The sequence below is a fragment of the Metapseudomonas resinovorans genome, from assembly GCF_002003485.1.
GTDB lineage: Bacteria > Pseudomonadota > Gammaproteobacteria > Pseudomonadales > Pseudomonadaceae > Metapseudomonas > Metapseudomonas resinovorans_D.
Window position 1 is genome coordinate 1 of sequence record NZ_BDMA01000057.1, and the last position, 56,493, is coordinate 56,493.

The window sequence follows — 56,493 nt, forward strand, 5'->3', positions numbered from 1 at the left end:
TGTAATCGCGCTGGCTACGTCGTACACCTTCTGCCATGGAGCGCTCCTGAAAATAAGGGCAAAGGTGTAAACCTTATTCAGGACGGGACACGTCCAACAAAAAAGCCGAGGCGGTGACCCGCGCTCGGCTTTTCTTCCACATGCCCGCGAAAATCAGAGGTTGCGCAAGGCATCCAGCAACGCCTGGTTCTGCTCGGGCGTGCCGATGGTGATACGCAGGAACTGGGCGATGCGCTCCTGCTTGAAGTGGCGAACGATCACGCCCTGTTCGCGCAATCCAGCTGCGATACCGGCGGCATCCTTTTGCGGATGGCGGGCGAAGACGAAGTTGGCCGCCGAGGGCAATACCTCGAAGCCCAGCTTGCCCAACTCAGCCACTAGCAACTCGCGGCTGTCGATCACCTTGCGGCAGGTTTCGTCGAAGTAGGCCTTGTCTTCGAAGGCGACCGCGGCGCCGGCGATGGCCATGCGATCCAGAGGGTAGGAGTTGAAGCTGTTCTTGATCCGCTCCAGTGCCTCGATCAGGTCCGGGTGGCCGACAGCCAGACCAACCCGCAGCCCCGCCAGGGAACGCGACTTGGACAGGGTCTGGGTCACCAGCAGGTTCGGATAACGGTCCACCAAGCTGATGGCGGTCTCGCCACCGAAGTCGATGTAGGCCTCATCAACCAAAACAACGGTATCCGGATTGGCCTTGAGCAGACGTTCGATAGCCTCCAGCGCCAGCAGGCAGCCGGTGGGGGCATTGGGGTTGGGGAAGACGATGCCGCCATTGGGGCGCGCGTAGTCCTCAACGCGGATCTGGAACTGCTCATCCAGCGGCAGCGCCTCAAACGGGATGCCATACAGGCCGCAGTAGACCGGGTAGAAGCTGTAGCTCACATCCGGGAAGAGCAGCGGCTTGCCGTGCTGGAACAGGCCGTGGAACGCGTGGGCCAGGACCTCGTCCGAGCCGTTTCCGACGAACACCTGGTTGGTCTGCACGCCGTAGTAGTCGGCCACCGCCTGCTTCAGGCGATCACTATTCGGGTCCGGGTACAGGCGTAGGTTGTCACCCACCTCAGCCTGCATGGCCGCCACCGCCTTGGGCGATGGGCCGTAAGGGTTCTCGTTGGTGTTCAGCTTGACCAGCTTCGCCAGCTTGGGTTGTTCGCCAGGAACGTAGGGCACCAGCCCCTTGACGAAGGGACTCCAGAATTTGCTCATGCTCACTCCCCCTTGATACGGAATTCGGCGCTGCGCGCGTGGGCGGTCAGGGACTCGCCGCGCGCCAGGATGGACGCTGTCTTGCCCAGTTCGGACGCACCGTCGGCCGAGCAGAAAATGATCGAGGAACGCTTCTGGAAGTCATACACGCCCAGCGGCGAGGAGAAGCGCGCGGTGCCGGAGGTCGGCAGCACGTGGTTCGGGCCGGCGCAGTAGTCGCCCAGGGCTTCCGCGGTGTAACGGCCCATGAAGATGGCGCCCGCGTGGCGAATATGCGGCAGCCAGGCCTGCGGATCGGCAACGGACAGCTCCAGGTGCTCGGGAGCGATACGGTTCGCCACCTGGCACGCCTGGGCCTGGTCGGCCACGAGGATCAATGCGCCACGATTCTGCAGCGAGGTGCGGATGATCTCGGCGCGTTCCATGGTCGGCAGCAGCTTGTCGATGCTGGCGGCCACCTTGTCGAGGAAGGCGGCATCGGGGCTGACCAGAATGGCCTGCGCGTCCTCATCGTGCTCGGCCTGGGAGAACAGGTCCATGGCGATCCAGTCCGGATCGGTTCCGCCGTCGCAGACCACGAGGATTTCCGACGGACCGGCGATCATGTCGATGCCGACCTGGCCGAAGACGTGACGCTTGGCCGTGGCGACATAGATGTTGCCCGGGCCGACGATCTTGTCCACCTGGGGGACGCTCTCGGTGCCGTAGGCCAGTGCGGCCACGGCCTGGGCGCCGCCGATGGTGAAGACGCGATCCACGCCGGCCACACAGGCGGCCGCGAGGACGATCTCGTTGATTTCACCACGCGGCGTCGGCACGACCATTACCACTTCGGCGACGCCGGCGACTTTGGCGGGAATTGCGTTCATCAGCACTGACGACGGATAGGACGCCTTGCCACCGGGTACGTAAAGACCGGCGCGATCCAGCGGAGTCACCTGCTGGCCCAGCACCGTGCCATCGGCTTCGGTGTAGGTCCAGGAATCCTGCTTCTGCTTCTCGTGGTAGTTACGTACGCGAGCGGCAGCGGTTTCCAGCGCCTCGCGCTGCTCGGCGGTGATGCGGGTCAGGGCCAGTTCCAGACGCTCGCGCGGCAGGATCAGTTCCGCCATGGTGGTCGCCTGCACACCGTCGAAACGCTGGGTGAATTCAACTACGGCAGCGTCGCCACGCTCACGTACAGCCTGGATGATGTCGAGGACACGTTGATTGACCGCTTCGTCGGACACGCTTTCCCAGCTCAGCAGATGATCCAGGTGTCGTGCGAAGTCCTGATCAGCGGCATTGAGTCGGCGGATGGCGATTGGAGCGGTCATAGCGGGCCTCTTGAATGGCAATTGCTCGGGCGCCGCTAGAGTAGCAAGCCCACCGTGCGGGCACCCGAGAATATTGGCTATGACACGGATAGGCGCGTGCGGCGCAGGGCCGCACTCAAGGTGTCAGCTTTGGTGTCGCGACTCGACCGCGCCGCGCAGCACTTCGATCAGTGCCTGGATGCGCGCGTGCTGCATCTTCATCGATGCCTTGTTGACGATCAGTCGCGAGCTGATGGTAGCGATCAGCTCCTGGGGCTCCAGGCCGTTGGCGCGCAGGGTATTGCCGGTGTCGACGACGTCGATGATTTTGTCAGCCAGACCCACCAGGGGCGCCAGCTCCATCGAGCCATAGAGCTTGATCACGTCGACCTGGCGGCCCTGCTCGGCGTAGTAGCGCTTGGCGACGTTTACGAATTTGGTGGCTACACGCAGGCGCCCCTTGGGCTCAGGCGCACCGACCGCACCTGCGGTCATCAGCTTGCAGCAGGCGATCCGGAGGTCGAGGGGCTCATACAGGCCCTGGCCGCCGTACTCCATCAGCACGTCCTTGCCGGCAACGCCGAGATCGGCCGCGCCATGCTCGACGTAGGTCGGCACGTCGGTGGCACGCACGATGAGCAGGCGCACATCCTCCTGGGTGGTGGGGATGATCAGCTTGCGGCTCTTGTCCGGATTCTCGGTGGGTACGATACCGGCCTCGGCAAGCAGCGGCAGGGTGTCGTCGAGAATTCGGCCCTTGGACAGCGCGATGGTGAGCATGAAACTGGATTTCCTTGGCTACGGCCCTCTGCGGGCCTATTGCGCGGTCGTAACGGACCGGCCCACTCAGGGCCGGCCCTCGTTTCGACCTAACCCGGCACGCGGCGAATCTTGGCGCCGAGCAACTGCAGTTTTTCTTCGATGCACTCGTAACCACGGTCGATGTGGTAGATGCGATCGATCAGGGTATCGCCCTCTGCCACCAGGCCGGCGATCACCAGGCTGGCGGAAGCCCGCAGGTCGGTCGCCATGACCGGGGCGCCCTTGAGCTTCGGCACGCCGGTAACGATGGCGGTGTTGCCTTCCACCAGGATCTGAGCGCCCATGCGATTCATTTCGTAGACGTGCATGAAGCGGTTTTCGAACACGGTCTCGATCACTGCACCGGTGCCTTCGGCCACGGCGTTCATGGAGATGAACTGGGCCTGCATGTCGGTGGGGAATGCCGGGTACGGCGCAGTGCGCAAGTTGACCGCTTTCGGGCGATTGCCCTTCATGTCCAGCTCGATCCAGTTGTTCCCGGTGTTGATGTGTGCACCGGCCTCTTCCAGCTTCTGCAGCACGGCTTCGAGAATGGTCGGATCGGTGTCCTTCAACTTGACGCGGCCACCCGTGGCGGCAGCGGCCACCAGGTAGGTGCCGGTTTCGATACGGTCGGGCATCACGTTGTAGCGAGCACCGCCGAGGCGCTTCACGCCATCGATGGTGATGGTGTCGGTGCCGGCGCCCTGGATCTGCGCACCCATGGCGATCAGGCAGTTGGCCAGGTCGACCACTTCCGGCTCGCGGGCGGCGTTCTGCAGAACGCTGCGGCCATTGGCCAGCGCTGCGGCCATCATGATGTTTTCGGTACCGGTCACACTGACGGTGTCGAAGAAGAAGTTGGCACCACGCAGACCGCCGGCCGGAGCCTTGGCCTTGATGTAGCCGCCTTCGACGTCGATCTTCGCACCCATGGCCTCGAGGCCGCGGATGTGCAGGTCTACCGGACGGGAGCCGATGGCACAGCCGCCGGGCAGCGCGACTTCAGCTTCACCAAAGCGAGCCACCATCGGACCAAGTACCAGGATGGAAGCGCGCATGGTCTTGACCAGTTCGTATGGCGCGACCAGGGTCTTGATGCTGCTGGCGTCAACTTCGACGGCCAGCTTCTCGTCGATCACCGGCTGCACGCCCATGCGACCGAACAGTTCGATCATGGTGGTGATGTCGTGCAGGTGCGGCAGGTTGGCCACGGTGACCGGGGTATCAGCCAGCAGGGTAGCGGCCAGGATCGGCAACGCGGAGTTCTTCGCGCCGGAAATGCGGATCTCGCCATCGAGGCGTTGACCGCCGGTAATAATCAGTTTGTCCATAGCTCTCTCGAAAGCTGGCTCAGGAACGCTGGGCCCAATCGGCCTGGCTGAAGAATTTCATGGTGACGGCATGGATGCTGCCATCGGCGATCCAGGCATTCAGGTGGGCATATACCTGCTGCTGACGCTTCACCGGGCTCAGGCCGGCCAGCTCGTCGCTGATCAGGTTCAACTGGAAGTTGCAGCCTTCCCCTTCAACTTCCACCTGGGTACCTGGCAGTTTCGCCTCCAGGAGGCTTTTCACTTCTACGGCCTGCATGCTCAACCTCAATCGGCGCCCAACGCGCGCGGGTCGGCCATGATACAAAAAAGCCCTCCACCTGCGAACCCCGCGCGCGCGGGGCCTGACGGAGGGCCGTTGGACCGGCTCAAGCTTCCAGTGGCAGCAGCTCGGTCAGCCCGGAGACGTCGGCGATCTGCCGCATGTCCTCCGGCATTCCACGTACCGTCATCGACTTGCCGGCAGCGCTGGCATCGCGCATGAACGCCAGCAGCAGGGCAAGGCCGACACTGCTGGTCCTCTCTATTGCCGAGCAATCCAGCATCACGGAGGCGGTACTGCTCGCCTTGATCAGTTGCCTACCGGCCTCACGCAGCTGCGGTCCGGTGCTGTAATCGAGCACACCGACCAGGCGCAGCTCGCCCGGAGCGGCCTGCTCGATACGGGCCTCGCTCATTGACCGCCCGCCTGCTTGGCTTCTTCGGTCGCTTTGGCCTTGGCGACCACTTCGGCCCAACCATTGATGGTCTTGTCGAGATCATTGCCATTGCGCTGCATGCTGTCGGCGAACTGGTCGCGGAACAGCTTGCCGATGTTGATGCCATTGATGATCACGTTGCGCAGCATCCACTGCCCATTAATGCTCACCATGGTGTAAGACACCGGATAGATGGAACCGCTGCGCCCTGTGACTTCCATATTGACGCTGGCGCGCCCATCACCGCCTTCTTTGGCGTTGAGTACGCGGATGTTCTGGTTGTCGTACTCCAGCAAGGCGTTGCCGTAGAACTGGATCAGGCTGCGTTTGAAGTTCTCCTGGAAGCGGGTCATCTGCTCAGGAGTGGCGTTACGCGAGTATTTCACGGTCATGATGCTGCGGGAGATGCCATCGGTATCCACCACTGGGCCGAGGATTCCGTTCAGAGCGTCGTAAAAGGCATCCGGGTTGGTGCGATATTGCTCTTTGTTGGCCTTGAGATCGGCCAGCAGTTGGTCGGTGGTCTGCTGCACCACATCGCGCGCGTTCGGCGCGGCGGTAGCCAGCAGGGGCAGGGCCGCCAGCAGGACCAGCAGGCCGTTTCGCAGGGCTTTGATCATGTTTCGAATCCTCATTTGCTTTCTTTGTTGACCGTGTTCAGCAGGAACTTGCCAATCAGGTCTTCCAGCACCAGGGCCGACTGGGTGTCACGGATGGTGCCGCCATCCTTGAGCAACTCCTCGTCGCCACCGACGCTGATACCGATGTATTTCTCGCCCAGCAACCCGGCCGTGAGGATGGAAGCGGTGGAGTCCGTCGGCAGGTTGTCCACACGCTTCTCGACTTCCATCGTGACGCGACCGGTATAGCTATCGCGATCCAGATCAATAGCGGTGACCTTACCGATGGTGACACCGGCCATGGTGACCTTTGCTCTGACAGTCAAACCGGCAATATTGTCGAAATGCGCGTAAAGCTTGTAGGTGTCTTCACTGGCGCCGTAGGACAGGCCGCTGACCCGCAGGGCCAGAAGCAGCAAGGCCAACAGACCGGCCAGGAGGAACAGGCCGACACCAATCTCCAAGGTGCGGATTTGCATCAGAAATCTCCAAACATCAAGGCGGTCAGGATGAAGTCCAGCCCCAGCACGGCGAGTGAGGCGTAGACCACGGTTTTAGTCGTTGCGCGGCTGATCCCTTCCGAGGTCGGCTCGCAGTCATAACCCTGGAACACGGCGATCCAGGTCACCACGAAGGCGAATACGACGCTCTTGACCACGCCGTTCAGCACATCCTCGGTGAATTGCACGCTGTTTTGCATGTTGGCCCAGAAGGAGCCCTCATAAACGCCCAGCCAGTCCACGGCCACCATGGCGCCGCCCCAGATGCCCACCACACTGAAGATCATCGCCAGCAGTGGCATCGAGATGAAACCGGCCCAGAGCCGTGGGGCAATAATGTACTTGAGCGGGTCGACACCGATCATTTCCAGGCTGGAGAGCTGCTCGGTGGATTTCATGTTGCCGATCTCGGCAGTCAGCGCCGAACCCGCACGACCGGCGAAGAGCAGGCCGGTCACCACCGGACCAAGTTCCCGCAGCAGGGTCAGCGCAACCATCTGCCCCACCGCCTGTTCTGAACCGTAGTCGACCAGGATGTTGTAGCCCTGCAGGGCCAGCACCATACCGATGAACACGCCGGAAACGACGATGATCGCCAGCGACAGCACCCCAACGGCATAGAGCTGTTTGAGCAGCAACTGGAAGCCATTGCCGACGCCGGTGCGACCGAACAGGGCATGCAACAGGAACAGCGTGGAGCGCCCCAGCGCTTGCAGCACGTCCAGACCGGAACGCCCGAGCAGGCGAATGCGCTCGAGCAAGGATTTCTTGCGCATCAGCGCCCCCCCAGCAAGTCTTTACGGTAATCAGGTGCCGGGTAATGGAAGGGCACCGGTCCATCCGGAATGCCTTTCATGAACTGGCGGATACGCGGGTTTTCGGAATTCATCAGCTCGTCAGGGGTCCCCTGCCCCAGTACCTGGGCATCTCCCACTACATAGATGTAGTCGGCGATGCTGGCGGTTTCCGCCAGGTCGTGGGAAACCACGATGCTGGTGATACCGAGCGCGTCGTTGAGCAGGCGGATCAAGCGCACCAGCACCCCCATGGCAATGGGGTCCTGGCCGACGAACGGCTCGTCGTACATCAAGATCTGCGGATCGAGGGCAATTGCACGCGCCAGCGCCACACGCCGCTTCATGCCCCCGGACAATTCGTCCGGCATCAGCTCAATAGCGCCGCGCAGTCCCACTGCCTGAAGCTTCAGCAGAACAATGTCACGAATCATTTCCTCGGGCAGTTTGGTGTGTACCCGCAGGGGAAATGCAACGTTCTCGAAGACATCCAGATCGGTGAACAATGCACCGCTCTGGAACAGCACGCCAAACTGCTTGCGCATGTCGAACAGGTCGGCGCGGGAGAGTTTGGGCAGATTCTGTCCGTTGACCCAGACCTCGCCACTGGCAGGCTTGAGCTGGGCTGCGATCAGGCGCAGCAGCGTAGTCTTGCCGCAGCCGGAAGGCCCCATGATGCCGGTGACCTTGCCGCGCGGGATACGGATATCGACATCTTGGAAAATGCTGCGCGTGCCACGTTTGAAGGTAACCCCCTTCAATTCCACGGCGTAGGTGTTTTCGGCACTCATCTAGACTCCTTGCGATACAGCCTCCCTTGAAGACGACGCGCCCCGACGCAAGGACACTCCGCTCAGGACGGGCCGAACAAGGCGCGAACTATATCACCGCGCTATTGCGCCTCCCAAGGCCACGCCTGCGTCTGTTCAGCTTTGCGACAGCTTCCACGGCATTGGCGCGTGAGCTAAATCACCTTTATCGCTATAATCGGCGCCTTTTCCTACGGCCACTGCACGCCCCATGAGCCAATCCAGCGATCTCATCAAGTCCGCACAACGCACTATCCAACTCGAACGCGAGGCGATCGACGCCCTCCTGCCGCGCATCGACGCCGATTTCGTTCGTGCCTGCGAGCTCATCCTGGCCTGCAAAGGACGCGTTGTGGTGGTAGGCATGGGCAAGTCCGGGCATGTCGGCAACAAGATCGCAGCAACTCTGGCCAGCACTGGCACGCCGTCCTTCTTCGTACACCCGGCCGAGGCCAGCCATGGCGACATGGGCATGATCACCCGTGAAGACGTGGTCCTGGCGCTCTCCAACTCCGGATCGACTGCCGAGATCGTCACCCTGCTGCCGCTGATCAAGCGCCTGGGGATCACCCTGATCAGCCTCACCGGCAATCCCGACTCGCCGCTGGCCAAGGCTGCGGGCGCCAATCTGGATGCCCGCGTGGCCCAGGAAGCCTGCCCACTGAACCTGGCCCCCACCTCGTCCACCACGGCCGCGCTGGTTCTGGGCGACGCTCTGGCCATCGCCCTGCTGGAAGCCCGCGGTTTCACTGCCGAGGATTTCGCCTTTTCCCATCCGGGTGGCGCACTTGGCCGTCGCCTGCTGCTGAAGGTGGAGAACATCATGCATGGCGGCGACAGCCTGCCCAGCGTTGCGCGCGGTACGCCGCTTCGCGAGGCTCTCCTGGAAATGACCCGCAAGGGCCTGGGTATGACCGCAGTGGTGGAAACTGATGGCCACCTCGCCGGCATCTTTACCGACGGCGACCTGCGCCGCACCCTGGACAAGGGTGTCGACGTGCGCCTGGCCAGCATCGACGATGTCATGACCATCCACGGCAAGACGGTACGCCCGGACATGCTTGCCGCCGAAGCGCTGAAGATCATGGACGACCACAAGATCAACGTGCTGGTCGTGGTCGACACAGATGACCGCCCCATCGGCGCGCTGCACATCCATGACATGACCCGCGCAGGAGTGATCTGATGAGCAATGAACTCCTCAGCCGCGCCAAGGCCGTTCGCCTGGCCGTGTTCGACGTGGACGGTGTGCTGACCGACGGCCGCCTCTACTTCCTGCCCGGAGGCGGAGAATTCAAGACTTTCAACACCCTCGACGGCCAGGGCATCAAGATGCTGATGAATGGCGGAGTTCGCACGGCCATCATCAGCGGTCGCCAGTCGGAAGTGGTCGAGCGCCGCGCGCAGAATCTCGGTATCCAGCACCTGTTCCAGGGGCGCGAAGACAAACTGGTGGTTCTTGATGGCCTGCTCGCGGAGCTGGGCCTGAACTATGACCAGGTCGCCTATCTCGGCGACGATCTGCCCGATCTTCCAGTGATTCGTCGCGTCGGCCTGGGCATGGCCGTGGCCAACGCCGATGCATTCGTTCGCCAGCATGCCCACGGCATCACCCAGGCGCGCGGCGGCGAGGGCGCGGCCCGCGAGTTCTGCGAACTCATCCTGCGCGCCCAGGGCAGCCTGGAAGCGGCGCAAGCCGCCTATCTCTGAGGTCCCGATGCCAAAGAACATCCGCCTTGCGCTGATCCTGATCCCGATCGCTGCACTACTCATCGCTCTGGGCTACTGGAATATCCGTCCTGAAAGCTTCATGGACCGGACAGTCGCTCCAGGCAACGACAACGCCATCGATTTCTACGTGGAAAACGGCAAGAGCACCCAGTTCCAGGAAGACGGCAAGCTCCACTACGAAATGACCGCCACCCGTCTCGAACATATAAAGGCCACCGATGTCACACTGCTGACCAGTCCGGACCTGCTTCTGCACCGCGGCACCGCCTATCCCTGGCATGTACAAAGCGAGCGCGGTGAAGTCGGCCCTGAAGGCAAGCAGGTCGAATTGATCGACAAGGTCCGAGTGGCGCGCACCGACGGCAAAGGCCGCCCGACCATCCTGACCACCAGCCGCCTGACCGTGTTCCCTGACGAGGAATATGCGCAGACCCAGCAAGCCGTTAGAATCGACGCGGCCAATGGGGTGACCACGGCACAAGGAATGAAAGCGTACTTGAATGACAGCAGGATGATCCTGCAGTCCAACGTAAGAGGCCAGCATGAGGTTCGTTAAAACCCTCCCCCTGTTGCTCAGCCTGGGCACCGCACTCGGAAGTGCTGCCGCCTGGGCCCTGCCCACGGACCGCGATCAACCGATCCGCGTCCAGGCCGACAGCGCCGAGCTCGATGACAAGCAGGGCGTCGCCGTCTACCGCGGCAACGTCGTGATCACCCAGGGCACCCTGAAGATCACCGGCGACACCGTCACCATCACCCAGGACGCGAATGGCGATGTCGAGGTCTTCACCTCTGTCGGCAAGCCCGCGTACTACGAACAGAAGCCCGCAGTGGACAAGGAAATCGTCAAGGCCTACGGCCTGACCATCCAGTACTTCGCTGCCAACGAGCGCATCATCCTGCTCGACCAGGCCAAGGTGATCCAGGAAGGCAATACCTTCGAAGGCGAGAAGATCGTCTATGACACCCAGCGCCAGATCGTCAACGCAGGACGCGCTACTGGCACCAATGTCAGCACGCCGCGTCCGCGGATCGACATGGTTATCCAGCCGAAGAAGAAAGAGCAGAAAGCACAGTAATGGCGACTCTCAAAGCCCAGCATCTGGCCAAGAGCTACAAGAGCCGCCAGGTGGTACGCGATGTCAGCCTGTCGATCGACAGCGGACAGATCGTTGGCCTTCTCGGCCCCAACGGCGCCGGCAAGACCACCTGCTTCTACATGATCGTCGGCCTCGTCCAGGCCGACCAGGGCCGCGTCCTGATCGACCAGCAGGATGTCACCCACCAGCCCATGCACGGCCGCGCCCGTGCGGGTATCGGCTATCTGCCGCAAGAAGCGTCGATCTTCCGCAAGCTCAGTGTGGCCGACAACATCATGGCGATCCTCGAGACCCGCAAGGACCTCGATCGCGCCGCACGCCGCAAGGAGCTGGAAAGCCTGCTGCAGGAGTTCCACATCAGCCACATTCGCGACAGCCTCGGCATGAGCCTGTCGGGCGGTGAGCGCCGCCGTGTGGAAATCGCCCGTGCGCTGGCCACCTCCCCCAAATTCATCCTGCTGGACGAACCCTTCGCCGGCGTGGACCCCATTTCCGTGGGCGACATCAAACAGATCATCCATCACCTCAAGGCGAAGGGAATCGGTGTACTCATCACCGACCACAACGTGCGTGAGACCCTGGACATCTGCGAGACCGCCTACATTGTCAGTGACGGACAACTGATCGCAGAAGGTAGCGCGGAAGCCATCCTGGCCAACCAGTTGGTGAAGGAAGTCTATCTCGGCCACGAGTTCCGCCTGTAGCGTTCCGCAGCATCGCCTACAAGATGGCTTGCGCGAGCTAGGAAAATCCTTCAAGGTCAGGCATATAATTTGCTTCCTGGTGGCGCTTCGGCGCCCTGTAGTGGATGGCGCGTGAGCGCCGGCGAATCAAGGTGCAAAGCCCTCTGCCATGAAACCATCGCTAGTCCTCAAGATGGGCCAGCAGCTGACGATGACCCCGCAGCTGCAACAGGCCATCCGCCTGCTCCAACTCTCTACCCTGGACCTCCAGCAGGAGATCCAGGAAGCGTTGGAATCCAACCCGATGCTCGAGCGGCAGGAGGATGGCGACGATTTCGACACCTCCGACCCAATGGCCGAAGGTGACCAACAGCCCAATACGGGCAACCAGGAAACCAGCTTCCAGGAGTCCAGCGTCGAGACCAATGCCGAAGCCATGGAAGATGGCGAATGGCATGAACGCATTCCGAGCGAGCTCCCGGTCGACACGGCCTGGGAAGACGTCTACCAGACCAGCGCCAGCAGCCTGCCGAGCAATGATGACGACGAGTGGGATTTCACCTCGCGCACCTCGGTCGGCGAAAGCCTGCAAAGCCACCTGCTCTGGCAGTTGAACCTGGCCCCCATGTCGGACACCGACCGCCTGATCGCGGTCACCCTGATCGACTGCATCAATAACGACGGCTACCTCGAAGAGTCGCTGGCAGAGATCGTCGAAGCCTTCGACCCCGAGCTCGGCATCGAGCTCGACGAAGTCGAAGTCGTCCTCCATCGCATCCAGCAGTTCGAGCCCGCCGGCATCGGCGCCCGCGACCTGCGCGAATGCCTGATCCTGCAACTCCGCCAACTGCCACCGGGCACCCCGTGGCTGATCGAGGCCCAGCGCCTGGCCGGCGATTTCCTCGATCTGCTCGGCAGCCGTGACTACAGCCAACTGATGCGGCGCATGAAGGTCAAGGAAGATGAGCTGCGTCAGATCATCGAACTGATCCAGGCCCTGAATCCGCGTCCCGGCTCGCAGATCGAAGCCAGCGAACCTGAATACGTGGTGCCCGACGTGATCGTCCGTAAGCACAACGAACGCTGGCTGGTTGAACTGAACCAGGAAGCCGTACCACGCCTGCGGGTCAACCCGCACTACGCCGGTTTCGTTCGTCGCGCCGATTCCAGCGCCGACAACACCTTCATGCGCAATCAGCTTCAGGAAGCGCGCTGGTTCATCAAGAGCCTGCAGAGCCGCAACGAGACCCTGATGAAGGTCGCCACCCAGATCGTCGAGCACCAGCGCGGCTTCCTGGAATATGGCGATGAGGCGATGAAACCCCTGGTCCTGCACGACATCGCCGAAGCCGTGGGCATGCACGAGTCCACCATTTCGCGCGTGACCACGCAGAAATACATGCACACTCCCCGCGGAATCTACGAGCTGAAGTACTTCTTCTCCAGCCACGTCAGTACCTCCGAAGGCGGCGAATGTTCGTCTACCGCGATCCGCGCCATCCTCAAAAAACTGGTCGCAGCGGAAAATCCGAAAAAGCCGTTGAGCGACAGCAAGATCGCTGGTTTACTGGAGGCACAGGGCATTCAAGTGGCCCGTCGCACAGTAGCCAAGTATCGCGAATCCCTTGGGATAGCGCCTTCCAGCGAGCGGAAGCGACTGATGTGACGCGGAAATTGACCCACGCCAAAGTGTTCCGGTGGCAGGCCCGTTAGCCTGTCTCTTATACACGGGCAATAAGGAGAAAGCGGTATGCAAGTCAACATCAGTGGACATCAACTGGATGTGACCGACGCCCTGCGCGATTATGTCGGCGAGAAACTTGGCCGGCTCGAGCGCCACTTCGACAAGATCACCAATGTGCAAGTCATCATGGAGGTCGAGAAACTGAAGCAGAAGATCGAAGCCACCTTGCACATCGCTGGTGGGGAGGTCGTGGCCAATGCGGAACATGAAGACATGTACGCCGCCATCGACCTGCTTACCGACAAACTTGACCGCCAACTGATCAAACACAAGGAAAAGCAGTTGAATCGCCAGCAGGGCGCTACGGCCCGCTGACACTCTTCCCCTTCCTATGATTCGACTCGAGCAAATCCTGACCCCCGGCCGTTCCCTGGTGAACGTGCCGGGCGGCAGCAAAAAGCGTGTACTGGAACAGATTGCCAAGCTGGTTTCCCGTGATCTTCCCGACCTCGACAACCAGGATATCTTCGAAAGCCTGGTAGCCCGGGAGAAGCTCGGTTCCACCGGTTTCGGCAACGGCATCGCCATTCCCCACTGTCGCCTCACCGGCTGCATGGCACCCATAAGCGCCGTGCTGCGCCTTGACGCTCCAGTCGATTTCGACGCCATCGATGGTGCTCCGGTTGACCTGCTGTTCGTCCTGCTGGTCCCGGAAGCTGCTACCGATGAGCACCTTGAACTGCTCCGACAGATAGCCAGCATGCTCGACCGCAGCGATGTACGCGAGCGACTGCGCCAGGCTCCCGACAGCGCCAGCCTCTACCAGGTAGTGGTGGACGTGCAGAGCGGACGCTAGGGCTTCACCATGCGCCTGATCATCGTCAGCGGCCGCTCCGGGTCGGGCAAGAGCACCGCCCTCGATGTTCTCGAGGACCACGGCTACTACTGCATCGACAACCTCCCCGCCGGCCTGCTTCCCGAGCTAGCCGAACGGGCGTTGTTGCACACCGAACTGCTGCAACCCCAGGTCGCCGTCTCTATCGACGCGCGCAACCTGCCCAGCCATTTGCAACGTTTCCCCGAGCTACTCGCCGAGGCCCGCAATCGTCACATCAAATGCGACGTGCTCTACCTCGACGCCGAGCACGACACCCTGCTCAAGCGCTTCTCCGAAACGCGCCGGCGCCATCCACTGACCAATGACAATCGCTCCCTGGCCGAGGCCATTCGGGACGAGGAAGTGCTGCTGGCACCCATTGCCGATCTCGCTGACCTGAAGATCGACACCACGCATCTCAACCTCTACCAGCTGCGCGACAGCATCAAGCTACGCCTGCTCAATCAACCCGAGCCTGGTACAGCCTTCCTGATCGAATCTTTCGGCTTCAAGCGCGGCATGCCTGTGGATGCTGACCTGGTGTTCGACGTACGTTGCCTGCCCAACCCCTACTGGAAGCCTGAATTGCGCGACCATTCGGGGCTTGATTCGGTGGTGGCCGAATACCTTGCTGGCCAGCCGGATGTGGAGGAGATGTATCAGGATATCCACAGCTACCTGAGCAAATGGCTGCCACGCTTCGCCGCCAGCAACCGGGCTTATGTCACCATCGCCATCGGCTGCACCGGCGGGCACCACCGCTCGGTGTACATTGCCGATCGCCTGGGAGCAGCACTGAAACCCAGTTTGACGAATGTCCAGGTTCGCCACCGCGACCTCAGTTAGAAGGATTGGAAACGCGATGCCTGCCTGCGAGATCACGATCATCAACAAGCTTGGCCTGCACGCCCGGGCGGCGGCGAAGTTCGTCGGCGTGGCCGGTCGCTATCCCTGCCAGATCCGCGTGGGTCGCAGCCCCGAAAGCCTGGTCGACGGCAAGAGCATCATGGCGGTGATGATGCTGGCTGCGGGCAAGGGCACGCCCATCCACCTGCATACCGAAGGTGATCAGGACGACGACGCCCTCAATGCCTTGATCGAGCTGATCAACAACAAGTTCGACGAAGGTGAATGACTGTCATCTGCCCCAATGAAAAACGCGCCCATCAGGGCGCGTTTTTCATTCTGGAGACAGGCAGCCTCAGCTACCGGCCACCGTCATTTTCTCGATGAGCACCGAGCCGGTGCGGATATTGCCACGCAGCTCCAGGTCGCTGCCCACGGCCAGGATCTGGCGGAACATATCCTTGAGATTGCCGGCGATGGTGACTTCCTGCACCGGGAACTGGATTTCTCCGTTCTCCACCCAGTAGCCAGCAGCGCCACGGGAGTAATCACCGGTCACCATATTCAGCCCCTGCCCCATCAGCTCGGTCACCAGCAGGCCGCGGCCCATGCGACGCAACAGGGCTGCGAGGTCTTCCTGGCCATGGCTGACGAAGAGGTTGTGCACACCGCCGGCGTTGGCCGTGCTCGGCAGGCCCAGCTTGCGGCCGGAATAGGTGCCGAGGATGTAGGACACCAATTCGCCTTTCTCGACGAAGGGCTTGGCATAGGTTGCCAAACCGTCGTTGTCGAAAGCCGCGCTGGCCATGGCTCGCGGAATGTGCGGACGCTCGTCGATGGACAGCCACTCGGGGAACAACCGCTGGCCCAGGGCACCCTCGAGGAACGAGGATTTACGGTACAGGTTGCCGCCGGAGATGGCGCCGAGGAAGCTGCTGAACAAACCGGTGGCCAACTCGGCGGCGAACAGTACCGGTACCTCGCAGGTGGGCACCGGGCGGGCGCCAAGACGGGCCGCGGTGCGTTCGGCAGCGCGACGGCCAATGCTGGCCGGATCGGCAAGCTGACTGCCAATGCGGCTGACGTCATACCAGTAGTCGCGCTGCATCTGCCCCTGCTGCTCGGCAATCATCACGCAACTCAGACTGTGCCGCGTGCTCGCATAACCACCGACGAAACCATGGCTGTTGCCGTAAACGCGGCAACCCTGGTGGGTATTGAGGGTGGTGCCGTCCGCCTTGCTGACACGCTTGTCGGTCTCGAAGGCCGCCGTCTCGCAAATCAGCGCCTGCTCCACCGCCTGCTCGGGGGTGATCGACCACGGATGGTAGAGATCCAGTTCCGGCAGGTCGCGGGCCATCAGCGCGGCATCGGCCAGGCCGGCGCATTCGTCTTCCGAGGCATGCTTGGCGATGGCGAGCGCAGCGGCGACGGTTTCGCGAATCGCGTCCTCGCCGCTGGCCGAGGTACTGGCCGAGCCCTTGCGCTGGCCGACATACAGGGTTATGCCGAACCCCTGGTCACGGTTGAACTCGACTGTTTCCACCTCGCCATGGCGAACCGTGGTGGAGAGTCCCTGCTCTACTGAAACAGCCACCTCACAGGCGCTGGCGCCCTGGCGCCGGGCCTCGGCGAGGATGCGTTCGACCCGCGCCTGCAATTCCGGCAATGCTTCCGGGCCGACCACTTCTACTTCACTCATAGCCACTCCAGTTCAAATAGTGTTCGACGCGGCAGACGCAACCCGGCGCCCCGCCGCATTTACCGCACTCCGGCGGCGCCAGCCGGGCCGGACAACGCGGCCCCGACTGGTTATCATGGCGGCGTTTCCCATTGGACCACCCCCATGTCTGAATTCCTCGACGACGACTTCTCTGGCGAGAAGAGCAAAACCCAGGTCAAACGCGAGCTGCATGCCCTGCAGGAACTCGGCGAGCGCCTGACGACCTTCAAGGCCGACGTGCTGGCCAAGCTGCCGCTGACCGACGCCCTGCAAAAAGCCCTGGCTGAAGCGCCGAAGCACAAGGCGAATGTCGCCCGCAAACGGCACATCCAGTACATCGGCAAGCTCATGCGCGAGCAGGACGTCGAGGCCATCGTCGCCCTCATCGACCAGCTCGACAGCTCCACCCGTGAGTACAACGAACGCTTCCACGCCCTGGAGCGCTGGCGCGACCGCCTGATCGAAGGTGGCGATACCGCCCTGGAAAGCTTCGTCGCCGACTACCCGGAAACCGACCGCCAGCATCTGCGCGGCCTGATCCGTCATGCCCAGCACGAAGCGGCCCACAACAAACCGCCGGCCGCTGCGCGCAAGGTGTTCAAGTACATCCGCGACCTGGACGAAGCCAAGCGCGGCTTGCGCTGATCCTTCCGGGGGCCGCCATCAGGCCCCCGTCCCACCGACCGTGATCGCATCGATCTTCAGGGTCGGCTGACCCACGCCAACGGGCACCGATTGCCCATCCTTGCCGCAGGTACCCACGCCGCTGTCCAGCGCCAGGTCATTGCCGACCATGGACACCCGGCTCATCGCCTCCGGACCGTTGCCGATCAGGGTGGCGCCCTTCACCGGCGCGGTGATCTTGCCGTTCTCGATCAGGTAGGCCTCGCTGGTGGAGAAAACGAACTTGCCACTGGTGATATCCACCTGGCCGCCTCCCAGGTTCGCGCAGTAGATACCGCGCTCCACCGATTCGATGATTTCCTGGGGATCGCTCTTGCCGGCCAGCATGTAGGTGTTGGTCATGCGCGGCATCGGCAGGTGCGCATAAGACTCACGGCGGCCGTTGCCGGTACGCGCCACCTTCATGAGGCGGGCGTTCAACTTGTCCTGCATGTAGCCCTTGAGCACGCCATTCTCGATCAGGGTGGTGCACTGCGTCGGTGTGCCTTCGTCGTCGACGCTGAGGGAGCCTCGGCGATAGGCCAGGGTGCCGTCATCAACGATGGTGCAGAGGCTGGAAGCGACCTTCTCGCCGATGCGACCGCTGTAGGCGGAGCTGCCCTTGCGGTTGAAATCGCCTTCAAGGCCGTGACCCACGGCTTCGTGCAGCAGCACGCCGGACCAGCCCGCCCCCATCACCACCGGCAGGGTGCCGGCCGGCGCGGGAATGGCTTCCAGGTTGACCAGCGCCTGGCGCAGGGCCTCACGGGCGTAGCCCATGGCACGGTCTTCCTGGAGGAAGTAACGATAGTCGGTACGCCCGCCGCCACCGTGGCCACCGCGCTCGCGACGACCATTCTGCTCGACGATGACGCTGACGTTGAAACGCACCAATGGGCGCACATCCGCGCCCAGGCTGCCATCGCTGGCGGCGATCAGAATGCGTTCCCACACACCGGCCATGCTCACGGTGACCTGCTTGATGCGTGGGTCCAGCGCGCGGGTGGCGGCGTCCACCTGCTTCAGCAATTCCACTTTCTCGGCACGGCTGATCACGTCCAGCGGGCTGCTGGAATCGTAGAGCCGGGTGATCTGCGGGCTGGCGAAGGCCTGGACTCTACCCTCCTGGCCAGCGCGGGAGATCGAACGTGCGGCGCGCGCCGCCTGGCGCAGCGCTTCGCCGGTGATGGCGTTGCTGTAGGCGAAGCCGGTCTTCTCGCCGGACTGGGCACGCACGCCCACGCCTTGATCGAGGTGGAAACTGCCTTCCTTGACGATGCCGTCCTCCAGCACCCAGGACTCGGAGATTTGTCCCTGAAAGTAGAGATCAGCGGCATCGATACCAGGACCGGCCAGCTCGCCGAGGATCTCCGGCAACTGCTCGATGCTGAGGTCGCCGGGCGCCAGCAGATGCTCGCTGACGGATAACAAGAGGTCGCTCATAACTTCTCCGTACGCGCCGGCCCGGGAGTGGCCGGCGTAATGAATCTTCTGTGGGTGCTTACCGGCATGCGCTGGCGGACCGCCGCCTGTTCCTCGGCATCGCGTTCCGCAATCAGTACACCTTCGCCACTGGGCTTCTCGGCCAGCACACGGCCCCACGGGTCGACGATGGCGGAATGGCCGAAGGTTTCCCGTGGGCCGGGATGTACACCGCCCTGCCCGGCTGCCAGCAGGTAGCACTGGGTTTCGATGGCGCGGGCGCGGACCAGCACCTGCCAGTGAGCAGCGCCCGTCACGGCGGTAAAGGCTGCGGGCGCGGTGATCAGCTCGGCACCGGCCTCGCGGAGGGCGCCATAGAGCTCGGGGAAACGCAGGTCATAGCAGACGGTCAGGCCAAGACGCCCTACCGGAGTATCGGCCACCACCACCTGGGCGCCGTGGGCATAATCATCGGACTCACGATAGCGGCCACGATTGTCGGCCACATCCACATCGAACAGATGGATCTTGTCGTAACGCGCGACGCGCTCGCCCTGCTCGTCGATCAGCAGGGAACAGGCATTGGCCTTGTCCGCTGGCCGTCCGTCGGGCGGCAAGGGCAAGGTACCCGCCACTATCCACAGTTTGAGATCGCGCGCCGCCTGGCGCAGCCAGGGCAGGATCGGACCCTGCCCTTGCGCTTCGGCGCGGCCCAGGTCGGCCAGGTCGCGACGACCGATGGCCGCGAAGTTCTCTGGCAGCACGGCCAGGCGGGCGCCACCTTCAGCGGCCTGTTCCAGCAGGCGCCGGGCGCTGGTGAGGTTGGCCAGGACATCGTCCTGACTGACCATCTGAATCACGGCAAGGGACATCGGAATCTCCGCACAAGGCATGGGATGCATGCTACCCCAAGCCACGAAAGCTCGCTTTAACGAGACTTCTCAAATGGCTTTTCAAAGGTGATCTTGGGGCTCTTCCAGGAACCTTCAACCTTGTATTGCACGCTGGCGAAGCGCGCCACCTTGTCGCCCAGCAGCTTGTCCACGACGAAGAGCGCGCCACCAATGGCCGGCGCACCGACGATCAGCGCCGCCAGCGGCAGGTTGTTGGTCACGGGGAGGGTCACCAGCAGCTTGGCGTCGATGCGATCGGCTGCCAGGTCCAGGGTGCCGTCCAGTTCCAGTCCGCTGGACGGGCCTTCGAGGGTGATCGGCTTGCGCGTCACGAAACGTCCCTCGCTTCCCACCAGCAATCCCTTGACCCGGTCGTAGGCCAGGCCCTTGCCCAGCAGGTCAGAGAAATCCAGGCGCAGACGGCGGCCGATGGAGTTGAAGTTGAGCAGGCCGAACACCCGCAATGCCTGGGCGCCACCTTCCACTTCGACGAACTGGCCATTACGCAGGCTGGCATCCAGAGACCCGGAGAATCGTTTCAGGCTGACCCAGGCCGGAGATCCGGGCCAGCGGCCATCTGCGTCGAGGCGGAAGCGCTCGCTGGTGGCTGAAGGGGCGAAGTTCCAGGCCTTGAGCACATCAGCCAGGTTCTTGCCTTCGAGCCGTCCCTTGTACCAGGACGCACTGTCTTCAGCCGCTCCCTCCCAGCCTGCCGTCCCGGAGACTTTCAGCCCCTTGAGGTCGAGGTCCAGCTCACTAAACGCCACGCCTTTGGCACTGGGACGAGCCTTGAACGACCAGGCACCCAGCGGAGAGTCGCCCAGCATCACCTGATCGATACGCACGTCCATTGCCGGGACCTTATGGGGGTCGATGCCCGCCATAGGGTCGGGTCTGGCGTCGGCTTCCGCATCGTTTTCAGGAGGCTTGGGCAGTCGAATCTGCTTCATGCGGATGGCAATGGGCACATCCTTGGCGTCCGCCATCACGACCGTTCCCTGCATGAGGGCGCTGTCCAGCCCGAGATTCCAGCCCGCACTGGAGCGGTCGAGCTTGACCTTGAGATTCTCGAAGGTCGTGCCGAAGCCCTTGAACTGGCCGATCTCCAGATCAGCGCTGCGCAACATGCGGGCCTTCTCGGCGCCGTCCTTCGGTGTGTATTGCTTGGCCAGCGCCAGCCAGGGCGCTGTGTCCAGCTCCGCGACTCGGCCCCGGACACTCAGGCCCTTGGTACCCGGCGCCATTGCGGCGCCACCGCCCAGCACCAGCTCGCCACGTCCGTCTTCCAGCTTGCCCACCGGTGCCGCCAGGGCGAGGCTGGCGAGCCCTGCGTAGTCCAGCCAATAGCTCCGCTCGTCGCCTTCCAGGGTCATGCGCCAGCTGGCATCGCGGCTGTCGTCAGCGGCCTTGCCGAACGGCGCCGGCAGGTCGATTGCCAGCCCCTTGAGGTTGGAATCGATGCGCAGCTGGCTGTTCGGTCCATCCAGGCTCAGGTTCAAGTTGTAGGGCAACGAGCCCGAAGCCGGCAACGGCTGGGTGACGCCGAGCCATTTGGTGAGGTCGTTCAAGGCGATGCTGCTGGTTGCGAGGATTCGCGAGCGGGCCTTGCCGTTGCTGCCCTCGGCCTTGGCACTGGCGCGGACCTCGTGACCGAACGCTTGGCCACGAATATCCTGGGCGCTGAGCCCCGTGTCGGTGTCGTAGCGGAAGGCGCCCTTGAGCTGGCTGAGGGACAACTCCGGACGGGCGATCTTCAACTGCGCGCCCTGGGTGGCGAGGTCCACCACCACATGGGGCGCATGCCCCTTCTCCAACGGGATGTCCAGCTTCAAATTGCCGTCGAGGGTGCCCTGCCCCTGCCAGCCGGCGAAGATGCTCGCCGTTCCCATCGGGGCTTGCTGAAGGATTTTCAGTCCATCGGTGAAGCTGCTGTCGAGCTTGGCATCCAGTTGCAGGCGCGCCACTTGCCCGGGCTCGACATGGGGCACCTCGGCCTCGGCATCGCTCACCCGGGAGTCGAGGATGCGCCCGGCCGGCACCTTGATGCGCACGCCGGTGTCCTCGATGAACACGTCGCCGCGAGCCTCGCGCAGTTCCGGCCACCCGGGCTGATAGGCGAGTTCGGCATCGTGGACCTTGAAAAACAGGCTGATGGAACGGGCCGCAGGACTCGCCTCACGGGCCAGGGAGCCCTGGTACTGGAAGAAGCCCTCGTCCACCGCCCCGCCCTTGATCGCCTGCTTGAGCCATTTGGCCAGGGCCGGGCTAAGCCCTGGAGAGCGGGTGGGCAGGTACTTCTCGGTGTAGCGGGCATCGCCATCGCGCAGTCCCACCCGCAAGTCCATGTAGTCCTCTGCCTCGGGATCACGCATTAGCCGGATCAGCATGTCGCCGGCAATGCTGCCCTCCTCGCCTTCCAGCCGCATGTAAGGGCTGGCCAGGGTCACGGCGGTTTCGTCCAGGCTCCAGGTCAGCCGGGCATTGGCCTCCCGATAACGCCAGGCCTTGGGGAACAGGTGATCGAGGTGCAGGGCGAAGTCACTCGAATCCAGGCGCAGTTCACCCTGGTGGAGATCCCCCGTCACGCTGCCGCTGACGTTCTCGACCGCCGGGGCGCCGTGGTAGGCGTCGATACCGACGGAGTCCAGGTTGCTGCTGAACTCCAGCCGTTTGGCACCTTCCTGTTGCGGACGGTAATGCAGGCTGAGGTTGCGCAGGGCACCACGAGGCTTGAGGCCGGCGACAGCAGCTGCCGCCTGCTCTGGAAGCGGTGCGAGGGCCTCCACTACAGGCAGCAGCGGCCCTACGTCGAGACGATCGGCAACCAGCGACCATTCCGGCTGCTCGCCGGACTTGTGGTCGAGACGCAGGTGGGCCTCGCCCCAACGCTCCTTGCCGATGTTCGCGGCAAGGGAATCGAGCAGGACCTGAAAACCTTCATCGGTCCGGGTAAAGAAGATATTCAACCCGAGGTTCGCGAGGGTGACCGCCTTGCGCTCGGCATAGGCGCCGCGAATCTCCGGCGCATGCAGACGCATTGCCGCACGCTGCAAACCACCCTTGGCCCACTCGCCCCAGATTTCGCCACCGGCCTGCAGGCGCTGCAGATGCCAGTCGCGGGTGAGGCTGGCAGGCAGCCAGCGTGCCCAGTCGGTTTGCGGCAGGCTGAGATAGAGTTCGGCCTCGCTCTGCAGCCAGGCGTCGGCATTGAGACGGGAACGCAGGCGCACGGCCATGGGTTGCCCATCCGGCAGTGTCAGGTGGCCATCGAGGCGCTGGCGACTACCGCTGGCCCTCAGGCTGAGGCTGACATCGGTAAGGCTTGCGGGTTTGTGCCCGTACGGCTCCAGAGTGAGCTGGCTGTTCAGCACGGATACATGACCGACCTGCTTCAGCAGGTCGCGCAACTGCCTTGGACCCGGCAGGGGCTTGTCGGAACTGGAAGCGAGCCCTTCGAGCTTCCATTTACCGGCTTCGTCCTGGTGCAAGCCAAGCTGCACCCCGTCCAGTTCCAGGCGGGCAATCCGTGGCTGCTGCGCCAGCAGGCTGCCCATGACGTCGGGCATCAGACGAATCTGATCCAGGCGCAGGGCATTGTCGCCCTCCCCCAGCAGCACATCGTGAGCGATCAGCAGCGGAGACAGCCCGTGCCAGCGGCCCTCCAGGGCGCCAAGCGTCACCCGCTGCCCCAGTGCCGCCGACGCCTTGGCTTCCGCCTCGGCGCGGTACTCGGCCACCAGGGGCACGAGTTCCCGTCCGAGGCTGACGTAGAGCGCGGCCAGCACCAGGAAAAGCGCGCAAAGCCCCAGCGACCAGCGCAGGAGGCGCATCAACCAGCGGGCGAAGGCGTCCACTCAGCGCCTCAGAGCAGGACCACGTCGTACTGTTCCTGGGAATACATGGTTTCCACCTGGAACTTGATCGGACGGCCGATGAAGGCCTCCAGATCGGCGACGTTGCCCGATTCTTCGTCCAGCAGGCGATCCACGACCTTCTGGTTCGCCAGCACCAGATAGCCTTCCGCCTGATAGGCCCGGGCCTCCCGCAGGATTTCGCGGAAGATTTCGTAGCAGATGGTTTCCGCGGTCTTCAGCAATCCGCGTCCCTGGCAGCACGAACAAGGCTCGCAAAGCACCTGGATCAGGCTCTCGCGGGTGCGCTTGCGGGTCATCTGCACCAGGCCAAGTTCGGTGATACCGATGATGTTGGTCTTGGCGTGGTCGCGCTCCAGTTGCTTTTCCAGGGTCCGCAGCACCTGGCGCTGGTGCTCTTCATCTTCCATGTCGATGAAGTCGATGATGATGATGCCGCCCAGGTTGCGCAGGCGCAGCTGGCGGGCGATGGCGGTGGCAGCCTCGAGGTTGGTCTTGAAGATGGTCTCCTCGAGGGTGCGGTGACCAACGAAGGCGCCGGTGTTCACATCGATGGTGGTCATCGCCTCTGTCGGGTCGATGATCAGGTAGCCGCCGGATTTCAGCAGGACCTTGCGCTCGAGGGCCTTCTGGATTTCGTCCTCGACGCCGTAGAGGTCGAAGATCGGCCGCTCGCCGGGGTAATGCTCCAGACGGTCGGCGACTTCCGGCATCAGTTCATCGACGAACTGCGTGACCTTCTGGAAGGTTTCCCGGGAATCGATGCGGATCTTCTCGATGCGCGGATTGACCAGGTCGCGCAGGGTTCGCAGCGCCAGGCTCAGGTCTTCGTAGATGACCGAGGGCGACGAAGCGGTCTGCATCTGCGAGGAAATCTGCTCCCACAGGCGGCGAAGATAGCGGATGTCCGCAAGGATCTCGTCGGCGCGGGCACCATCGGCGGCGGTACGCAGGATGAAACCACCCGCTTCCTCGATGCCCTCGGCGGCGATGCAATCGGCCACGACCTGCTTGAGGCGCTCACGCTCGGCCTCGTCCTCGATCTTCAGCGAAATGCCCACATGGCTGGTGCGCGGCATGTACACCAGGTAACGCGACGGAATCGACAGCTGGGTGGTCAGACGTGCGCCCTTGCTACCGATGGGGTCCTTGGTGACCTGCACCACCAGGCTCTGGCCTTCGTGGACCAGTGCACTGATGCTCTCCACCGCGCTGCCTTCGCGGTTGCTGATTTCCGAGGCATGGATGAACGCGGCGCGGTCCAGGCCGATATCGACAAACGCTGCCTGCATTCCCGGCAGCACCCGCACCACCTTGCCCTTGTAGATGTTGCCGACGATGCCACGACGCAGGGTGCGCTCGACATGCACCTCCTGCAGCACGCCGTTCTCCACCACCGCCACGCGCGACTCCATTGGGGTGATGTTGATCAGAATCTCTTCGCTCATGCCGTTGACCTATCCCAGGTGCTGCCAACAAGGAATGCCGAAACCGGCGAGCAACTCCGCCGTTTCCAGCAGCGGCAATCCCACTACCGCTGAATAACTGCCTTCAACGCGACTGACGAATACCGCACCCAGCCCCTGAATAGCGTAGCTGCCGGCCTTGTCGGCGGGTTCGCCGCTGGCCCAATAGGTTTCCAGCTCGGCTCGCGCGATGGCGCGAAAGCGCACCCGGCTCGCAACGACACGCGTTTCGCAGCGGTTCGCGGAGGCCAGGGCGATGGCGGTGAGCACTTCGTGCTCGCGGCCGGACAACAGTTCGAGGGTCGCCAGGGCGTCGTCGCGATCGGCCGGCTTGCCGAGGATGCGACCATCCAGCACAACGGCGGTATCCGCACCCAGCACGCAGGCGTCGCCGGGCTCGGCCAGGCTGGCGAGACCGGCCAGCGCTTTCTCGCGGGCCAGGCGCTCGACATAGGTCGAAGCGACTTCGTCAGGCTGGGCGGTTTCGTCGATGGAGGCGATCAGGGTGATATGGGGAACGCCGATCTGCGCCAGCAGTTCACGCCGGCGCGGCGACCCCGAAGCCAGGTACAGCGTGGCCATGCGGACTTCTCCCTGTCGAGGACAGAGGCTTGCGACATGGCCGCAAGCCGATCAGTTGACGTTGAGGCGGCGACTCGTACCGCGCAAGGCGGCGTATACCCAGGGCCATAGCAACGCGCTGACCAGTGCGGGCAGCAGGAAGACCAGGGTCGGGGGACGATTACCGGTGAGGGCATTGAGCCACAGCTGCACCAGCTGGGCCAGACCGAAGACAACGAGCAGGACGAGGCACTGCTGCCACATGGGGAACATGCGCAAGCGCTGGTGCAGGGTCAGCACCAGGAATGTGATCAGGGCAAGGATGAGGGCGTTCTGCCCGAGCAGGGTGCCATACAGCACGTCCTCCGCCAGACCCAGCAACCAGGCCGTGGTCATGCCCACGCGATGCGGCAGGGCGAGCGTCCAGTAGGTGAGGAAAAGCGCCAACCAGAGCGGACGGCCGATTTCCATGAAGCTGGGGATAGGGCCGACGCTGAGCACCAGGGCCAGGATCAGGCTGATCCATATGACCCAGCCGTTGTTGGAGCGCTGGCCGACCATCAGTGACTCTCCTGGGTGTTCTGCGCGGCGGGCGGTTTGTTCGGCGCGGCGGGCGCGGCAGCGGGAGCGGCCTGAGCGGCAGGCGCTGCGGGAGCGTTTCCAGCAGCAGGTGCCTGGGCTGCCGGTGCTGCCGGTACAGCCGGTGCAGCCGTGCCGTCGGCTGCCGGCTGACCAGCCGCTTCGCGATCGGCGGCCTCCTGGGCCTTGGCCGCAGCGTTGGCGCGCTCTTCGGGGCTACGGGTATCCGTGAACACCAGCAGCATGTAGCGGCTGCGATTCAGTGCAGCGGTCGGGACGGCGCGAACGATGGCGAAAGGCTGGCCGGAGTCATGGATGACTTCCTTGACCGTCGCTACCGGGTAGCCGGCCGGGAAGCGCTGGCCAAGACCGGAACTCACCAGCAGGTCGCCTTCCTTGATGTCGGCGGTGTCCGCGACGTGACGCAGTTCGAGGCGCTCCGGGTTTCCGGTGCCGCTGGCGATGGCGCGCAGGCCGTTGCGATTCACCTGCACCGGGATGCTGTGGGTGATATCGGTCAACAGGAGTACGCGCGCGGTGTACGGCATCACTTCGACCACCTGGCCCATCAGGCCACGGGCATCGAGCACCGGCTGACCGAGGAACACGCCGTCCTTCTCGCCCTTGTCGATGAGGATGCGGTGAGTGAAGGGATTGGGGTCTACGCCGATCAGCTCGCCGACCAGGACTTTTTCATCCACGAGGGCAGAGGAGTTGAGCAGCTCGCGCAGCCGCACGTTCTGCTCGGTGAGCGTCGCCAGCTTCTGCAGGCGGCGCTGCATCAACAGGGCTTCGGCCTTGAGCTTCTCGTTCTCGGCGATCAGCGTGCTGCGACTGGTGAACTGGTCGCTGACGCCATCCCAGGCACGGACCGGTAGATCAGCCAGCCAATAGAAAGGCGTGAGGAAAAGCCCCATCTGACCGCGCATGGGCTTGAGGGTGTCGAAACGGGCATCGACCACCATCAGTGCGGCCGAGAGCACGGCGAACACCAGAAGGCGTACGCCGAGCGAAGGTCCCTTGGTGAATAGCGGCTTGATGGCCCGCTCCTATGGCTATGCGCTCTCCAACCTTATTCGGTGGAGAGCAGGTCCATCGCGTGGCGGTCCATCATATCCAGGGCACGGCCGCCACCACGGGCGACGCAGGTCAGCGGGTCTTCGGCGACGATCACCGGCAGGCCGGTTTCCTGGGCAAGCAGCTTGTCCAGATCACGCAGCAGCGCGCCACCACCGGTCAGCACGAGGCCGCGTTCGGCGATGTCGGAGGCGAGTTCCGGCGGGGATTGCTCCAGGGCGCTCTTCACTGCCTGGACGATGGTCGCCAGGGACTCCTGCAGGGCTTCCAGCACTTCATTGGAGTTCAGGGTGAAGCTGCGCGGTACGCCTTCGGCCAGGTTGCGACCGCGGACGTCGATCTCGCGGGTCTCACCACCCGGGAAGGCGGTGCCGATTTCCTGCTTGATGCGCTCGGCGGTGGATTCGCCGATCAGGCTGCCGTAGTTGCGGCGCACATAGGTGACGATGGATTCGTCGAAGCGGTCGCCACCGACACGTACGGATTCGGCATAGACCACGCCGTTCAGGGAAATCAGGGCGATTTCGGTGGTACCACCACCGATATCCACGACCATGGAGCCGCGGGCTTCTTCCACCGGCAGACCGGCACCGATGGCGGCGGCCATGGGCTCTTCGATCAGGAAGACTTCGCGGGCGCCGGCGCCCAGGGCGGATTCACGGATGGCGCGGCGTTCCACCTGGGTGGATTTGCACGGCACGCAGATCAGGACGCGCGGGCTCGGCTGCAGGAAGCTGTTCTCGTGAACCTTGTTGATGAAGTACTGCAGCATCTTTTCGCAGACGCTGAAGTCGGCGATCACGCCATCCTTCATCGGGCGGATGGCGGAAATATTGCCAGGAGTACGGCCCAGCATGCGCTTGGCGTCGGTACCTACAGCTACCACGCTCTTCTGATTGCCATGGTTACGAATGGCGACCACGGAAGGCTCGTTGAGGACGATACCGCGCTCGCGCACGTAAATAAGGGTATTGGCAGTGCCCAGGTCGATCGACAGATCACTGGAAAACATGCCACGCAGTTTCTTGAACATGGGAGAGGGACCCTAGGCAACGCGTGGGTAAAAAAGTGCGGCAAACTCTAACAATGACAGGGATTTTGGGCAAGGCGCCGATATGTTAAATTGCCTGTTTTTCCGGGCCAGCAAGGCCCATCATCGCGGCCTTTGACCGCCCGTTCGCAGCACCGTTCCCCGCTCGATTCCCGCACGGTCGACTGCCACGCAGGCCGCTTCTAGTTGGAGACCCCCGATGGCGCTTGAACGCTCCGACGTGGAAAAAATCGCCCATCTCGCCCGACTGGGCCTGAACGAGGCCGATATCCCGCGTACCACCGAGACCCTGAACAACATCCTCGGCCTGATTGACGCCATGCAAGCGGTGGATACCGACGGTATCGATCCCATGGCCCACCCCCTCGACGCCACCCAGCGCCTGCGCGCCGACAGCGTCACCGAGGAAAATCGTCGCGACGCCTACCAGGCTATCGCACCGGCCGTCGAGAACGGCCTGTACCTCGTGCCCAAAGTCATCGAATAAGGAAAGGGTTCCCCATGCATCAACTGACCCTCGCCGAGATCGCCCGCGGCCTTGCCGCCAAGGAATTCTCCGCCGAAGAGCTGACCCGCGGCCTGCTCGCGCGCATCCACCAGCTCGATCCGCAATTGAACAGCTTCATTACCGTCACCGACGAACCGGCCATCGAACAGGCCAAGGCAGCCGACGCACGGCGTGCCGCCGGTGAGCAAGGCGCCCTGCTCGGTGCCCCGATCGCCCACAAGGACCTGTTCTGCACCGAAGGCGTGCTGACCAGCTGCGCCTCGAAGATCCTCAGCGGTTTCAAGGCTCCCTACGACGCCACCGTGGTCGCGCGCCTCAAGGCCGCCGGTGCGGTCAGCCTCGGCAAGCTGAACATGGACGAGTTCGCCATGGGTTCGTCCAACGAATCCAGCCACTACGGCGCGGTGAAGAACCCCTGGGCGCTGGACCGCGTCCCCGGCGGCTCCTCGGGCGGTTCCGCCGCCGCCGTCGCCGCGCGCCTGGTGCCCGCCGCCACCGGCACCGACACCGGCGGTTCGATCCGCCAGCCGGCCGCCTTCACCAACCTCACCGGCATCAAGCCTACCTACGGCCGGGTTTCCCGCTGGGGCATGATCGCCTATGCCTCCAGCCTCGATCAGGGCGGCCCGCTGGCCCGTACCGCCGAGGACTGCGCGCTGATGCTCGGCGCCATCGCTGGCTTCGATCCCAAGGATTCCACCAGCGTCGACCAGCCGGTCGATGACTACCTCGCCAGCCTGAACCAGCCGCTGGCCGGCCTGCGCATCGGCCTGCCGAAGGAGTACTTCGGTGCCGGCCTCGACAGCCGCATCGCCGATGCCGTGATGGCCGTGGTCGAGGAGCTGAAGAAGCTCGGCGCTACCGTGAAGGAAATCAGCCTGCCGAACATGCAGCACGCCATTCCGGCCTACTACGTGATCGCCCCGGCGGAAGCGTCCTCCAACCTGTCCCGCTTCGACGGCGTGCGCTTCGGCTATCGCTGCGAGAACCCGCAGAACCTGGAAGACCTGTACAAACGCTCCCGCGCCGAAGGCTTCGGCGCCGAAGTGAAGCGTCGCATCATGGTCGGCACCTACGCCCTGTCGGCCGGCTATTACGACGCCTACTACCTGAAGGCACAGAAAATCCGCCGCCTGATCAAGAACGACTTCGTCAGCGCCTTTGGTGAGGTCGACGTGATCCTCGGCCCGACTACGCCGAACCCGGCCTGGAAACTCGGCGAGAAGAGCAACGACCCGGTCGCCCAGTACCTGGAAGACATCTACACCATCACCGCCAACCTGGCGGGCCTGCCGGGACTCTCCATGCCCGCCGGCTTCATCGATGGCCTGCCGGTCGGCGTGCAGCTGCTGGCGCCCTACTTCCAGGAAAGCCGCCTGCTCAACGTCGCCCACCAGTATCAGCAGGCGACCGACTGGCACAAACGCGCTCCGGCCGGATTCTGAGGACGACTCACATGCAATGGGAAACAGTGATCGGGCTGGAAATTCACGCCCAGCTCAGCACCCAATCGAAGATTTTCTCCGGCAGCGCCACCACGTTCGGCGCCGAGCCCAACACCCAGGCCAGCCTGGTTGACCTCGGCATGCCCGGCACCCTGCCGGTGCTGAACGCCGAAGCGGTTCGCATGGCCTGCAAGTTCGGCCTGGCCATCGACGCCGAAATCGCCGGGAAGAACGTCTTCGCCCGCAAGAACTACTTCTATCCGGACCTGCCCAAGGGCTACCAGACCAGCCAGATGGACCTGCCGATCGTCGGCAAGGGCCACCTGGACATTACTCTGGAAGACGGCACCGTCCGGCGCATCGGCATTACCCGCGCACACCTGGAAGAAGACGCCGGCAAGAGCCTGCACGAAGACTTCCACGGCATGAGCGGCATCGACCTGAACCGCGCGGGCACCCCTCTGCTGGAGATCGTTTCCGAGCCGGACATCCGCAGCGCCAAGGAAGCGGTGGCCTATGTCAAGGCCATCCACGCCCTGGTCCGCTACCTCGGCATCTGCGACGGCAACATGGCCGAAGGCTCCCTGCGTTGCGACTGCAACGTCTCGGTGCGCCCGAAAGGCCAGGAAGCCTTCGGCACCCGCGCCGAGATCAAGAACGTCAACTCGTTCCGCTTCATCGAAAAGGCCATCAACCACGAGATCCAGCGTCAGATCGAGCTGATCGAGGATGGTGGCAAGGTGGTACAGGAAACTCGCCTGTACGACCCGAACAAGGACGAAACCCGCTCCATGCGCAGCAAGGAAGAAGCCAACGACTACCGTTACTTCCCCTGCCCCGACCTGCTGCCAGTGGTGATCGAGCAGAGCTTCCTCGACGAGGTGCGCGCCCAGTTGCCGGAGTTGCCGGTGCAGAAGCGCGAACGCTTCGAGAGCCAGTTCGGCCTATCCACCTACGACGCCACGGTGCTCGCTGCCAGCCGCGAATTGGCCGATTACTTCGAGGCCGTCCAATCGGTCTGCGGCGACGCGAAGCTGGCCGCCAACTGGGTGATGGGTGAGCTCTCCAGCCTGCTCAACAAGGACGGCCTGGAGATCGAGCAGTCGCCGGTTTCCGCCGAGCAACTGGGCGGCATGATCCTGCGTATCAAGGACAACACCATCTCCGGCAAGATCGCCAAGATGGTCTTCGAAGCCATGGCTGCCGGCGAAGGTTCTGCCGACGAGATCATCGAGAAGAAGGGCCTGAAGCAGGTCACCGACACCGGCGCCATCGATTCCATGCTCGACGAAGTGCTGGCTGCCAACGCCGCCCAGGTCGAACAGTACCGCGCCAGCGACGAAGCCAAGCGCGCGAAGATGTTCGGCTTCTTCGTCGGCCAGGCGATGAAGGCGTCCAAGGGCAAGGCCAACCCCGGCCAAGTGAACGATTTGCTCAAGAAGAAGCTCGAAGGCTGAAATACCCTTTGAGGACGCCGGGCATGCCCGGCGTTTTCTTGTCCGAGGCATGCACGATGTTTCGATCCCTGTTCTGGGTTCCCACGTTCGCCCTTCTGCTTGCAGGTTGCAGCACCTCCCCCTTTGGTGGCGGTGACAGCGAGTCCGGCCACGGCTATAGCGCCGAAGGCAAGGCCTCCTATTACGGTTCCCGCCACCATGGTAGGCGCACGGCAAGTGGAGAGCGCTTCGACCAGCATGCCCTCACGGCCGCCCACCGCACGCTGCCTTTCGGCACCCGGGTGAAAGTGACCAATCTGAACAACGACCGCACGGTGGTGGTTCGCATCAACGATCGCGGCCCGCATATCCGTGGCCGGATCATCGACCTGTCGCGCGAAGCGGCCGAACGGCTGGGCATGCTGCGGGCCGGCGTGGCCCCCGTGCGCGTGGAATCCCTCGACTGACTGGAGAATCACAATGAGCGCAGAACGCAAATCCGGCCTGCAGGTGCGCCGGGAAGTCATGGGCGACGCCTTCGTCGACCGCGCCCTGGGCAATGCCACCGAGTTCACCCAGCCGCTGCAGGACTTCGTCAACGAGCACGCCTGGGGCGGCGTCTGGAACCGCGAAGGCCTGCCACGCAAGACCCGCAGCCTGATCACCCTGGCCGCCCTCACGGCGCTGAAGTGCCCGCAGGAGCTGAAGGGCCATGTGCGAGGCGCGCTGAACAATGGCTGCACGGTGGAGGAAATCCGCGAAGCGCTGCTGCACTGTGCCGTCTACGCTGGCGTTCCCGCCGCTATCGACGCCTTCCGCGCCGCCCAGGAAGTCATCGACGACTACCAGAAGTCCTGAATCCCCCCTCACACGTAGGGTGCGCTGCGCGCACCGCGGCCTCTGACGCGACGGTTTCGGTGCGCATAGCGCACCCTACCCCGAGGCGCTGGTCCCGCCGGGGCCCACTCAGATCAACCCGGCCCACTGCAGGATGAACAGCCCGATATTGGTGGTCACCACGGCCCCCAGGGTGGTCATCACGATGATGGCCGCCGCCAGCTCATGGTTGGCGTTCACCGCACGAGCCATCACGAAACTCGCCGCCGCAGTCGGGCTGGCGAAGTAGAGGAAGAGGATCGCCAGGTCCGCCTCGCGGAACCCGCACAACCAGGCACCGAAGGTCGCGAGAATTGGCAGCCAGACCATTTTCATCAGGCTGGCGCTGACGGCGATCTTGCCGCTGGAGCGCAGGGACGCCAGCGAGAGGGTGCCACCGATGCAGATCAGCGCCAGCGGCAGGGTCATCTGCGCGAAGTACTCGCCCGAAGTCATCAGCCATTTCGGCAGCGGCAATTCCCAGTACGCGACCGGAATCGCCGCCAGTACGCCGATGATCAGCGGATTACTGATGATGCTTCTGGCGAGACTCAGCGGGTCGCTCTTGGCATTCGGACTGTAGATCGCCAGGACGATCGACGAGAGGGTGTTGTAGCTGAGGATCACCACCGCGCCGAGGATACTGCCCACCGACAGGCCGTAGTCGCCATACATGCTGGTGGCCAGGGCAAGGCCGACGATGCCGTTGTTGCCGCGGAAGGCGCCCTGGGTGTAGATGCCCCGATCCTCCACCGGGCAACGCAGGATGGCCCAGCCCCAACCGATCAGGAAACAGACGATTGTCGCTGCGACAAAGTAGGCGAGCAGGGCCGGCTGCAATGCCGTCCGTAGGTCCGCCTGGACGATCCCGAGGAACAGCAGGGTCGGCATCGTGCCCTTGAACACCAGTGACGAGGCGGTGTTGATGAAGGCGTCATCGATCCAGCGCAGGCGCTTGAGGCCAACGCCCAGGAACAGCATGGAAAACACCGGGGCGGTGATGCTGAGGGTCTGCTGGACGACGGCGAGCATGGGGCAACCTTGGCGGCGGAAATAGTTAGGCGGCTAAGGATACCAACTGCGGAAGGGAAATTACCCTGTAGGGGCGAATTCATTCGCCAAGCAGGCCGCAGGTCTGCCTTGCGGACTTGAAGGGGACACTTCGTGTCCCTTGGCGAATGAATTCGCCCCTACAAGAAAGCGAATCCGATCGAAACGGGTTCAGCGGCGCACGGGGCGCTTCTGCAGTTTGCGCTGCAAGGTCCGGCGGTGCATGCCCAGGGCACGGGCCGTGGCGGAGATGTTGCCGTCATGCTCGGCCAGCACACGCTGGATGTGCTCCCACTGCAGGCGGTCCACCGACATCGGGTTTTCCGGCACCAGGCTGTCCAGGTCGGCGTGCTCGGAGAGCAGCGCGGTCAGCACATCGTCGGCGTCGGCCGGCTTGCACAGGTAGTTGGTGGCGCCGCGCTTGATGGCTTCCACCGCGGTGGCGATGCTCGAATAGCCGGTGAGGATCACCACGCGCATTTCCGGGTCCAGTTCCAGCAGCTTGGGCAGCAGCACCAGGCCGGAATCGCCGTCCATTTTCAGGTCCAGCACGGCGTAGTCGGGCAAGTCATCCTTGGCCAGCAGCAGGCCTTCTTCAGCGGAGCCGGCAACCGAAACGCGCAGGCCGCGACGGGCCATCGCCCGGGCCATCACACGGGTGAAGGTGGCGTCGTCGTCCACCAGCAGCAGATGGGGTTGTTCTTCGCCTTCGATCAGGGGTTCGTCAGTCATCTCGCTTCCTCTTCGTCAAGGCACTCAGGCGACGCCGTAGCTGCGTGGCAGACGCAACTCGGTCAGGGTGCCGCCTTCTTCATGGTTATAAAGTTTAACCGTACCGCCGGCACGGGTGACGCTGGCCTGACTCAGGAACAGGCCAAGGCCGAAACCCTTGCCTTTGGTGGTGAAGAAAGGCCGGCCGATCTGTTCGGCGATTGCCAGGGGTACGCCAGCACCGTGGTCACGGATGGTCAGCACCATCCACTGGTGATCCCAGTTCACGCGGATGTCGAGCTTTTCCGGGCAGGCATCAGCGGCGTTATTGAGCAGGTTCAGCAGCGCTTGGCTCAGGTCCGCTGGCGGCTTCAGCCGGGGCGCCACGCCGAGGCCCGTGCACTGGTAGCGATAGGTCGCCTCAGGGCGCATCAGATGCCAGCGATTGAGGGTGACCTCCAGCCATTCGATCACCGACTGCTCCACCACCGCCTGGCGACGATCCGCCTCGGCGGCGCGCACCAGGTGCTGCAGGGTGTCCTTGCAGAGCATCACCTGCTCCTGCAGCAGGGCGAGGTCGTCCTGCAGGCCGGGCTTGTCGCCGTACTCCTGGCGCAGTTCCTTGAGCAGCACGCTCATGGTCGCCAGCGGGGTGCCCAGTTCGTGGGCGGCACCGGCGGCCTGGGTGGCCACGGCCAGCAGTTGCTGGTCACGCATGCTTTCCTCGCGGCGCACCGCCTGCGACTGGTCCTGCCGGCGCAGCTCTTCAGCCATGCGGGCCACGAAGAAGGTAATCAGCGCCGCGGCCAGGGCGAAGCTCAGCCACATGCCATAAATCAGCAGGGACTCCCGCTGGCCGGTGGGCATTTCCAACGGATGGAACAGCACCAGCAGCAGCGTGTAGGCAGCCAGGGCCAGGCCAGCGAGGGTGAGCGTATAGAGCCAGGGCAGGGTCGCTGCGGCGATGGTCAGCGGCACCAGGTAATAGGAAACGAAGGGGTTGGTGGAGCCCCCGGAGAAATACAGCAGCACGCTGTGGATAACCAGGTCGAAGCCGAGTTGGACCGAGTATTCCAGCTCCGTCACCGGCCAGGGGCCGCGCAGGCGCAATGCCGTGCCAACGCAAAGTACCAGCGATACCCCGAGGGTCAGGCTCAGGGCGATCCAGGGCAACTGCAGCAGTTGAGCTTTGTACGCAAGGCCCACCGAACCGGCCTGGGCGGCCAGGACGAGGATGCGGATCAGGGTCAGTCGCAGGAGGTTCTGGCGGCTGGCAGACAGTAGTTGTACGGGTTCTAGCATGGGCACTCCCAGGAATCGCCGGAGTATAACCAAGGCGCGCCCCGGCCCGCCTCTGTGCGGCAACTCGCCGCAGCGGGGCGGATGGGGAATATCTGTAGGGGCGAATTCATTCGCCAAGGGCAGCGCAGCTGCCCCATTTCGACACTGCCGGGCAGACCTGCGGTCTGCTTGGCGAATGAATACGCCCCCACAAGGTCATCAGAAAGCCAGCATGGCCTGGAACATCCGTCCCTATTTCTGGTCAATTTGCGTCGCTGTTAACCCGAATGGCCGTTTACCCTCGTCCAATACGGAGAATCACCGCGCGACCCGCGCGGCAACCTGTCCCACAAGGAGTTGTCATGCCCAAGTTCACTCGCCTCGCCGCCGCCCTCGCCCTTTGCGCCGCCAGCGTTGGCAGCCTCTCGGCCCAGGCCGCTGACGAAGTGCACTACAACCAGGTGGCCGTGCGTGCCGAGGTCAGCCAGGAAGTGGCCCACGACCTGATGCACGTCACCCTCTACAGCGAGTCGCAGAACACCGACCCGGCCAAGCTCGCCGACGAGATCACCCGCAGCCTCAACGCTGCCGTGGAAAAGGCCCGCAAGACCAAGGGCGTCACGGTCAGCCTGGGCAGCCGCAACAGCTACCCGGTGTACGACGACAAAGGCCAGAAGATCACCGCCTGGCGCGAGCGCGCGGAACTGCGTCTGGAAAGCGCCGACTTCGCCACCCTGTCCCAGCTCAGCGCCGACATGCTGGGCGACCTGAAGATGGCGGGGATGAACTTCAGCATCGCCGACAAAACCCGCAAGACCCACGAAGACGAGCTGATCAAGCAGGCCGTGGACGCCTTCAAGGCCCGCGCCCAACTGGCCACCAGCGCCCTCGGCGGCAAAGGCTACAAGCTGGTGAACCTGAACCTGAACAGCGCCGGCTTCCAGCCGCCACAACCGATCATGATGCGCGCCATGGCTGCCAAGGGTTACGCCGACGGCGCCGCCGCACCGGAGATCGAAGCCGGCACCAGCCGCGTCAGCGTCAGCGCCGACGGCACCATCGAAGTGCAAATGCCCTGATCCGGCATCGGGCGCTGCCGTTTCCCGGGGCGGCGCCCTTCCCTCTCCTGCGGCCTGGATTTGCAGAATTGCGACAAGGCCTTACAGCTTTATTCCGCCGACTACACTCTTTCCCGTCCAGCTATTGCGTCGGGCATATGCCCTGCATAGCTTCTCGCAAGGCCCTCACAAAGGGCCCCTCACGATGACAAACAGAATAAATATGAGGTCAACATGCGTAAAAACGCCGTCATCCAGGCACTTGTCGCGGCTGGGCTGATCGCCAGCGCACCTTTCGCCAGCGCTGCAAGCAACCTGGTGTTCTGCTCCGAAGGCAGCCCCGCCGGCTTCGACCCGGGCCAATACACCACCGGCACCGATTTCGACGCCGCCGCTGAAACCGTCTTCAACCGCCTGACCCAGTTCGAACGTGGCGGCACCGCGGTAATCCCGGGCCTCGCCGAGAAGTGGGACGTTTCCCCCGACGGCCTTACCTACACCTTCCAGCTGCGCAAGGGCGTGAAGTTCCACACCACGGACTACTTCAAGCCGACCCGCGACTTCAACGCCGACGACGTGCTCTTCACCTTCCAGCGCATGCTCGACAAGGACCACCCGTTCCGCAAGGCGTACCCCACCGAATTCCCCTACTTCACCGACATGGGCCTGGACGCAAACATCGCCAAGGTGGAGAAGGTCGACGACAACACCGTCAAGTTCACCCTCAATGGCGTGGATGCAGCCTTCATCCAGAACCTGGCCATGAGCTTCGCCTCCATCCAGTCCGCCGAATACGCTGACCAGCTGCTCAAGGCCGGCAAGGCCGCCGACATCAACCAGAAGCCCATCGGTACCGGCCCGTTCGTCTTCAGCCGCTACCAGAAAGACGCGCAAATTCGCTTCAAGGGCAACAAGGACTACTGGGTGCCTGGCGATGTGAAGATCGACAACCTGATCTTCGCCATCAACACCGACGCGTCGGTGCGCATGCAGAAGCTCAAGGCCGGCGAATGCCAGGTCACCCTCTTCCCACGTCCGGCCGACCTGGACGCGCTGAAGAAGGACACCAACCTGAACATGCCGTCGCAGCCAGGCTTCAACCTCGGCTACATCGCCTACAACGTCACCCACAAGCCGTTCGACAAGCTTGAAGTGCGCCAGGCGCTGGATATGGCGGTGAACAAGAAAGCCATCATCGACGCCGTTTACCAGGGTGCCGGCCAGCTCGCCGTGAACGGCATGCCGCCGACCCAGTGGTCCTACGATGAGTCCATCAAGGACGCCGGCTACAACCCGGACAAGGCCAAGGAACTGCTGAAAGCCGCCGGCGTTGCCGAAGGCACCGAGATCACCCTGTGGGCCATGCCGGTTCAGCGTCCCTACAACCCCAACGCCAAGCTGATGGCCGAAATGCTCCAGTCCGACTGGGCCAAGGTGGGCGTCAAGGCCAAGATCGTCACCTACGAATGGGGCGAGTACATCAAGCGCGCCAAGGGCGGCGAACACGACGCCATGCTGATCGGCTGGAGCGGCGACAACGGTGACCCGGACAACTGGCTGGGTACCCTCTACGGCTGCGACGCCGTCGACGGCAACAACTTCTCCAAATGGTGCGACGCCAGCTACGACAAGCTGGTGAAAGCCGCCAAGGCCACCAGCGACGTCGCGAAACGCACCGAGATGTACAAACAGGCCCAGCACATCCTGAAAGACAACGTGCCGATCACCCCGATCGCCCACTCCACTGTCTACCAACCGATGCGCAAGAACGTGCAGGACTTCAAGATCAGCCCGTTCGCGCTCAACTCCTTCTATGGCGTGAGCGTCGGCAAGTAAGCCGGTAAACGGGGCCTTCGGGCCCCGTTTTCATTTCGGTACAAAGGAAGCCCGATGCGTCGAAACCTGTTGTCCCTCGCCCTCTGCCTTCCCCTCCATGCAATGGCCAGCCAATCCCTGGTGGTCTGCACCGAAGCCAGCCCCGAAGGCTTCGACATCGTCCAGTACACCGCGGCCACCACGGCCGATGCTTCCGCAGAAACCATCTTCGACCGCCTGGTGCAGTTCGCTCCCGGCACAACCCGGCTGCAACCGGGCCTGGCGGAAAGCTGGACCATCAGCCCCGACGGCCTCACCTACGAATTCGAGTTGCGCAAGGGCGTCACCTTCCACAGCACACCCTGGTTCACCCCCAGCCACGACTTCAATGCCGACGATGTGCTCTGGAGCTTCCAGCGCCAGCTGGACCCCGGGCATCCCTGGCACAAGCTGTCCCCGCGCGGGTTCCCCTATGCCGAATCCATGGCCTTCGCCCAATTGATCGGGCGGATCGAGAAGCTCGGCGAGCACCGCGTCCGCTTCACCCTGAAACACCCCGAGGCGCCCTTCCTCGCCGACCTGGCCATGGGCTTCACCTCCATCTACTCCGCCGAGTACGCCGACCAGTTGCTCAAGGCCGGCAAGGCGGACCAGCTAAACCGCGAACCGGTGGGCACCGGCCCCTTCGTCTTCGAGCGCTACCGCAAAGACGCGCAGATCCGCTTCCACGCCAACCCGACGTACTGGGCGGGCAAGCCAGCTGTGGAAAAGCTCCTGTTCGCCATCACCCCCGATCCCAACGTGCGCGTACAGCAGCTCAAGGCCGGCGCCTGCCAGGTCGCGGTCTATCCGCGCCCCACCGACATCGCCGCCCTGCGCCAGGAGCCTGAGCTGCAAGTGCTGGAGCTGGACTCCCTGCTCACCGCCTACGTCGGCATCAACACCCGCCATCCACCCCTGGATGACGTTCGCGTGCGCCAGGCCATCAACCTCGCCTTCGACACCCGCGCCTATCTGCGCGCGCAGTTCGGCGAAGGCAACGCCAGCCTCTCCGTCGCGCCGTATCCGGCCACCCTGTTGGGCTTCAACGACACGATCGCGCCCTGGCCCCATGACCCGGAGAAGGCTCGCCAGCTGCTGGCCGAGGCCGGCCACAAGGACGGCTTCAAACTCGCCATCTGGACCCGCCCCGGCGGCGGCCCGACCAACCCCAACCCGGGCATCGGCGCGCAGATGCTCCAGGCCGATCTGGCCGCCATCGGCATCAAGGCAGAGATTCGTGTGTATGAATGGGGCGAGCTGATCAAGCGCGCCAAGAATGGTGAACACGATCTGGTGTTCATGGGCTGGGCCGGCGACAACGGCGACCCGGACAACTTCCTCACGCCGAACCTGTCCTGCGCAGCGGCGAAATCCGGCGAGAACCAGGCCGGCTGGTGCAACGAGAAATTCGACGCGCTGATCCGCGAAGCCCGCGCCATCACCGACCCGGCCCAGCGCGCCGAACGCTATCGCCAGGCCCTGGCGATCTTCCACGAACAGGCGCCGTGGATTCCCCTCGCGCACCCCAAGCAGTTCGCCGCCGTGCGCAAGGGTGTGGAAGGGTTTCAGTTGAACCCGATGGGCTCGAACAATTTCGCGAAGGTGAAATTGGCGAAGTAGGTTGGCGTGGCGCCTGTGGGGGCGAATTCATTCGCTAAGCAGACCGTAGGTCTGCCCTTTAGAGTCCGAGCGGACCTAGACCACCCTCACCCCAACCCTCTCCCAGAGGGAGAGGGAGCTGTCCGCACAGAGGCGAGTCCCGGCGCAGTCCTGTAGGGGCGAATTCATTCGCCAAGCAGGACGCAGTCCTGCCCTTCCCTCTCCCCAACCCTCTCCCTGAAGGGAGAGGGAGCTATCCGAGCGGGCCCGCCCTCAGGCTTCCAACCCAAACGGATCGTCGATGGAATGGCTCGGCTGGGTAAACCAGCGCGGCCCGGACGCCGTCATGTAGAAGTGATCCTCCAGGCGAATGCCGAACTCGCCCGGCACGCAGATCATCGGTTCGTTGGAGAAACACATGCCCTCGGCCAGCGGTGTCTCGTCGCCACGTACCAGGTAGGGACCTTCGTGGATATCCATGCCGATGCCGTGGCCGGTACGGTGCGGCAGGCCCGGCAGCTGGTAGTCCGGGCCGAGGCCGGCGGCTTCCAGGCAACGGCGCGCGGCGGCGTCGACCGAGCCGCAGGATTCGCCAGGACGAGCAGCATCGAAGGCGGCCTGCTGTGCGGCCTTTTCCAGGTTCCAGAGCGCGCGCTGGCGTTCGTTTGGAGCTCCGAACACGTAGCTGCGGGTGATATCCGATTGGTAGCCGTGGAGTTGGCAACCGGTGTCGATCAGCACCATGTCGCCGTCCTTGAGTACCTGCGCATGCTTCACACCGTGCGGGAACGCGCTGGCTTCACCGAACAGCACAATGCAGAAAGTCGAACCCGGCGCGCCCACCTTGCGGTGCGCCTGCTGGATGAACTCGGCGACCTCGGTGGTGCTGATGCCTTCATGCAGGATGCTGGCGGCGGCCTTGTGCACTTCCAGGGTCATGTCCTTGGCACGTTGCATCAGCGCCAGTTCGGTAGCGGACTTGTGGAAACGGCAGGGATTGATGACGCAGGCGGCATCGACGAAGTCGAAGGCGGAACCCAGGCGACGGATGCCGTCGTACATAAAGAAGGCCATGGACGGGCAGAGACCGATGCTGGCCTCAGCAGCGATGCCCATGCCGGCCAGCATCTCCAGCAACAGGCGATAGGGGCTTTCGTGTTCCTGCCAGGTGTGGATAACCCCGTCCACCTCGCGGAAATCGCGGATGGTGCCTTCCTCGAACGCGGGGGCGATGTAGGCCAGTTGGCCATTGGCAGGAAGTACGGCACCGACCATGCGTTCGCTCGGGCTCCACTTCACCCCGGTGAAGTAGCGCAGGTTGCTGCCGGCGTTCAGGTAGATGGCCGCGACGCCCTGGTCACGCATCAGGCCCTGGGCCTTGGCGATGCGCGCCTGGTACTCGTCCAGGCCGATGGGGCCCATGCCCGCGACCATGTTCGACAGTCCGGCCAGCGCCTGTTCCGGAGTCTTGCCACCTACACCCACTGTCATGTCGTTCTCCCGAGTCGAGTTGCAGTGCGCCGAATTTAAGTCCGACTTAAATAGTCGTCAACGCCATTTTTCAGTCCTACTTAATTTCAATAAGGCGACAAGCCTTTTCTACAATGCGCCGCCCGTTATACTGGCGCCCTTCAGAACAAGAGCCACGCCAATGACCGTAGAACAGATCGGCGAACGGTTGCGCCGCTATCGCCGCGCCGCCAACAAGACCCTGAACCAAGTCGCCGCCGAATCGGGTCTCACGGCCAGTTTCCTTTCCCAGGCAGAGCGCAATCTCACCGGTGTGTCGATCTCTTCCCTGGCGAACATCGCCAAATCCCTGGGCATTCCGCTCAACGCCCTGTTCGACCAGCCCCTCCAGCACCAGCCCGACTCCCACCACGGCCAGCGCGTGCGCTACACCATCGGCGGCCAGCCGCTGGCCTACGAGCGCCTGTCCAGCAACTTCCCCGGCAACCTGATCAACGCGGTCAAGATGAGCATGCCGGTGGGCTACCAGTCCGAGCTCATTTCCCATGAAGGCGCCGAGTTCGCGTATGTCCTGTCCGGGCAGATCGTCTACACCATCGAAGGCCGCAACTACCCGCTCGGCCCGGGTGACTCGGTGCATTTCGACGCCGCCAAGCCGCATTTCCTCGCCAATGCGGGCGAGGAAGTGGCCGAGGTGCTGACCGTCACCACCATGGGTCTTTTCGACGATCACCCCACGCCCTGACTGACCGGTTTCCGGAAGTAAGCGCCACTGAATTTAAGTTGACCTTAATTTCAGCATCACTTAAGTTCGGCCTCGGCCGGCGGAGGGCAAATACTCCTTCCCCTTTCGCCGCCATCGCCCGCCCGGGCATGCCGGCATCCGGCCCCTCGGCTCGCGAATGACGGGCAGCCTGCGGCCCACGAAGCCGCAGGGTCAGGTGCAACGGACACCACAGGCTTCGATCACCTGATACGCCGCCCTCAGAACAACAACAACGAGGTTCGCATGCGTCAGAAAACCGCGCTCAAGTCCATGATTGCCGCTGGTCTCATCCTCGGCTCCGGCTTCACCCACGCCGCCAGCAACCTGGTCTTCTGCTCCGAGGGCAGCCCCGCCGGCTTCGACCCGGGCCAGTACACCACCGGCACTGACTTCGATGCGGCCTCGGAAACCCTCTTCAACCGCCTGGCCCAGTTCCAGCGTGGCAGCACCAAGGTCGAACCGACCCTGGCCAGCAGCTGGGACATCAGCGAAGACGGCAAGCGCTACGTGTTCCACCTGCGCCAGGGCGTGAAGTTCCACACCACCGACTACTTCAAGCCGACCCGCGACTTCAACGCCGACGACGTGCTCTTCACCTTCCAGCGCATGCTCGACAAGAACCATCCGTTCCGTAAGGCGTATCCGACCGAATTCCCCTACTTCACCGACATGGGCCTGGACAAGAACATCGCCAAGGTGGAGAAGGTCGACGACATGACCGTGGCCTTCACCCTGAACGAGGTGGACGCCGCCTTCATCCAGAACCTGGCGATGAACTTCGCCGCGATCCAGTCCGCCGAATACGCCGACCAGTTGCTCAAGGCCGGCAAGGCCGCCGACATCAACCAGAAGCCCATCGGCACCGGTCCCTTCGTGCTCAAGCGCTACCAGAAGGACGCGCAGATCCGCTTCACCGGCAACAAGGACTACTGGAAACCGGAAGACGTGAAGATCGACAACCTGATCTTCGCCATCAACACCGACGCCTCGGTGCGTACCCAGAAGCTCAAGGCCGGTGAATGCCAGGTCACCCTCAACCCGCGCCCTGCCGACATCGAGGCCCTGAAGAAGGACCCGAACCTGCTGGTGCCGAGCGAGCCCGGTTTCAACCTCGGCTACATCGCCTACAACGTCACCCGCGCCCCCTTCGACAAGCTCGAAGTGCGCCAGGCGCTGGACATGGCAGTGAACAAGAAAGCCATCATCGACGCCGTCTACCAGGGCGCCGGCCAACTGGCCGTGAACGGTATGCCGCCGACCCAGTGGTCCTATGACGAGACCATCAAGGACCGCGACTTCAACCCGGAGAAGGCCAAAGAACTGCTGAAAGCCGCCGGCGTGAAGGAAGGCACCGAAATCACCCTCTGGGCCATGCCGGTCCAGCGTCCCTACAACCCCAACGCAAAACTGATGGCCGAAATGCTCCAGGCCGACTGGGCCAAGGTGGGCATCAAGGCGCGCATCGTCAGCTACGAGTGGGGCGAATACATCAAGCGCGCCCACGCCGGCGAGCACGACGCCATGCTGATCGGCTGGACCGGCGACAACGGTGACCCGGACAACTGGCTGGGCACGCTCTATGGCTGCGACTCGGTGGACGGCAACAACTTCTCCAAATGGTGCGACACCGGCTACGACAAGCTGGTGAAAGCCGCCAAGGCCACCGCCGATGTGGAGAAACGCACCGAGCTGTACAAGCAGGCCCAGCACGTCCTGCAACAACAGGTACCGATCACCCCGATCGCGCACTCCACGGTCTATCAGCCGATGCGCGCCAGCGTGAAGGACTTCCTGATCAGCCCCTTCGGACGTAACAGCTTCTACGGCGTCTCCAACGGGCGCTAAGTGAACGAGGCCGGGCAACCGGCCTTCTTCGCATCCTCAATCCGACGATTAGATCGGACGAGGCCAATCTCACCTGCCATAAAAAACGCAAGGTAACCGGCCCCCTCGGGCCCGCGCCTTTACCCACGCGGCCTAAACTGCTGGGAGCGGTCAGTGCACTGGCCGGCAAAACAAAAGATGAGGAGTGATTCGCCCAAATGCTGAGTTTCATTGCACGCCGACTGGGGCTTCTGATCCCCACCTTCTTCGGCGTCACCTTGCTCACCTTCGCCCTGATCCGCCTGATTCCCGGCGACCCGGTGGAAGTGATGATGGGTGAACGCCGGGTCGACCCGGAAATGCACGCCCAGGCCATGGAACGCCTCGGTCTCAATAAACCGCTGCCGGAACAGTATCTGGATTACATCGGCAAGCTGGCACAGGGCGACCTGGGCGAATCGCTGCGTACCCGCGAAGGCGTCTGGAATGAGTTCCTCACCCTGTTCCCCGCCACCCTGGAACTGGCCATCGCCGCGCTGATCTTCTCCGGCACCCTCGGCGTACTCGCAGGCGTGATCGCCGCCTTGAAGCGGGGCTCGCTGTTCGACCACGGGGTGATGGGCATCTCCCTGGCGGGTTACTCGATGCCGATCTTCTGGTGGGGCCTGCTGCTGATCATGTTCTTCTCCGTGTGGCTGGGCTGGACGCCAGTGTCAGGGCGGATCGACCTGCTCTACGACATCGAGCCGAAAACCGGCTTCATGCTCATCGACACCCTGTATTCCGAAGAGGAAGGCGCCTTCGTCGATGCCCTGCGCCACCTGATCCTGCCGGCCATCGTGCTGGGCACCATCCCGCTGGCGGTAATCGCCCGCATGACCCGTTCGGCGATGCTCGAAGTGCTGCGCGAAGACTATGTGCGCACCGCTCGCGCCAAGGGCCTGTCGCCAGCCCGCGTGGTCTTCGTCCACGGCCTGCGCAACGCGCTGATCCCGGTGCTCACCGTGTTCGGCCTGCAGGTGGGCACCCTGCTGGCTGGCGCGGTGCTGACCGAAACCATCTTCTCCTGGCCGGGCATCGGTAAATGGCTGATCGAAGCCATCGGTGCCCGCGACTACCCGGTGGTGCAGAACGGCATCCTGCTGATCGCCTGCCTTGTGATCGTGGTGAACTTCGTCGTGGACATCCTCTACGGCCTGGTCAATCCACGTATCCGCCATCAGCGTTAAGGAGACCTGACGTGACCACAATGCAACCCCAGGTCGACCCGAGCGTCCTCTACCCGTCGCCGTTCAAGGAGTTCTGGAAGGCCTTCGCCCACAACAAGGGCGCCGTCGGCGGCCTCGCCTTCATGATCCTGATCGTCTTCTGCGCCCTCTTCGCACCCTGGGTCGCCCCCCATGACCCGAGCGAGCAGTTCCGCGACTTCCTGCTGACGCCCCCGGTCTGGCTGGAAGGCGGCCAGGCGCAGTTCCTGCTCGGCACCGACGAACTTGGCCGCGACGTGCTCTCGCGTCTGATCCACGGCGCCCGCCTATCGCTGCTGATCGGCCTGACGTCGGTGGTGATGTCGCTGATCCCCGGCATCCTCCTCGGCCTGGTGGCGGGTTTCTTCCCGCGCCTGCTGGGCCCATCGATCATGCGCCTGATGGACATCATGCTGGCCCTGCCGTCCCTGCTGCTGGCCGTGGCCATCGTCGCCATCCTCGGCCCAGGCCTGATCAACACCGTGATCGCCATCGCCATCGTCTCCCTGCCCTCCTACGTGCGCCTGACCCGCGCCTCGGTGATGGGCGAGCTGAACCGCGACTACGTCACCGCCTCGCGCCTGGCCGGCGCCGGCCTGCTGCGCCTGATGTTCGTCACCGTGCTGCCCAACTGCATGGCGCCGCTGATCGTCCAGGCCACTCTGAGCTTCTCCTCGGCCATCCTCGACGCCGCCGCCCTGGGCTTCCTCGGCCTCGGCGTGCAACCGCCCACTCCCGAATGGGGCACCATGCTGGCCTCCGCGCGCGACTACATCGAACGCGCCTGGTGGGTGGTTTCGCTGCCCGGCCTGACCATCCTGCTCAGCGTGCTGGCGATCAACCTGATGGGCGACGGCCTGCGCGATGCGCTGGACCCGAAACTCAAGAATGCAGTCTGAGGAGCCCGCCATGAGAATTTCCGTTCCGCAGCTGCTTCCCGTAGGAGCCAGCTTGCTGGCGAACCTGCTGCCCCCCTTCGCGAGCAAGCTCGCTCCTACAACGTCGCGCTCAATCGCTGCGCCATACCAGGAGACCGCCGTATGAGCCTTCTGGAAATCAAGAACCTCAGCGTGCGCTTCGGCGACGCCAACGCCGTCCCGGTGGTGGACGGCCTCGACATCTCGGTGGACAAGGGCGAAGTACTGGCCATCGTCGGCGAATCCGGTTCCGGCAAGTCGGTGACCATGATGGCGCTGATGGGCCTGATCGACGCCCCCGGCCGCATCACCGCCGACAGCCTGCGCTTCGACGGCCACGACATGCTCAAGCTCAAGGGCAGGCAGCGTCGGCACATCGTTGGCAAGGACCTGGCGATGGTCTTCCAGGACCCGATGACCGCACTCAACCCCAGCTACACCGTGGGCTTCCAGATCGAGGAAGTGCTGCGCCAGCACCTGGGCCTGAAGGGCAAGGCCGCCCGCCAGCGCGCCCTGGAGCTGCTAGAACGGGTCGAAATCCCCGGTGCCGCCAGTCGCCTGGATGCTTATCCGCACCAGCTCTCCGGGGGCATGAGCCAGCGCGTGGCCATCGCCATGGCCATCGCCGCCGAGCCCAAGCTGCTGATCGCCGACGAACCCACCACCGCCCTGGACGTGACCATCCAGGCGCAGATCATGGACCTGCTGCTGGACCTGCAGCGCGACCAGGGCATGGCCCTGGTGCTGATCACCCATGACCTGGCCGTGGTGGCCGAAACTGCCGACCGTGTCTGCGTGATGTACGCCGGCCAGGCCGTGGAAATCGGCGAAGTGCCGCGCCTGTTCAACGAACCCACCCATCCCTATACCGAAGCCCTGCTCAAGGCGATCCCCGAGCACAGCCTGGGCGCCCACCGCCTGTCGACGTTGCCCGGCATCGTCCCCGGCCGCTATGACCGTCCCCACGGCTGCCTGCTGTCGCCGCGCTGCCCCTATGGTCAGTCCAATTGCGTGGCCCAGCGTCCGACCCTGGACCCGCATGCCCATGGTGCCGTGCGCTGCTTCTACCCCCTTAACCTGATCGAGGTGGCGCGATGAGTGCCGTATTGACCGCCCGAGACCTGCACCGTCACTACGAAGTCTCCCGAGGCCTGTTCAAGCCTCACGCCCTGGTGCGCGCCCTCAACGGGGTGTCCTTCGAACTGGAGGCTGGCCGCACGCTGGCCGTGGTCGGTGAGTCCGGCTGCGGAAAATCCACCCTGGCCCGCGCCTTGACCCTGATCGAGGAACCTTCTTCCGGCTCACTGCAGATCGCCGGCCACGAAGTGACGGGGGCCAGCAAGGACGAACGCAAGCAACTGCGCCGTGACGTGCAGATGGTCTTCCAGAACCCCTACGCCTCGCTCAACCCGAGGCAGAAGATCGGCGACCAGTTGGCCGAACCATTGGTCATCAACACCGGCCTGTCCCGCGTCGAACGCCGCGAGCAGGTACAGGCGATGATGCAGCAGGTAGGCCTGCGCCCTGAGCACTACCAGCGCTACCCACACATGTTCTCCGGTGGCCAGCGCCAGCGCATCGCCCTGGCCCGCGCCATGATGCTCAATCCGAAGGTACTGGTGGCGGACGAGCCCACCTCGGCCCTGGACGTGTCGATCCAGGCCCAGGTGCTCAACCTCTTCATGGACCTGCAGGAGCGCTACAACACCGGCTACGTGTTCATCTCCCACAACCTCGCGGTGGTACGTCACGTCGCCAACGATGTGCTGGTGATGTACCTCGGCCGTCCGGCGGAAATGGGCCCCAGCGAGCTGATCTACGAGCGTCCGCTGCACCCTTACACCAAGGCCCTGCTCTCGGCCACGCCGGCGATCCATCCGGACCCGAGCAAGCCGAAGATCAAGATCGCCGGTGAACTGCCCAACCCGCTCAACCCGCCGTCCGGCTGTGCCTTCCACAAGCGCTGCCCTTACGCGACCGAGCGCTGCACGGTGGAAGTGCCCGAACTGCGTCTGCTCGACGCCCGCCAAGTGGCCTGCCACAACGCGGAAACCATCAACGGCTGAGGGGTGACCGGGAAACCCTTGTAGGGGCGAATTTATTCGCCAAGCAGGCCAACGGTCTGCCCGGGACAACTGCCGGGGATGCTGCGCATCCCTTGGCGAATGAATTCGCCCCTACAGATCTTTCAGCACCGCTAGCCTCACCCCGAACCCCACCAGCACGCCGCCGAACAGCCACTGCTGGACGCGTTGCACCAATGGCCGGCGTCCCAGCCAACGCCCCAGCCCGGCGCCCATCAGCGCATAGGCCGAATCGAAGACCAGCCCTACGGCCACCAGCACTGCGCCAAGTAGCGCGAATTGCAGCCCCAATGGCCCATCAGCCGGATCGACGAACTGCGGCAGCAGCACGGAACAGAACACCAGCGCCTTGGGATTGAGGAGATTGGTCAGCAGCCCACGCCGCATGGCCTGTCCGTACGCCCGCGAAGGCTGCAGCGCCCCGTCCACCGCCAGCGCCGAAGCCTCCGCCTGGAACAGCTTCACCCCCAGCCAGAGCAAATAGGCCGCACCGACGAGACGCACGGCGTCGAAGGTCCAGGGCGCCGTCCGGAACAGCACCGCGAGCCCCAGACCGGCAAGCGCCACGTGGCAACCCCGTGCAAGCGCCAGCCCCAACGCGGTTGCCAGCGCCATGGCGCGCCCCTGCCGGGCGCCGGTTTGCAGCAGGAGAATCATGTCAGGCCCGGGCAGCAGGTAGACCACCGCCAGGGCGATCAGGAAAGCGGTCATTTCTTCGCTCCAGATCGGGATATGGAGCAGAAATTCTAGAGCCGGAAGTCAGGGCAGGTGCTTGCGTATTTGACTATTGGAGTCATGCTGATTGGCATTTCCTACCAAGAAAAACCAATCAACAGGCCGCTTATGCCAAAACTAAAACTTGACGCCCTCGACCACCGAATACTCGCCGCCCTGCAGCGCGACGGCCGCCTGTCCAACGTGCAACTGGCGGACGAGATCGGCCTCTCCGCCTCCCCTTGCCTGCGCCGGGTGCGACTACTGGAAGAGGCGGGTGTAATACGCGGATACCACGCCAACCTCGACCGCGACGAGGTCGGGTTGGGTTTGACGGTGTTCGTGGGAATCAAGGTGGAGCGCCACGGCGAGGAACAGGCCAACGCCTTCCGCGAAGCAGTGATCAGCCTTCCCGAAGTGATCTCGGTTCACCTGGTATCGGGTGAGTCGGACTTCCTGCTGCAAGTGGTAGTGCCAGACCTACGCGGCTACGAGCATTTCCTCACCGGGACCTTGCTGAGGCTCCCCGGCGTCAGCGATATCCGCAGCAATTTCGCCATCCAGACCGTGAAGGCGCCGTCGCCGCTGCCGTTGAATCACCTGCCGAAATGATCCGCTGCACGGACGGGCTCGAGGGCGAATCCACCCAAAGCACAAGGCCGACAACTTTAGCTCGGTCTGGACTGTAGGGTGCGCTGTGCGCACCGACTTCAGGATCAACTTCGGCACCCCGTCAAACCGCCGGTGCGCACGGCGCACCCTACCGGATCGGCTTCATCAATGATCCGTTGCACGGACAGGCTGGGGGGCGAATCCACCCAATGCACAAGGCCGACAACTTTAGCTCGGTCTGGACCGTAGGGTGCGCTGTGCGCACCGACTTCAGGATCAACTTCGGCACCCCATCAAACCGCCGGTGCGCACGGCGCACCCTACCGGATCGGCTTCACCCTGCGAGCCCGGGGATGCGAATCGTCACAGGCATCATGACTACGTCGTCAGGACGTGGCTTCCCAAGTTCAAATGAATTCGTCCCCACAGCAAAAGTGCAAAAGACCTAACGCCCGAAGAAGCGATAGAACGCCCGCAGTTCATCCTGGGCATCTTCGAGCTTCATGGGGGTGAAGCGCAGGACCTGGTTGGCCGGACACTGGGCCAGACGCCCGACGTCCAATGGGTGGACCCAGCCGAGTACCGGGTAGCCGCCCATGGTCTGCCGATCCGCCGTGAGAATAATCGGCTGGCCATCCGGCGGCACCTGGACAGCGCCCATGACCACGCCCTGGGACCACTGCCGCTGCGGCGCGACCAGGGCCTCGCCTGCCAGGCGTGCGCCCATGCGGTCGGATTGTGGGCTGAGCAGCCAGGCGTTTTCGAAGAAGGCTCGCAGCTGCTGCTCATCGAAGCTGGCGGCATCACCGCCCACCATCACTCGCAGCAACTGCGCAGACGTGTAATCCGGCTGCCAGGGCCAGGGCACGCTGGCACCACGGGGAAAGTCGCCCCGGTCGCCGGCTAGCAGGTCACCCTTGGCCAGCCGAACACCCTCGCCGTCCAACCCGCCCAGGCCTTCGCGCATCTGGCAGGCGACGCTGCCCAGCACCGGTTCGGCGCGAATGCCGCCTACCAGCGCCAGGTAGCTGCGTTGGCCACTGCGGGCATAGCCGATCTGCAGACGCTGGCCCGGCTCGAGGCGAAAGCGTGACCAGTTGAGACGGGGCTCGCCATCCACGCTCAGCGGCATATCGGCCCCGGTCAGCGCCACCCAGAGCGCCTCCTCGGCTTCCAGTTCCACCCCGCCGAGGGAAATCTCCAGAACCGCGCAACCTCCGGTGTTGCCCAGCAACCGGTTGGCCCAGGCCGCCGCCAGAGGGTCCATCGGGCCCGCTGGGGATACGCCCAGATGCTGCCAGCCACGACGGCCGGCGTCCTGCAGCAGGCTCAGGGGGCCGGGCTTGATCACCCGCAGGCCACTCATGCCTCGCCTCCGCCTTCCGCGCGGTAGCGGGCTTCATCGATGGCGAAGAAGCGCACGCGATCCCCCAGGGCAAACGGGCACGGCGGCTCGCGATGCGCATCGAACAGCGTCCAGGGACACAATCCCAGCAAGTGCCAGCCCCCCGGGGAGGCCTGTGGATAAATCGCCGTCTGGCGCTCGGCGATGGCCAGGCTGCCGGCCGGCACGCGTATGCGCGGGCTGCTGCGACGCGGCAGGGCCAGGCGCGGATCGAGGCCGCTCAGGTAAGCGAAGCCGGGCGAGAAACCGATAGCACCGACCCGGTATTCGGCGCTGCTGTGAACATCCACCAGTTCGCCGATCGACAGGCCGCAGGCCTCGGCCACCCAGGTCAGGTCCTCACCACAGTACCAGATGGGGATTTCATGCACTTGGCCGGATTCGCTCACGGCTGGCACCGATAGCCAGGCTTCCAGCAAGGGCTCGATGCGTTCGGCCAGTGCGAGGTGGTCGGTGCGGGTCAGGTCGTAGTGCAGCAGCAGCGTGGTCCAGCCTGGCACCAGGTCGAGCAGCAGGTGCCCCAGCTCACGCCGCAAGGTTTCGGCCAGCGCCGCGATGCGCTGTGGCAAGCCGGCATCCGGTTCGTCGGCCAGCACTAGCAGCAATGCTTCGGCGCCGGCGGGCTCGAGGCGGATCATAGGGCGTCCAGTTTGCCTCGCAATCGGCGCAACACGGCCAGGGATTCAGGGTTGTCGCCGTGCACGCAGAGGCTATCCGCGACCAGTCGCAGGGGCTTGCCATCGATGTCCGGAAATGGCTCGCCGACGGCGATGGCCAAAGCCTGGTCGAGGATGCGCTCGGCATCGTGGTGCACCGCCCCGGCCATGCGCCGGGGCGCCAACTGCCCGTCGGAGAGGTAAGCGCGGTCGGCGAAGGCTTCGAACATCAGCGGCACATCGGCCGCGTCGGCCAGTTGCAGCTCGCGGCTGTTGTCAGCCAGGGCCAGCACCATCAGCGGCAGGCCCTTGCGATAGCTGGCGCAGGCATCGAGCACCGCTTCGAACAGCGCATCGTCACGCACCAGGTCGTTGTACAGCGCGCCGTGCGGCTTCACATAGGCCACCTGGGTTCCGACCGTGCGGCAGAAGGCTTCCAGCGCTCCGATCTGGTAGAGCACCTGGGCGCGCACTTCTTCCGGCGAACAGGCCATATGGCGCCGCCCGAACCCGGCGAGGTCCGGATACGCCGGATGGGCACCGATGCGCACGTTGTGGCGCAGCGCCAACTCGACGGTGCGTTGCATGGTCAGGGGATCGGCAGCATGGAAGCCGCAGGCGAGGTTCGCCTGGTCCACCAGCGGCATGGCGTGCTCGTCGTCACCCATGCGCCAGGCACCGAAGCTTTCGCCCATGTCGCAGTTCAGCAGGATTCGTCTGTTCATGAAGCGGATTATGGCTAAAAGCCGGCAGCCTTGTAGGAGCGAATTCATTCGCGAAAAGGGTTGGCACCGAGCTGGCCTGACGTTGCCCTCACCCCCCCGCCCTCTCCCGCAAGCGGGAGAGGGGGCTGTAAGTGCCACCCGGTTGTCCCTCATTTTTCCTGTGGGAGCGAATTCATTCGCGAAAAGGGTTGGCACCGAGCTGGCCCGACGTTGCCCTCCCCCCCGCCCTCTCCCGCAAGCGGGAGAGGGGGCTGCACGTGCCGCCCGGGTTGTCCTTCATTTTCCTGTAGGGGCGAATTCATTCGCCAAGCAGGCCGAAGGTCTGCCCGGGCGATGCAAAAAAAACGCCCCGCACTTGGCGGGGCGAACGTTCCCAAGGAGCTGGGATCACTCGTTTCGGCGCATGCCGCCGTCAATACACGTCGCGGCGGTAGCGGCCTTCGTCATTCAACTGCTGCAACGCCTCGTCACCGAGGATGTCGCGCAAGGCGCGGTCAACGCCTTCGGCCATGCCCTGCAGGCTGCCGCAGATGTAGATCACCGCGCCTTCGGCGAGCCAGGCGCGCAGTTCGTCGGCGGCTTCGCGCAGGCGGTCCTGAACATAGACCTTCTCGGCCTGGTCACGGGAGAAGGCCAGGTCCAGGCGTTGCAGCTCACCGTTGTCCAGCCAGCCCTGCAGTTCCTCGCGGCAGTAGAAGTCGTGGGCCTGGTTGCGCTCGCCGAAGAGCAGCCAGTTTCGATTGCGTCCGGCAGCGATGGCCGCCTTGAGCAGGCTGCGCAGGCCGGCGAGGCCCGTACCGTTGCCGATGAAGATCAGCGGACGATCCTCGTCTATCAGATGGAAGCGGCTATTACGGCGCAGGCGCAGCGGCATCACGGCGCCTTGCGGCAGGTAATGGGTCAGCCAACCGGAAGCGATGCCCAGGCTGCCGTCGGCATGTTGTTCCTGGCGCACGATCAGTTCCAAAGCACCGTCGCTGGCCAGCGAGGCGATGGAGTACTGGCGAACCGACAGGCCGATCAGCGCCTGCACCAGGGCTTGAGGCTGCAGGCCCACCAGATGCTCGAACGAACTCGGCAGCAGACGTCCGGCCAGTGCCTGGCGCAGCGACTGGCGCAGGCCGTCCAGCTCCACCGGGGCGTCGCCGTCGAGGTGGTGTTTTGCCAACCACGCTTCGATGACGGGCTCGGCCTGGCTCGGGAGGATTTCCACCAGGTCGCCGGCCTGCCAGTCCACCTGGCTGCCCGCCGGGGCACGCAGGCGCAGTAGCCAGGTGGATTCTCCCTGGCTACCGGGGTTCAGGTGCTCGCGGCTTGCAAGCGTCCAGTTTTCGAAGGCAGGACCGCTCCAGGGCGTCAGCACCGCGCCGCCGGACACGTGGGCCAGTTGCTGTTGCCACTGTTGCAGTGCGCCGCTGTCGCCGTTGTCCACTTCCACCGGGTCGAACAATTGGCTCGCGCCCTGCCCTTTCAGCCAAGACTGCAGACGGCGGCCGAAGCCACAGAACTGCTCGTACTGGCGATCCCCCAGAGCCAGCACGGCAAAGCGCAGACCAGCGAGCTGGGAGGCCTGGCCGAGTACCTTGCGCTCGAAGCCACGGGCGTTGTCCGGCGCTTCGCCGTCACCGAAGGTACTGACCACAAACAAAGCATTGCTGGCCTGCGCCAGGGTCGCGCCATCCAGGGTGGCGAGAGGCTCAACACGTACCGGCAGGCCGGCGGCCTGGAGCTGACCGGCGCTCTGCCAGGCCAGTTGCTCGGCGAAGCCGCTCTGGCTGGCGAAGCCGATCAGCCAGGAATCCGTGCCGCCGCTCTCGGCCAGGCCGCCACGGGCCGCCCTGACCGCACGTTTCTTGCGCCGGCGGTCGAGATAGAGCAGCCAGCCGGTGATGAAGAACAGCGGCATGGTCAGGCTCGCCAGCATCACCAGGATGCGCCCCGTCAGGCCGAAGTACTCGCCCACATGCAGCGCATAGACGCTGGTCAGCAGCTGCGCCTTGAAGCTCTTGTCGGTGTAGCGGTCGCTGCGGGTGACCTTGCCGGTGGCCGGATCGAGGACGATCTGGTTCAACGCACGCGGGTGCGCGGCGTCCTCCAGCAGGTAGTACACCTGCGCCGGCTGGCCGCCCACCGGCGGCAGTCGCAGGTTGTAGGCGCTCATGGTCGGGCCGGCGATTTCGCGGATGCTCTTCCATACGGCGTCGTAGTCCACCACCAGCGGCGGACCGGAAGGGGCCTGCATGCCGGGGCGACCACGGCCCTCACCACGACCTTCGCCACGGCGCTCGCCTTGCTTGCCTTGCTGGCCGGCGGGGGCGTCCGAGAGGAGGCGATTGAGACCTTCGCGGTACCAGTCGTAGGACCAGAACAGGCCGGTCAACGCAGCCAGGAGGTAGAACACCAGGCACCAGGTGCCGGCCACGGCGTGCAAGTCCCAGTTGAAGCTGCGGCCCTTGCGCGACCAGTCGAGGGTCAGCCAGGCGCGCCAGCTGCCGGCCTTGCGCGGCCAGCGCAGGTACAGGCCGGACAGGCAGAAGAAGATCAGGATCAGGGTGCAGGCGGCAGTGATCTGCTTGCCGAATTCGCCCATGGCGAGGAAGCGGTGCAGCTGCAGCATGAGGCCGAAGAACTGCTGGCCGGTGGGTTCGCCCAGCAGCTCACCGGTGTAGGGATCGAAGTAACGCATGGGGCCACGGCGTTCGCCGGGCGGCGGCATGAAGAAGACACGCGAGGCATGGTCGTTGTTGGTTTCGACCCAGAGGCCGGACACCTTCTTGCCTTCGGCAGCCTCGATCTTGCTCACCAGCTCGGCGGGCGGCAGCACGCCGCTGTCACGCACTTCGACCGACAGGGTCTCAGGGTTGAGCAAACGCAGGATTTCTTCCTGGAAGCTGTAGGCAGCGCCGGTGATGCCCATCAAGGCCAGTACCAGCCCCGCACTGATACCGAACAGCCAGTGCAGCTGGAACAGGGTCTTCTTCAACACGTGATATCCCTCGGATACGCGTCTGGCGACGCGTCGAATCGCTCGTTCGCGGCAGGCCCCATGCCTGGCCGGATGGCGATTCTATTTGAGAACGGGATGCATAAACTCAGGAATCAGATCTTTTACCTTTTATTTACAGCCATATCCGAGGGCCCTTGCGCAGGGCCCTCGGCTCGTTCATCAGAACGAGTAGGTAGCGCTGAGGATCGCCGAACGGGCATCGCCGTATTCGATGGCCGAGGAGCGAGCGCTGGTGCCGTTCTGCAGGCGTACACGCTCCACGTAGTCCTTGTCGAACAGGTTGTTGACGTTCAACTGCAGGTCCAGGTTCTTGCTGACCTGGTAGCCGACCATGGCGTTGTGCAGCCAATAGGCGTCCAGCTTGGCGGTGGTGCTGGAGCTCACGTTGCGTTCGCTGACGTAACGCGCGCCGTAGCCCAGGGTCCAGCCTTCCGGCAGCTCATAGGTGGTCCACAGGTTGAAGGAGCGCGGCGGCGTATTGCCCAGCGCCTGGCCTTCCCGAGCGATACCGGCAGCGGTATCCGCAGCCTTGAGGGTTTCGCTGGACTGGAAGGTGTAGTTGGCGAACACATCCCATTGGTCGGTGATGTGGCCGGTCAGACCCAGTTCCACGCCCTCGACGCGCTGCTTGCCAGCCAATTGGGTGGAACCATCGAGCATGGTTTCCCGTGCATTGGTTTTCTCCACCCGGAACAAGGCGCCGTCCAGCTCCAGATTGCCGCCGAGCAGTTCCCACTTGGTGCCCAGCTCCCAGGTTTCGTTCTTCTCCGGATCGAGGTTCTCGGTCGCGGCGGTCAGGCCACCACCGTTGGAGGCGATGCCTTCGGCAGTGGGGTTGAACGAGTTGCCCCAGGCTACGTAGAAGCGGCCGTTCTCCACCGGTTTGTAGACCAGGCCCGCGCGGCTGCTGAGCTTCTCGTCCTTGGAGGTGAAGCTGCCGTTCTGCACATTCGCCGCCGT

At 63.8% G+C, this 56,493-nt stretch carries 55 protein-coding genes (1 of these 55 only partly in view); 26 read left to right on the forward strand and 29 right to left on the reverse strand.

The window, feature by feature from the left end; all coding sequences use genetic code 11:
• Positions 1–153: 153 nt before the first annotated feature.
• From hisC to MnOB_RS14900, 10 genes are all read right to left on the reverse strand, one after another.
• A complete protein-coding gene (gene hisC, locus MnOB_RS14855; RefSeq protein ID WP_077525001.1) occupies positions 154–1,206 on the reverse strand; it encodes a histidinol-phosphate transaminase in 1,053 nt (350 codons plus the stop codon).
• Between the two features lie 2 nt (positions 1,207–1,208).
• The gene (gene hisD, locus MnOB_RS14860) at positions 1,209–2,522 is read right to left on the reverse strand and encodes a histidinol dehydrogenase (RefSeq protein ID WP_077525002.1); all 1,314 of its coding nucleotides are present in this window, start codon (positions 2,520–2,522) and stop codon (positions 1,209–1,211) included.
• Between the two features lie 123 nt (positions 2,523–2,645).
• Positions 2,646–3,281 (reverse strand): ATP phosphoribosyltransferase, encoded by a 636-nt coding sequence (gene hisG, locus MnOB_RS14865; protein ID WP_077525003.1) that lies wholly within the window; start codon positions 3,279–3,281, stop codon positions 2,646–2,648.
• A gap of 89 nt (positions 3,282–3,370) precedes the next feature.
• Entirely contained in the window at positions 3,371–4,636 is a 1,266-nt protein-coding gene (gene murA, locus MnOB_RS14870) for a UDP-N-acetylglucosamine 1-carboxyvinyltransferase (protein WP_077525004.1), read from the reverse strand.
• Between the two features lie 19 nt (positions 4,637–4,655).
• Positions 4,656–4,895: a BolA family protein gene (locus MnOB_RS14875; protein WP_077525005.1), complete on the reverse strand. Its 240-nt coding sequence runs from the start codon at positions 4,893–4,895 to the stop codon at positions 4,656–4,658.
• A 109-nt stretch (positions 4,896–5,004) separates the two neighbouring features.
• On the reverse strand, positions 5,005–5,313 hold the full coding sequence (locus tag MnOB_RS14880) for an STAS domain-containing protein (protein ID WP_077525006.1): 309 nt from the start codon (positions 5,311–5,313) through the stop codon (positions 5,005–5,007).
• Positions 5,310–5,954 (reverse strand): MlaC/ttg2D family ABC transporter substrate-binding protein, encoded by a 645-nt coding sequence (locus MnOB_RS14885; protein WP_077525007.1) that lies wholly within the window; start codon positions 5,952–5,954, stop codon positions 5,310–5,312. The genes MnOB_RS14880 and MnOB_RS14885 overlap by 4 nt, the downstream gene beginning before the upstream one ends.
• Positions 5,955–5,965: 11 nt before the next feature.
• On the reverse strand, positions 5,966–6,433 hold the full coding sequence (gene mlaD, locus MnOB_RS14890) for an outer membrane lipid asymmetry maintenance protein MlaD (protein WP_077525008.1): 468 nt from the start codon (positions 6,431–6,433) through the stop codon (positions 5,966–5,968).
• Positions 6,433–7,230 carry a lipid asymmetry maintenance ABC transporter permease subunit MlaE gene (mlaE, locus tag MnOB_RS14895; RefSeq protein WP_077525009.1) on the reverse strand — a complete coding sequence of 266 codons (798 nt, stop codon included), beginning with the start codon at positions 7,228–7,230 and terminating at the stop codon, positions 6,433–6,435. The genes mlaD and mlaE overlap by 1 nt, the downstream gene beginning before the upstream one ends.
• A complete protein-coding gene (locus tag MnOB_RS14900; RefSeq protein WP_077525010.1) occupies positions 7,230–8,039 on the reverse strand; it encodes an ATP-binding cassette domain-containing protein in 810 nt (269 codons plus the stop codon). Before MnOB_RS14900 ends, mlaE begins: the two co-directional genes overlap by 1 nt.
• 229 nt (positions 8,040–8,268) lie before the next feature.
• Here MnOB_RS14900 and MnOB_RS14905 point away from each other — a divergent pair, with 229 nt between their 5' ends.
• The 10 genes from MnOB_RS14905 to MnOB_RS14950 all read left to right on the forward strand — a co-directional run bounded on the left by MnOB_RS14905 (position 8,269) and on the right by MnOB_RS14950 (position 15,267).
• Positions 8,269–9,243: a KpsF/GutQ family sugar-phosphate isomerase gene (locus MnOB_RS14905; RefSeq protein WP_077525011.1), complete on the forward strand. Its 975-nt coding sequence runs from the start codon at positions 8,269–8,271 to the stop codon at positions 9,241–9,243.
• Positions 9,243–9,767, forward strand: a complete 525-nt coding sequence (locus MnOB_RS14910) for a KdsC family phosphatase (protein WP_077525012.1) — start codon at positions 9,243–9,245, stop codon at positions 9,765–9,767. Before MnOB_RS14905 ends, MnOB_RS14910 begins: the two co-directional genes overlap by 1 nt.
• A 7-nt stretch (positions 9,768–9,774) precedes the next feature.
• Positions 9,775–10,344, forward strand: a complete 570-nt coding sequence (gene lptC / locus MnOB_RS14915) for an LPS export ABC transporter periplasmic protein LptC (RefSeq protein ID WP_077525013.1) — start codon at positions 9,775–9,777, stop codon at positions 10,342–10,344.
• The gene (lptA, locus tag MnOB_RS14920; RefSeq protein WP_077525014.1) at positions 10,331–10,867 is read left to right on the forward strand and encodes a lipopolysaccharide transport periplasmic protein LptA; all 537 of its coding nucleotides are present in this window, start codon (positions 10,331–10,333) and stop codon (positions 10,865–10,867) included. The genes lptC and lptA overlap by 14 nt, the downstream gene beginning before the upstream one ends.
• Positions 10,867–11,592: an LPS export ABC transporter ATP-binding protein gene (gene lptB / locus MnOB_RS14925; RefSeq protein ID WP_077525015.1), complete on the forward strand. Its 726-nt coding sequence runs from the start codon at positions 10,867–10,869 to the stop codon at positions 11,590–11,592. Before lptA ends, lptB begins: the two co-directional genes overlap by 1 nt.
• Positions 11,593–11,740: 148 nt before the next feature.
• The gene (locus MnOB_RS14930; RefSeq protein ID WP_077525016.1) at positions 11,741–13,237 is read left to right on the forward strand and encodes an RNA polymerase factor sigma-54; all 1,497 of its coding nucleotides are present in this window, start codon (positions 11,741–11,743) and stop codon (positions 13,235–13,237) included.
• 84 nt (positions 13,238–13,321) lie between these two features.
• On the forward strand, positions 13,322–13,630 hold the full coding sequence (hpf, locus tag MnOB_RS14935) for a ribosome hibernation-promoting factor, HPF/YfiA family (protein WP_028628496.1): 309 nt from the start codon (positions 13,322–13,324) through the stop codon (positions 13,628–13,630).
• A gap of 16 nt (positions 13,631–13,646) precedes the next feature.
• Positions 13,647–14,111, forward strand: a complete 465-nt coding sequence (ptsN, locus tag MnOB_RS14940; RefSeq protein ID WP_077525017.1) for a PTS IIA-like nitrogen regulatory protein PtsN — start codon at positions 13,647–13,649, stop codon at positions 14,109–14,111.
• 9 nt (positions 14,112–14,120) lie between these two features.
• Positions 14,121–14,978 carry an RNase adapter RapZ gene (rapZ, locus tag MnOB_RS14945; RefSeq protein WP_077525018.1) on the forward strand — a complete coding sequence of 286 codons (858 nt, stop codon included), beginning with the start codon at positions 14,121–14,123 and terminating at the stop codon, positions 14,976–14,978.
• A gap of 16 nt (positions 14,979–14,994) precedes the next feature.
• The gene (locus MnOB_RS14950) at positions 14,995–15,267 is read left to right on the forward strand and encodes an HPr family phosphocarrier protein (protein ID WP_077525019.1); all 273 of its coding nucleotides are present in this window, start codon (positions 14,995–14,997) and stop codon (positions 15,265–15,267) included.
• 66 nt (positions 15,268–15,333) lie between these two features.
• Here MnOB_RS14950 and pmbA read toward each other — a convergent pair whose 3' ends face one another.
• Positions 15,334–16,680: a metalloprotease PmbA gene (gene pmbA, locus MnOB_RS14955; protein WP_077525020.1), complete on the reverse strand. Its 1,347-nt coding sequence runs from the start codon at positions 16,678–16,680 to the stop codon at positions 15,334–15,336.
• 144 nt (positions 16,681–16,824) lie between these two features.
• Here pmbA and yjgA point away from each other — a divergent pair, with 144 nt between their 5' ends.
• A complete protein-coding gene (yjgA, locus tag MnOB_RS14960; protein ID WP_077525021.1) occupies positions 16,825–17,346 on the forward strand; it encodes a ribosome biogenesis factor YjgA in 522 nt (173 codons plus the stop codon).
• 18 nt (positions 17,347–17,364) lie between these two features.
• Here the strand turns inward: yjgA and tldD are convergent, their stop codons facing one another.
• From tldD to mreB, 8 genes are read right to left on the reverse strand one after another with little or no spacing between them, the layout of a single operon-like run.
• Positions 17,365–18,807 (reverse strand): metalloprotease TldD, encoded by a 1,443-nt coding sequence (gene tldD, locus MnOB_RS14965; RefSeq protein ID WP_077525022.1) that lies wholly within the window; start codon positions 18,805–18,807, stop codon positions 17,365–17,367.
• A complete protein-coding gene (locus tag MnOB_RS14970; RefSeq protein WP_077525023.1) occupies positions 18,804–19,658 on the reverse strand; it encodes a carbon-nitrogen hydrolase family protein in 855 nt (284 codons plus the stop codon). The genes tldD and MnOB_RS14970 overlap by 4 nt, the downstream gene beginning before the upstream one ends.
• Before the next feature lie 56 nt (positions 19,659–19,714).
• The gene (locus MnOB_RS14975) at positions 19,715–23,533 is read right to left on the reverse strand and encodes a YhdP family protein (protein ID WP_077525024.1); all 3,819 of its coding nucleotides are present in this window, start codon (positions 23,531–23,533) and stop codon (positions 19,715–19,717) included.
• Positions 23,534–23,541: 8 nt separating this feature from the next.
• Complete coding sequence (gene rng, locus MnOB_RS14980; RefSeq protein WP_077525025.1) at positions 23,542–24,999, reverse strand: ribonuclease G; 1,458 nt, start codon at positions 24,997–24,999, stop codon at positions 23,542–23,544.
• Between the two features lie 9 nt (positions 25,000–25,008).
• Positions 25,009–25,599, reverse strand: a complete 591-nt coding sequence (locus MnOB_RS14985; RefSeq protein ID WP_077525026.1) for a Maf family protein — start codon at positions 25,597–25,599, stop codon at positions 25,009–25,011.
• Between the two features lie 51 nt (positions 25,600–25,650).
• On the reverse strand, positions 25,651–26,139 hold the full coding sequence (mreD, locus tag MnOB_RS14990; protein WP_077525027.1) for a rod shape-determining protein MreD: 489 nt from the start codon (positions 26,137–26,139) through the stop codon (positions 25,651–25,653).
• Positions 26,139–27,197, reverse strand: a complete 1,059-nt coding sequence (gene mreC / locus MnOB_RS14995) for a rod shape-determining protein MreC (RefSeq protein ID WP_077525028.1) — start codon at positions 27,195–27,197, stop codon at positions 26,139–26,141. The genes mreD and mreC overlap by 1 nt, the downstream gene beginning before the upstream one ends.
• A 32-nt stretch (positions 27,198–27,229) precedes the next feature.
• Positions 27,230–28,267: a rod shape-determining protein MreB gene (gene mreB / locus MnOB_RS15000; protein ID WP_077525029.1), complete on the reverse strand. Its 1,038-nt coding sequence runs from the start codon at positions 28,265–28,267 to the stop codon at positions 27,230–27,232.
• 217 nt (positions 28,268–28,484) lie between these two features.
• Here mreB and gatC point away from each other — a divergent pair, with 217 nt between their 5' ends.
• From gatC to MnOB_RS15025, 5 genes are read left to right on the forward strand one after another with little or no spacing between them, the layout of a single operon-like run.
• Positions 28,485–28,772, forward strand: a complete 288-nt coding sequence (gene gatC, locus MnOB_RS15005; protein ID WP_077525030.1) for an Asp-tRNA(Asn)/Glu-tRNA(Gln) amidotransferase subunit GatC — start codon at positions 28,485–28,487, stop codon at positions 28,770–28,772.
• A 14-nt stretch (positions 28,773–28,786) separates the two neighbouring features.
• Complete coding sequence (gene gatA, locus MnOB_RS15010; RefSeq protein ID WP_077525031.1) at positions 28,787–30,238, forward strand: Asp-tRNA(Asn)/Glu-tRNA(Gln) amidotransferase subunit GatA; 1,452 nt, start codon at positions 28,787–28,789, stop codon at positions 30,236–30,238.
• 11 nt (positions 30,239–30,249) lie between these two features.
• Positions 30,250–31,695, forward strand: a complete 1,446-nt coding sequence (gene gatB / locus MnOB_RS15015) for an Asp-tRNA(Asn)/Glu-tRNA(Gln) amidotransferase subunit GatB (protein WP_077525032.1) — start codon at positions 30,250–30,252, stop codon at positions 31,693–31,695.
• A gap of 56 nt (positions 31,696–31,751) precedes the next feature.
• Positions 31,752–32,141 (forward strand): septal ring lytic transglycosylase RlpA family protein, encoded by a 390-nt coding sequence (locus tag MnOB_RS15020; RefSeq protein WP_077525237.1) that lies wholly within the window; start codon positions 31,752–31,754, stop codon positions 32,139–32,141.
• Positions 32,142–32,154: 13 nt separating this feature from the next.
• The gene (locus tag MnOB_RS15025; protein ID WP_077525033.1) at positions 32,155–32,532 is read left to right on the forward strand and encodes a carboxymuconolactone decarboxylase family protein; all 378 of its coding nucleotides are present in this window, start codon (positions 32,155–32,157) and stop codon (positions 32,530–32,532) included.
• 108 nt (positions 32,533–32,640) lie between these two features.
• Here MnOB_RS15025 and MnOB_RS15030 read toward each other — a convergent pair whose 3' ends face one another.
• The 3 genes from MnOB_RS15030 to MnOB_RS15040 all read right to left on the reverse strand — a co-directional run bounded on the left by MnOB_RS15030 (position 32,641) and on the right by MnOB_RS15040 (position 35,613).
• Entirely contained in the window at positions 32,641–33,582 is a 942-nt protein-coding gene (locus tag MnOB_RS15030) for an AEC family transporter (protein ID WP_077525034.1), read from the reverse strand.
• A 189-nt stretch (positions 33,583–33,771) separates the two neighbouring features.
• The gene (locus MnOB_RS15035; RefSeq protein WP_077525035.1) at positions 33,772–34,332 is read right to left on the reverse strand and encodes a response regulator transcription factor; all 561 of its coding nucleotides are present in this window, start codon (positions 34,330–34,332) and stop codon (positions 33,772–33,774) included.
• A gap of 24 nt (positions 34,333–34,356) precedes the next feature.
• Positions 34,357–35,613: an ATP-binding protein gene (locus MnOB_RS15040; RefSeq protein ID WP_077525036.1), complete on the reverse strand. Its 1,257-nt coding sequence runs from the start codon at positions 35,611–35,613 to the stop codon at positions 34,357–34,359.
• Positions 35,614–35,954: 341 nt separating this feature from the next.
• Here MnOB_RS15040 and MnOB_RS15045 point away from each other — a divergent pair, with 341 nt between their 5' ends.
• From MnOB_RS15045 to MnOB_RS15055, 3 genes are all read left to right on the forward strand, one after another.
• Complete coding sequence (locus MnOB_RS15045; protein WP_077525037.1) at positions 35,955–36,671, forward strand: SIMPL domain-containing protein; 717 nt, start codon at positions 35,955–35,957, stop codon at positions 36,669–36,671.
• Positions 36,672–36,884: 213 nt separating this feature from the next.
• Entirely contained in the window at positions 36,885–38,486 is a 1,602-nt protein-coding gene (locus MnOB_RS15050) for an ABC transporter substrate-binding protein (RefSeq protein WP_077525038.1), read from the forward strand.
• 54 nt (positions 38,487–38,540) lie between these two features.
• Positions 38,541–40,127 (forward strand): ABC transporter substrate-binding protein, encoded by a 1,587-nt coding sequence (locus tag MnOB_RS15055; protein ID WP_077525039.1) that lies wholly within the window; start codon positions 38,541–38,543, stop codon positions 40,125–40,127.
• 252 nt (positions 40,128–40,379) lie between these two features.
• Here MnOB_RS15055 and MnOB_RS15060 read toward each other — a convergent pair whose 3' ends face one another.
• Positions 40,380–41,597, reverse strand: coding sequence for a M24 family metallopeptidase (locus MnOB_RS15060; RefSeq protein WP_077525040.1), 1,218 nt, complete (start codon positions 41,595–41,597; stop codon positions 40,380–40,382).
• A 160-nt stretch (positions 41,598–41,757) separates the two neighbouring features.
• Between MnOB_RS15060 and MnOB_RS15065 the strand changes: the two genes are divergently transcribed.
• From MnOB_RS15065 to MnOB_RS15090, 6 genes are all read left to right on the forward strand, one after another.
• On the forward strand, positions 41,758–42,321 hold the full coding sequence (locus MnOB_RS15065; RefSeq protein ID WP_077525041.1) for a helix-turn-helix domain-containing protein: 564 nt from the start codon (positions 41,758–41,760) through the stop codon (positions 42,319–42,321).
• Between the two features lie 264 nt (positions 42,322–42,585).
• Complete coding sequence (locus MnOB_RS15070; RefSeq protein ID WP_077525042.1) at positions 42,586–44,187, forward strand: ABC transporter substrate-binding protein; 1,602 nt, start codon at positions 42,586–42,588, stop codon at positions 44,185–44,187.
• 197 nt (positions 44,188–44,384) lie between these two features.
• Positions 44,385–45,395, forward strand: coding sequence for an ABC transporter permease subunit (locus MnOB_RS15075; RefSeq protein WP_077525043.1), 1,011 nt, complete (start codon positions 44,385–44,387; stop codon positions 45,393–45,395).
• A 20-nt stretch (positions 45,396–45,415) separates the two neighbouring features.
• Positions 45,416–46,312, forward strand: a complete 897-nt coding sequence (locus tag MnOB_RS15080) for an ABC transporter permease subunit (RefSeq protein ID WP_077525044.1) — start codon at positions 45,416–45,418, stop codon at positions 46,310–46,312.
• A gap of 141 nt (positions 46,313–46,453) precedes the next feature.
• On the forward strand, positions 46,454–47,428 hold the full coding sequence (locus tag MnOB_RS15085; protein ID WP_077525045.1) for an ABC transporter ATP-binding protein: 975 nt from the start codon (positions 46,454–46,456) through the stop codon (positions 47,426–47,428).
• A complete protein-coding gene (locus tag MnOB_RS15090) occupies positions 47,425–48,396 on the forward strand; it encodes a peptide ABC transporter ATP-binding protein (protein ID WP_077525046.1) in 972 nt (323 codons plus the stop codon). The genes MnOB_RS15085 and MnOB_RS15090 overlap by 4 nt, the downstream gene beginning before the upstream one ends.
• A gap of 111 nt (positions 48,397–48,507) precedes the next feature.
• Here the strand turns inward: MnOB_RS15090 and MnOB_RS15095 are convergent, their stop codons facing one another.
• Positions 48,508–49,125 carry a LysE family translocator gene (locus tag MnOB_RS15095; RefSeq protein WP_077525047.1) on the reverse strand — a complete coding sequence of 206 codons (618 nt, stop codon included), beginning with the start codon at positions 49,123–49,125 and terminating at the stop codon, positions 48,508–48,510.
• A gap of 132 nt (positions 49,126–49,257) precedes the next feature.
• On the opposite strand from MnOB_RS15095, the gene MnOB_RS15100 reads away from it, so the two are divergent.
• Entirely contained in the window at positions 49,258–49,740 is a 483-nt protein-coding gene (locus MnOB_RS15100; protein WP_077525238.1) for an Lrp/AsnC family transcriptional regulator, read from the forward strand.
• Positions 49,741–50,185: 445 nt separating this feature from the next.
• On the opposite strand, the gene MnOB_RS15105 is transcribed toward MnOB_RS15100, so the two are convergent.
• From MnOB_RS15105 to MnOB_RS15125, 5 genes are all read right to left on the reverse strand, one after another.
• Positions 50,186–51,106 (reverse strand): 5-oxoprolinase subunit C family protein, encoded by a 921-nt coding sequence (locus MnOB_RS15105; protein ID WP_107504087.1) that lies wholly within the window; start codon positions 51,104–51,106, stop codon positions 50,186–50,188.
• A complete protein-coding gene (locus MnOB_RS15110; RefSeq protein ID WP_077525048.1) occupies positions 51,103–51,783 on the reverse strand; it encodes a 5-oxoprolinase subunit B family protein in 681 nt (226 codons plus the stop codon). The genes MnOB_RS15105 and MnOB_RS15110 overlap by 4 nt, the downstream gene beginning before the upstream one ends.
• Entirely contained in the window at positions 51,780–52,526 is a 747-nt protein-coding gene (locus MnOB_RS15115; RefSeq protein ID WP_077525049.1) for a 5-oxoprolinase subunit PxpA, read from the reverse strand. Before MnOB_RS15115 ends, MnOB_RS15110 begins: the two co-directional genes overlap by 4 nt.
• Positions 52,527–52,938: 412 nt before the next feature.
• On the reverse strand, positions 52,939–55,509 hold the full coding sequence (locus MnOB_RS15120) for a PepSY domain-containing protein (protein WP_077525240.1): 2,571 nt from the start codon (positions 55,507–55,509) through the stop codon (positions 52,939–52,941).
• A 183-nt stretch (positions 55,510–55,692) separates the two neighbouring features.
• A protein-coding gene (locus MnOB_RS15125; RefSeq protein ID WP_077525050.1) for a TonB-dependent receptor crosses the window boundary here: on the reverse strand, positions 55,693–56,493 show its end. 1,407 nt of this gene lie beyond the right edge of the window; only the last 801 of its 2,208 coding nucleotides appear in the window; its start codon lies off the right edge, out of view; the stop codon is at positions 55,693–55,695.

Coding starts and splice junctions, on each gene's coding strand:
- MnOB_RS14885 (WP_077525007.1), bottom strand. CDS start 5,954: ATGATCAAAGCCCTGCGAAACGGCCTGCTGGTCCTGCTGGCGGCCCTG.
- pmbA (WP_077525020.1), bottom strand. CDS start 16,680: ATGAGTGAAGTAGAAGTGGTCGGCCCGGAAGCATTGCCGGAATTGCAG.
- MnOB_RS15045 (WP_077525037.1), top strand. CDS start 35,955: ATGCCCAAGTTCACTCGCCTCGCCGCCGCCCTCGCCCTTTGCGCCGCC.
- mlaE (WP_077525009.1), bottom strand. CDS start 7,230: ATGCGCAAGAAATCCTTGCTCGAGCGCATTCGCCTGCTCGGGCGTTCC.
- MnOB_RS15090 (WP_077525046.1), top strand. CDS start 47,425: ATGAGTGCCGTATTGACCGCCCGAGACCTGCACCGTCACTACGAAGTC.
- hisD (WP_077525002.1), bottom strand. CDS start 2,522: ATGACCGCTCCAATCGCCATCCGCCGACTCAATGCCGCTGATCAGGAC.
- mlaD (WP_077525008.1), bottom strand. CDS start 6,433: ATGCAAATCCGCACCTTGGAGATTGGTGTCGGCCTGTTCCTCCTGGCC.
- MnOB_RS15115 (WP_077525049.1), bottom strand. CDS start 52,526: ATGAACAGACGAATCCTGCTGAACTGCGACATGGGCGAAAGCTTCGGT.
- MnOB_RS15110 (WP_077525048.1), bottom strand. CDS start 51,783: ATGATCCGCCTCGAGCCCGCCGGCGCCGAAGCATTGCTGCTAGTGCTG.
- lptB (WP_077525015.1), top strand. CDS start 10,867: ATGGCGACTCTCAAAGCCCAGCATCTGGCCAAGAGCTACAAGAGCCGC.
- MnOB_RS14950 (WP_077525019.1), top strand. CDS start 14,995: ATGCCTGCCTGCGAGATCACGATCATCAACAAGCTTGGCCTGCACGCC.
- MnOB_RS15035 (WP_077525035.1), bottom strand. CDS start 34,332: ATGACTGACGAACCCCTGATCGAAGGCGAAGAACAACCCCATCTGCTG.
- hpf (WP_028628496.1), top strand. CDS start 13,322: ATGCAAGTCAACATCAGTGGACATCAACTGGATGTGACCGACGCCCTG.
- MnOB_RS15100 (WP_077525238.1), top strand. CDS start 49,258: ATGCCAAAACTAAAACTTGACGCCCTCGACCACCGAATACTCGCCGCC.
- ptsN (WP_077525017.1), top strand. CDS start 13,647: ATGATTCGACTCGAGCAAATCCTGACCCCCGGCCGTTCCCTGGTGAAC.
- MnOB_RS14930 (WP_077525016.1), top strand. CDS start 11,741: ATGAAACCATCGCTAGTCCTCAAGATGGGCCAGCAGCTGACGATGACC.
- MnOB_RS15070 (WP_077525042.1), top strand. CDS start 42,586: ATGCGTCAGAAAACCGCGCTCAAGTCCATGATTGCCGCTGGTCTCATC.
- hisG (WP_077525003.1), bottom strand. CDS start 3,281: ATGCTCACCATCGCGCTGTCCAAGGGCCGAATTCTCGACGACACCCTG.
- yjgA (WP_077525021.1), top strand. CDS start 16,825: ATGTCTGAATTCCTCGACGACGACTTCTCTGGCGAGAAGAGCAAAACC.
- MnOB_RS14900 (WP_077525010.1), bottom strand. CDS start 8,039: ATGAGTGCCGAAAACACCTACGCCGTGGAATTGAAGGGGGTTACCTTC.
- MnOB_RS15075 (WP_077525043.1), top strand. CDS start 44,385: ATGCTGAGTTTCATTGCACGCCGACTGGGGCTTCTGATCCCCACCTTC.
- gatC (WP_077525030.1), top strand. CDS start 28,485: ATGGCGCTTGAACGCTCCGACGTGGAAAAAATCGCCCATCTCGCCCGA.
- hisC (WP_077525001.1), bottom strand. CDS start 1,206: ATGAGCAAATTCTGGAGTCCCTTCGTCAAGGGGCTGGTGCCCTACGTT.
- murA (WP_077525004.1), bottom strand. CDS start 4,636: ATGGACAAACTGATTATTACCGGCGGTCAACGCCTCGATGGCGAGATC.
- MnOB_RS15065 (WP_077525041.1), top strand. CDS start 41,758: ATGACCGTAGAACAGATCGGCGAACGGTTGCGCCGCTATCGCCGCGCC.
- MnOB_RS14905 (WP_077525011.1), top strand. CDS start 8,269: ATGAGCCAATCCAGCGATCTCATCAAGTCCGCACAACGCACTATCCAA.
- gatB (WP_077525032.1), top strand. CDS start 30,250: ATGCAATGGGAAACAGTGATCGGGCTGGAAATTCACGCCCAGCTCAGC.
- MnOB_RS15025 (WP_077525033.1), top strand. CDS start 32,155: ATGAGCGCAGAACGCAAATCCGGCCTGCAGGTGCGCCGGGAAGTCATG.
- rapZ (WP_077525018.1), top strand. CDS start 14,121: ATGCGCCTGATCATCGTCAGCGGCCGCTCCGGGTCGGGCAAGAGCACC.
- MnOB_RS15095 (WP_077525047.1), bottom strand. CDS start 49,125: ATGACCGCTTTCCTGATCGCCCTGGCGGTGGTCTACCTGCTGCCCGGG.
- MnOB_RS15080 (WP_077525044.1), top strand. CDS start 45,416: ATGCAACCCCAGGTCGACCCGAGCGTCCTCTACCCGTCGCCGTTCAAG.
- MnOB_RS15060 (WP_077525040.1), bottom strand. CDS start 41,597: ATGACAGTGGGTGTAGGTGGCAAGACTCCGGAACAGGCGCTGGCCGGA.
- rng (WP_077525025.1), bottom strand. CDS start 24,999: ATGAGCGAAGAGATTCTGATCAACATCACCCCAATGGAGTCGCGCGTG.
- MnOB_RS14985 (WP_077525026.1), bottom strand. CDS start 25,599: ATGGCCACGCTGTACCTGGCTTCGGGGTCGCCGCGCCGGCGTGAACTG.
- lptC (WP_077525013.1), top strand. CDS start 9,775: ATGCCAAAGAACATCCGCCTTGCGCTGATCCTGATCCCGATCGCTGCA.
- MnOB_RS15085 (WP_077525045.1), top strand. CDS start 46,454: ATGAGCCTTCTGGAAATCAAGAACCTCAGCGTGCGCTTCGGCGACGCC.
- tldD (WP_077525022.1), bottom strand. CDS start 18,807: ATGAGCGACCTCTTGTTATCCGTCAGCGAGCATCTGCTGGCGCCCGGC.
- MnOB_RS15050 (WP_077525038.1), top strand. CDS start 36,885: ATGCGTAAAAACGCCGTCATCCAGGCACTTGTCGCGGCTGGGCTGATC.
- MnOB_RS15055 (WP_077525039.1), top strand. CDS start 38,541: ATGCGTCGAAACCTGTTGTCCCTCGCCCTCTGCCTTCCCCTCCATGCA.
- mreB (WP_077525029.1), bottom strand. CDS start 28,267: ATGTTCAAGAAACTGCGTGGCATGTTTTCCAGTGATCTGTCGATCGAC.
- MnOB_RS15040 (WP_077525036.1), bottom strand. CDS start 35,613: ATGCTAGAACCCGTACAACTACTGTCTGCCAGCCGCCAGAACCTCCTG.
- lptA (WP_077525014.1), top strand. CDS start 10,331: ATGAGGTTCGTTAAAACCCTCCCCCTGTTGCTCAGCCTGGGCACCGCA.
- MnOB_RS14880 (WP_077525006.1), bottom strand. CDS start 5,313: ATGAGCGAGGCCCGTATCGAGCAGGCCGCTCCGGGCGAGCTGCGCCTG.
- MnOB_RS15020 (WP_077525237.1), top strand. CDS start 31,752: ATGTTTCGATCCCTGTTCTGGGTTCCCACGTTCGCCCTTCTGCTTGCA.
- gatA (WP_077525031.1), top strand. CDS start 28,787: ATGCATCAACTGACCCTCGCCGAGATCGCCCGCGGCCTTGCCGCCAAG.
- MnOB_RS15030 (WP_077525034.1), bottom strand. CDS start 33,582: ATGCTCGCCGTCGTCCAGCAGACCCTCAGCATCACCGCCCCGGTGTTT.
- MnOB_RS14875 (WP_077525005.1), bottom strand. CDS start 4,895: ATGCAGGCCGTAGAAGTGAAAAGCCTCCTGGAGGCGAAACTGCCAGGT.
- MnOB_RS15105 (WP_107504087.1), bottom strand. CDS start 51,106: ATGAGTGGCCTGCGGGTGATCAAGCCCGGCCCCCTGAGCCTGCTGCAG.
- mreD (WP_077525027.1), bottom strand. CDS start 26,139: ATGGTCGGCCAGCGCTCCAACAACGGCTGGGTCATATGGATCAGCCTG.
- MnOB_RS14970 (WP_077525023.1), bottom strand. CDS start 19,658: ATGTCCCTTGCCGTGATTCAGATGGTCAGTCAGGACGATGTCCTGGCC.
- MnOB_RS14910 (WP_077525012.1), top strand. CDS start 9,243: ATGAGCAATGAACTCCTCAGCCGCGCCAAGGCCGTTCGCCTGGCCGTG.